The organism is Citrobacter sp. Cpo221, assembly GCF_030332345.1.
In the GTDB taxonomy this organism is placed as follows: domain Bacteria; phylum Pseudomonadota; class Gammaproteobacteria; order Enterobacterales; family Enterobacteriaceae; genus Citrobacter; species Citrobacter portucalensis.
In genome coordinates this window covers 172,817-222,164 of sequence record NZ_JAOWIA010000034.1, presented here as the reverse complement: position 1 = coordinate 222,164, position 49,348 = coordinate 172,817, and the positions used below count along the sequence as shown (strand labels likewise).

Annotated in this window: 47 protein-coding genes and 6 tRNA genes (1 of these 53 only partly in view); 25 read left to right on the top strand and 28 right to left on the bottom strand. The window is 51.3% G+C overall.

Features of this window, described 5'->3' with window-relative positions; all coding sequences use genetic code 11:
- The first annotated feature begins 68 nt into the window (after nucleotides 1–68).
- Nucleotides 69–1,049, top strand: a complete 981-nt coding sequence (locus tag OGY72_RS07470; RefSeq protein ID WP_000019450.1) for an IS5-like element ISKpn26 family transposase — start codon at nucleotides 69–71, stop codon at nucleotides 1,047–1,049.
- A 227-nt stretch (nucleotides 1,050–1,276) separates the two neighbouring features.
- A complete protein-coding gene (gene pgtP, locus OGY72_RS07465) occupies nucleotides 1,277–2,668 on the top strand; it encodes a phosphoglycerate transporter PgtP (RefSeq protein WP_079939112.1) in 1,392 nt (463 codons plus the stop codon).
- 109 nt (nucleotides 2,669–2,777) lie between these two features.
- Here the strand turns inward: pgtP and OGY72_RS07460 are convergent, their stop codons facing one another.
- Complete coding sequence (locus OGY72_RS07460; protein WP_003834857.1) at nucleotides 2,778–3,020, bottom strand: DUF2545 family protein; 243 nt, start codon at nucleotides 3,018–3,020, stop codon at nucleotides 2,778–2,780.
- 440 nt (nucleotides 3,021–3,460) lie between these two features.
- Here OGY72_RS07460 and lpxP point away from each other — a divergent pair, with 440 nt between their 5' ends.
- A complete protein-coding gene (lpxP, locus tag OGY72_RS07455) occupies nucleotides 3,461–4,381 on the top strand; it encodes a kdo(2)-lipid IV(A) palmitoleoyltransferase (RefSeq protein ID WP_149385262.1) in 921 nt (306 codons plus the stop codon).
- Nucleotides 4,382–4,422: 41 nt separating this feature from the next.
- Here lpxP and OGY72_RS07450 read toward each other — a convergent pair whose 3' ends face one another.
- Nucleotides 4,423–5,037 (bottom strand): lysozyme inhibitor LprI family protein, encoded by a 615-nt coding sequence (locus OGY72_RS07450; RefSeq protein WP_063942030.1) that lies wholly within the window; start codon nucleotides 5,035–5,037, stop codon nucleotides 4,423–4,425.
- A gap of 343 nt (nucleotides 5,038–5,380) precedes the next feature.
- Between OGY72_RS07450 and ypdK the strand changes: the two genes are divergently transcribed.
- On the top strand, nucleotides 5,381–5,452 hold the full coding sequence (gene ypdK / locus OGY72_RS07445; RefSeq protein ID WP_010723117.1) for a membrane protein YpdK: 72 nt from the start codon (nucleotides 5,381–5,383) through the stop codon (nucleotides 5,450–5,452).
- Between the two features lie 64 nt (nucleotides 5,453–5,516).
- Here ypdK and alaC read toward each other — a convergent pair whose 3' ends face one another.
- Nucleotides 5,517–6,755, bottom strand: a complete 1,239-nt coding sequence (gene alaC, locus OGY72_RS07440) for an alanine transaminase (RefSeq protein ID WP_008785386.1) — start codon at nucleotides 6,753–6,755, stop codon at nucleotides 5,517–5,519.
- A 388-nt stretch (nucleotides 6,756–7,143) separates the two neighbouring features.
- Here alaC and OGY72_RS07435 point away from each other — a divergent pair, with 388 nt between their 5' ends.
- From OGY72_RS07435 to OGY72_RS07420, 4 genes are all read left to right on the top strand, one after another.
- Nucleotides 7,144–8,841: a sensor histidine kinase gene (locus tag OGY72_RS07435; protein WP_126317618.1), complete on the top strand. Its 1,698-nt coding sequence runs from the start codon at nucleotides 7,144–7,146 to the stop codon at nucleotides 8,839–8,841.
- 14 nt (nucleotides 8,842–8,855) lie between these two features.
- Complete coding sequence (locus OGY72_RS07430; RefSeq protein WP_286547502.1) at nucleotides 8,856–9,590, top strand: LytR/AlgR family response regulator transcription factor; 735 nt, start codon at nucleotides 8,856–8,858, stop codon at nucleotides 9,588–9,590.
- A 15-nt stretch (nucleotides 9,591–9,605) separates the two neighbouring features.
- A complete protein-coding gene (locus OGY72_RS07425) occupies nucleotides 9,606–10,469 on the top strand; it encodes an AraC family transcriptional regulator (protein ID WP_003834867.1) in 864 nt (287 codons plus the stop codon).
- A 101-nt stretch (nucleotides 10,470–10,570) separates the two neighbouring features.
- The gene (locus OGY72_RS07420; RefSeq protein ID WP_032934510.1) at nucleotides 10,571–10,759 is read left to right on the top strand and encodes a hypothetical protein; all 189 of its coding nucleotides are present in this window, start codon (nucleotides 10,571–10,573) and stop codon (nucleotides 10,757–10,759) included.
- Nucleotides 10,760–10,836: 77 nt separating this feature from the next.
- Here OGY72_RS07420 and ptsP read toward each other — a convergent pair whose 3' ends face one another.
- From ptsP to glk, 6 genes are all read right to left on the bottom strand, one after another.
- Entirely contained in the window at nucleotides 10,837–13,332 is a 2,496-nt protein-coding gene (gene ptsP / locus OGY72_RS07415; protein ID WP_286547501.1) for a phosphoenolpyruvate--protein phosphotransferase, read from the bottom strand.
- A 23-nt stretch (nucleotides 13,333–13,355) separates the two neighbouring features.
- Nucleotides 13,356–14,396 (bottom strand): aminopeptidase, encoded by a 1,041-nt coding sequence (ypdE, locus tag OGY72_RS07410; RefSeq protein WP_286547500.1) that lies wholly within the window; start codon nucleotides 14,394–14,396, stop codon nucleotides 13,356–13,358.
- Nucleotides 14,396–15,481: an aminopeptidase gene (gene ypdF / locus OGY72_RS07405; RefSeq protein ID WP_149385257.1), complete on the bottom strand. Its 1,086-nt coding sequence runs from the start codon at nucleotides 15,479–15,481 to the stop codon at nucleotides 14,396–14,398. Before ypdF ends, ypdE begins: the two co-directional genes overlap by 1 nt.
- Nucleotides 15,482–15,498: 17 nt before the next feature.
- A complete protein-coding gene (locus OGY72_RS07400; RefSeq protein ID WP_286547499.1) occupies nucleotides 15,499–16,746 on the bottom strand; it encodes a PTS fructose transporter subunit IIC in 1,248 nt (415 codons plus the stop codon).
- A gap of 20 nt (nucleotides 16,747–16,766) precedes the next feature.
- Nucleotides 16,767–17,093, bottom strand: a complete 327-nt coding sequence (locus OGY72_RS07395; protein ID WP_286547498.1) for a PTS fructose transporter subunit IIB — start codon at nucleotides 17,091–17,093, stop codon at nucleotides 16,767–16,769.
- Nucleotides 17,094–17,284: 191 nt separating this feature from the next.
- Nucleotides 17,285–18,250 carry a glucokinase gene (glk, locus tag OGY72_RS07390; protein WP_003028256.1) on the bottom strand — a complete coding sequence of 322 codons (966 nt, stop codon included), beginning with the start codon at nucleotides 18,248–18,250 and terminating at the stop codon, nucleotides 17,285–17,287.
- Between the two features lie 204 nt (nucleotides 18,251–18,454).
- On the opposite strand from glk, the gene OGY72_RS07385 reads away from it, so the two are divergent.
- Complete coding sequence (locus OGY72_RS07385; protein WP_148361684.1) at nucleotides 18,455–19,690, top strand: ion channel protein; 1,236 nt, start codon at nucleotides 18,455–18,457, stop codon at nucleotides 19,688–19,690.
- Here the strand turns inward: OGY72_RS07385 and OGY72_RS07380 are convergent, their stop codons facing one another.
- Nucleotides 19,691–21,343, bottom strand: coding sequence for an alpha-keto acid decarboxylase family protein (locus tag OGY72_RS07380; protein WP_286547497.1), 1,653 nt, complete (start codon nucleotides 21,341–21,343; stop codon nucleotides 19,691–19,693).
- 182 nt (nucleotides 21,344–21,525) lie between these two features.
- Between OGY72_RS07380 and mgrA the strand changes: the two genes are divergently transcribed.
- Both mgrA and ypeC read left to right on the top strand, forming a co-directional pair.
- Entirely contained in the window at nucleotides 21,526–22,515 is a 990-nt protein-coding gene (gene mgrA, locus OGY72_RS07375) for an L-glyceraldehyde 3-phosphate reductase (RefSeq protein WP_003834887.1), read from the top strand.
- A 137-nt stretch (nucleotides 22,516–22,652) separates the two neighbouring features.
- Nucleotides 22,653–22,979 carry a DUF2502 domain-containing protein YpeC gene (gene ypeC, locus OGY72_RS07370; RefSeq protein WP_003834889.1) on the top strand — a complete coding sequence of 109 codons (327 nt, stop codon included), beginning with the start codon at nucleotides 22,653–22,655 and terminating at the stop codon, nucleotides 22,977–22,979.
- Nucleotides 22,980–23,011: 32 nt separating this feature from the next.
- On the opposite strand, the gene OGY72_RS07365 is transcribed toward ypeC, so the two are convergent.
- A complete protein-coding gene (locus OGY72_RS07365) occupies nucleotides 23,012–24,250 on the bottom strand; it encodes an Nramp family divalent metal transporter (protein WP_003834891.1) in 1,239 nt (412 codons plus the stop codon).
- Nucleotides 24,247–24,321 (bottom strand): hypothetical protein, encoded by a 75-nt coding sequence (locus tag OGY72_RS24905; protein ID WP_418219455.1) that lies wholly within the window; start codon nucleotides 24,319–24,321, stop codon nucleotides 24,247–24,249. The genes OGY72_RS07365 and OGY72_RS24905 overlap by 4 nt, the downstream gene beginning before the upstream one ends.
- Nucleotides 24,322–24,594: 273 nt before the next feature.
- Between OGY72_RS24905 and nupC the strand changes: the two genes are divergently transcribed.
- The gene (gene nupC / locus OGY72_RS07360) at nucleotides 24,595–25,797 is read left to right on the top strand and encodes a nucleoside permease NupC (RefSeq protein ID WP_003834893.1); all 1,203 of its coding nucleotides are present in this window, start codon (nucleotides 24,595–24,597) and stop codon (nucleotides 25,795–25,797) included.
- A gap of 73 nt (nucleotides 25,798–25,870) precedes the next feature.
- Here the strand turns inward: nupC and OGY72_RS07355 are convergent.
- The 3 genes from OGY72_RS07355 to OGY72_RS07345 all read right to left on the bottom strand — a co-directional run bounded on the left by OGY72_RS07355 (nucleotide 25,871) and on the right by OGY72_RS07345 (nucleotide 27,587).
- Nucleotides 25,871–27,228 (bottom strand): IS3 family transposase gene (locus tag OGY72_RS07355; RefSeq protein ID WP_286547496.1). Its coding sequence is split into 2 segments (ribosomal slippage): nucleotides 25,871–26,766 and nucleotides 26,766–27,228, totalling 1,359 coding nucleotides; the frame shifts between segments, so codons are not numbered across the junction.
- 165 nt (nucleotides 27,229–27,393) lie between these two features.
- Nucleotides 27,394–27,469, bottom strand: a tRNA-Ala gene (locus tag OGY72_RS07350).
- A gap of 42 nt (nucleotides 27,470–27,511) precedes the next feature.
- Nucleotides 27,512–27,587: transfer RNA gene (locus tag OGY72_RS07345), tRNA-Ala, on the bottom strand.
- A gap of 221 nt (nucleotides 27,588–27,808) precedes the next feature.
- Between OGY72_RS07345 and OGY72_RS07340 the strand changes: the two genes are divergently transcribed.
- Nucleotides 27,809–28,171, top strand: a complete 363-nt coding sequence (locus tag OGY72_RS07340) for a YfeC-like transcriptional regulator (protein ID WP_003028277.1) — start codon at nucleotides 27,809–27,811, stop codon at nucleotides 28,169–28,171.
- A 1-nt stretch (nucleotide 28,172) separates the two neighbouring features.
- Nucleotides 28,173–28,565 (top strand): MerR family transcriptional regulator, encoded by a 393-nt coding sequence (locus tag OGY72_RS07335; protein WP_148361680.1) that lies wholly within the window; start codon nucleotides 28,173–28,175, stop codon nucleotides 28,563–28,565.
- A gap of 56 nt (nucleotides 28,566–28,621) precedes the next feature.
- On the opposite strand, the gene gltX is transcribed toward OGY72_RS07335, so the two are convergent.
- Nucleotides 28,622–30,037 carry a glutamate--tRNA ligase gene (gene gltX, locus OGY72_RS07330; protein WP_003834898.1) on the bottom strand — a complete coding sequence of 472 codons (1,416 nt, stop codon included), beginning with the start codon at nucleotides 30,035–30,037 and terminating at the stop codon, nucleotides 28,622–28,624.
- Between the two features lie 258 nt (nucleotides 30,038–30,295).
- Between gltX and OGY72_RS07325 the strand changes: the two genes are divergently transcribed.
- From OGY72_RS07325 to OGY72_RS07310, 4 genes are all read left to right on the top strand, one after another.
- Nucleotides 30,296–30,371, top strand: a tRNA-Val gene (locus OGY72_RS07325).
- A gap of 46 nt (nucleotides 30,372–30,417) precedes the next feature.
- Nucleotides 30,418–30,493 (top strand) — tRNA-Val (locus tag OGY72_RS07320).
- A 46-nt stretch (nucleotides 30,494–30,539) separates the two neighbouring features.
- Nucleotides 30,540–30,615, top strand: a tRNA-Val gene (locus tag OGY72_RS07315).
- Nucleotides 30,616–30,619: 4 nt separating this feature from the next.
- Nucleotides 30,620–30,695, top strand: a tRNA-Lys gene (locus tag OGY72_RS07310).
- Nucleotides 30,696–30,845: 150 nt separating this feature from the next.
- Here OGY72_RS07310 and OGY72_RS07305 read toward each other — a convergent pair.
- The 7 genes from OGY72_RS07305 to OGY72_RS07275 all read right to left on the bottom strand — a co-directional run bounded on the left by OGY72_RS07305 (nucleotide 30,846) and on the right by OGY72_RS07275 (nucleotide 37,719).
- Complete coding sequence (locus OGY72_RS07305; protein WP_126317606.1) at nucleotides 30,846–31,730, bottom strand: LysR family transcriptional regulator; 885 nt, start codon at nucleotides 31,728–31,730, stop codon at nucleotides 30,846–30,848.
- Nucleotides 31,731–31,828: 98 nt separating this feature from the next.
- On the bottom strand, nucleotides 31,829–33,085 hold the full coding sequence (locus OGY72_RS07300) for a nucleoside permease (RefSeq protein WP_286547494.1): 1,257 nt from the start codon (nucleotides 33,083–33,085) through the stop codon (nucleotides 31,829–31,831).
- A gap of 56 nt (nucleotides 33,086–33,141) precedes the next feature.
- Entirely contained in the window at nucleotides 33,142–33,975 is an 834-nt protein-coding gene (gene xapA, locus OGY72_RS07295; protein WP_003834904.1) for a xanthosine phosphorylase, read from the bottom strand.
- Nucleotides 33,976–34,300: 325 nt separating this feature from the next.
- Nucleotides 34,301–34,570 (bottom strand): YdgH/BhsA/McbA-like domain containing protein, encoded by a 270-nt coding sequence (locus tag OGY72_RS07290; protein ID WP_008785396.1) that lies wholly within the window; start codon nucleotides 34,568–34,570, stop codon nucleotides 34,301–34,303.
- 230 nt (nucleotides 34,571–34,800) lie between these two features.
- Nucleotides 34,801–35,196: a DUF302 domain-containing protein gene (locus tag OGY72_RS07285; protein WP_003834908.1), complete on the bottom strand. Its 396-nt coding sequence runs from the start codon at nucleotides 35,194–35,196 to the stop codon at nucleotides 34,801–34,803.
- Nucleotides 35,197–35,273: 77 nt separating this feature from the next.
- A complete protein-coding gene (locus OGY72_RS07280; protein ID WP_003834910.1) occupies nucleotides 35,274–36,365 on the bottom strand; it encodes a YVTN family beta-propeller repeat protein in 1,092 nt (363 codons plus the stop codon).
- Between the two features lie 427 nt (nucleotides 36,366–36,792).
- Nucleotides 36,793–37,719, bottom strand: a complete 927-nt coding sequence (locus tag OGY72_RS07275; protein ID WP_003834913.1) for a LysR family transcriptional regulator — start codon at nucleotides 37,717–37,719, stop codon at nucleotides 36,793–36,795.
- 89 nt (nucleotides 37,720–37,808) lie between these two features.
- Between OGY72_RS07275 and OGY72_RS07270 the strand changes: the two genes are divergently transcribed.
- Nucleotides 37,809–38,807 (top strand): bile acid:sodium symporter family protein, encoded by a 999-nt coding sequence (locus tag OGY72_RS07270; RefSeq protein WP_003834916.1) that lies wholly within the window; start codon nucleotides 37,809–37,811, stop codon nucleotides 38,805–38,807.
- Here the strand turns inward: OGY72_RS07270 and OGY72_RS07265 are convergent.
- From OGY72_RS07265 to zipA, 3 genes are all read right to left on the bottom strand, one after another.
- Nucleotides 38,804–39,022, bottom strand: a complete 219-nt coding sequence (locus OGY72_RS07265; protein WP_003038102.1) for a DUF3820 family protein — start codon at nucleotides 39,020–39,022, stop codon at nucleotides 38,804–38,806. The genes OGY72_RS07270 and OGY72_RS07265 overlap by 4 nt on opposite strands.
- 1 nt (nucleotide 39,023) lies before the next feature.
- Entirely contained in the window at nucleotides 39,024–41,039 is a 2,016-nt protein-coding gene (ligA, locus tag OGY72_RS07260) for an NAD-dependent DNA ligase LigA (protein ID WP_060683464.1), read from the bottom strand.
- 71 nt (nucleotides 41,040–41,110) lie between these two features.
- A complete protein-coding gene (zipA, locus tag OGY72_RS07255; protein ID WP_003834924.1) occupies nucleotides 41,111–42,124 on the bottom strand; it encodes a cell division protein ZipA in 1,014 nt (337 codons plus the stop codon).
- Nucleotides 42,125–42,354: 230 nt separating this feature from the next.
- On the opposite strand from zipA, the gene cysZ reads away from it, so the two are divergent.
- From cysZ to crr, 5 genes are all read left to right on the top strand, one after another.
- Complete coding sequence (cysZ, locus tag OGY72_RS07250; protein WP_003834927.1) at nucleotides 42,355–43,116, top strand: sulfate transporter CysZ; 762 nt, start codon at nucleotides 42,355–42,357, stop codon at nucleotides 43,114–43,116.
- Between the two features lie 163 nt (nucleotides 43,117–43,279).
- Nucleotides 43,280–44,251, top strand: coding sequence for a cysteine synthase A (gene cysK, locus OGY72_RS07245; protein ID WP_003038091.1), 972 nt, complete (start codon nucleotides 43,280–43,282; stop codon nucleotides 44,249–44,251).
- A 383-nt stretch (nucleotides 44,252–44,634) separates the two neighbouring features.
- Nucleotides 44,635–44,892 carry a phosphocarrier protein Hpr gene (gene ptsH, locus OGY72_RS07240; protein WP_002913505.1) on the top strand — a complete coding sequence of 86 codons (258 nt, stop codon included), beginning with the start codon at nucleotides 44,635–44,637 and terminating at the stop codon, nucleotides 44,890–44,892.
- Between the two features lie 45 nt (nucleotides 44,893–44,937).
- Nucleotides 44,938–46,665, top strand: coding sequence for a phosphoenolpyruvate-protein phosphotransferase PtsI (gene ptsI / locus OGY72_RS07235; protein ID WP_003834993.1), 1,728 nt, complete (start codon nucleotides 44,938–44,940; stop codon nucleotides 46,663–46,665).
- A gap of 40 nt (nucleotides 46,666–46,705) precedes the next feature.
- Complete coding sequence (crr, locus tag OGY72_RS07230; protein ID WP_000522253.1) at nucleotides 46,706–47,215, top strand: PTS glucose transporter subunit IIA; 510 nt, start codon at nucleotides 46,706–46,708, stop codon at nucleotides 47,213–47,215.
- A gap of 148 nt (nucleotides 47,216–47,363) precedes the next feature.
- Here crr and OGY72_RS07225 read toward each other — a convergent pair whose 3' ends face one another.
- Nucleotides 47,364–47,603: a cytoplasmic protein gene (locus OGY72_RS07225; protein WP_279275651.1), complete on the bottom strand. Its 240-nt coding sequence runs from the start codon at nucleotides 47,601–47,603 to the stop codon at nucleotides 47,364–47,366.
- Nucleotides 47,600–48,466: a pyridoxine/pyridoxal/pyridoxamine kinase gene (gene pdxK / locus OGY72_RS07220; RefSeq protein WP_057066918.1), complete on the bottom strand. Its 867-nt coding sequence runs from the start codon at nucleotides 48,464–48,466 to the stop codon at nucleotides 47,600–47,602. The genes OGY72_RS07225 and pdxK overlap by 4 nt, the downstream gene beginning before the upstream one ends.
- Nucleotides 48,467–48,548: 82 nt before the next feature.
- Here pdxK and ptsJ point away from each other — a divergent pair, with 82 nt between their 5' ends.
- Nucleotides 48,549–49,348 carry the 5' portion of a MocR-like B6 salvage transcription factor PtsJ gene (gene ptsJ, locus OGY72_RS07215; protein ID WP_286547492.1) on the top strand. The gene runs 493 nt beyond the window's last position, so only the first 800 of its 1,293 coding nucleotides appear in the window; it begins with the start codon at nucleotides 48,549–48,551; its stop codon lies off the right edge, out of view.

Genomic DNA, 49,348 nt, shown 5'->3' with positions numbered 1-49,348 from the left:
GGAAGGTGCGAACAAGTTCCTGATATGAGATCATCATATTCATCCGGAGCGCATCCCAGAGGGACATCATGAGCCATCAACTCACCTTCGCCGATAGTGAATTCAGCACTAAGCGCCGTCAGACCCGAAAAGAGATTTTCCTCTCCCGCATGGAGCAGATTCTGCCATGGCAGAATATGACCGCTGTCATCGAGCCGTTTTATCCCAAGGCGGGCAATGGCCGACGGCCCTATCCGCTGGAGACCATGCTGCGTATTCACTGCATGCAGCATTGGTACAACCTGAGCGACGGTGCCATGGAAGATGCCCTGTACGAAATCGCCTCCATGCGCCTGTTTGCCCGATTATCCCTGGATAGCGCCCTGCCGGATCGCACCACCATCATGAATTTCCGCCACCTGCTCGAGCAGCATCAACTGGCCCGTCAATTGTTCAAGACCATCAATCGCTGGCTGGCCGAAGCAGGCGTCATGATGACCCAAGGCACTTTGGTGGATGCCACCATCATTGAGGCACCCAGCTCTACCAAGAACAAAGAGCAGCAACGCGATCCGGAGATGCATCAGACCAAGAAAGGCAATCAGTGGCACTTTGGCATGAAGGCCCACATTGGTGTCGATGCCAAGAGTGGCCTGACCCACAGCCTGGTCACCACCGCGGCCAACGAGCATGACCTCAATCAGCTGGGTAATCTGCTTCATGGAGAGGAGCAATTTGTCTCAGCCGATGCCGGCTACCAAGGAGCGCCACAGCGCGAGGAGCTGGCCGAGGTGGATGTGGACTGGCTGATCGCCGAGCGTCCCGGCAGGGTAAAAACCTTGAAGCAGCATCCGCGCAAGAACAAAACGGCCATCAACATCGAATACATGAAAGCCAGCATCCGTGCCAGGGTGGAGCACCCGTTTCGCATCATCAAGCGGCAGTTCGGCTTCGTGAAAGCCAGATACAAGGGGCTGCTGAAAAACGATAACCAACTGGCGATGTTATTCACCCTGGCCAACCTGTTTCGGGTGGACCAAATGATACGTCAGTGGGAGAGATCTCAGTAAAAACCGGAAATAACGCCAGAAATGGTGGAAAAAATAGCCTAAATAGGCTGATTCGATGTGTTTGCGGGAAAAAAATCGGCCCAGATCCGCGAAATTTTAATCAGCGAGTCAGCTTGGGAAGAAATGACCTGCTTATTCGCACCTTCCCTTGAGTTTCTCTGCTGTCTATTTCACTCTTCACTGCGAAAAATCCTGATATTCACATCAATATAAATTTAGGTGATGATATGTTATCCATATTTAAGGCAGGGCCAGCGGCAAATAAAGTCCCGGCGGAGAAAGTCCAGGAAACTTATGGCCGATACCGCATTCAGGCATTACTCAGTGTATTTCTTGGCTATCTCGCATACTATATTGTGCGCAATAACTTCACGCTCTCAACACCGTACCTGAAAGAACATCTGGATCTCAGTGCCACGCAAATTGGTCTACTCAGCAGTTGTATGCTTATTGCCTATGGGATCAGTAAAGGCATTATGAGTAGTCTGGCAGACAAGGCCAGCCCTAAGGTCTTTATGGCATGCGGCCTGGTTCTGTGCGCCATCGTAAACGTCGGTTTAGGATTCAGTACCGGATTCTGGATTTTTGCCGCTCTGGTCGTTTTCAATGGCTTGTTCCAGGGAATGGGCGTTGGTCCTTCATTTATTACCATTGCCAACTGGTTTCCGCGTAAAGAACGTGGACGCGTCGGCGCATTCTGGAATATTTCTCACAACGTTGGCGGTGGTATTGTCGCTCCGATTGTTGGTGCCGCCTTTGCCATTTTAGGGAGCGAGCACTGGCAAAGCGCCAGCTATATTGTCCCGGCCGGTGTTGCCGTACTGTTTGCTTTTATTGTGCTGATGCTGGGGAAAGGTTCACCGCGCCAGGAAGGCTTACCGGCTCTGGAACAAATGATGCCGGAAGAAAAAGTAGTATTAAATTCCCGACACGCTGTCCAGGCACCAGAAAATATGAGTGCCTTCCAGATTTTCTGCACCTATGTGCTGCGTAATAAGAATGCCTGGTATGTTTCACTGGTAGATGTCTTCGTCTATATGGTGCGTTTTGGCATGATTAGTTGGTTGCCTATTTATCTGTTAACCGAAAAACATTTCTCGAAAGAGCAAATGAGCATCGCTTTTCTGTTTTTTGAATGGGCGGCAATCCCTTCCACATTACTGGCGGGCTGGCTTACCGATAAACTGTTTAAAGGCCGTCGCATGCCGCTGGCCATGATTTGTATGGCGCTGATTTTCGTCTGTTTGATCGGCTACTGGAAAAGTGAATCCCTGCTGATGGTCACTATTTTTGCCGCCATTGTGGGTTGCCTGATCTATGTTCCACAGTTCCTCGCTTCTGTTCAGACGATGGAAATCGTTCCCAGCTTCGCAGTAGGTTCTGCAGTAGGACTGCGCGGATTTATGAGTTACATTTTTGGCGCATCGCTGGGCACCAGTCTGTTTGGCGTAATGGTCGACAAAATGGGGTGGCACGGCGGCTTCTATCTGCTGATGGGGGGTATTGTTTGCTGCATCCTGTTCTGCTACCTCTCTCATCGCGGTGCGCTGGAACTTGAACAACAGCGAAAAAATGCTCAACAAGAAGAAGCATCACTCCAGTTGGCGGATGCCCGGTAATTCATTTCGGTCTCACAAAAAAGTGCCAGCGATGCTGGCACTTCAATAAACTCAGACAAATAATAAATAACTTAAGGTGATAATTTATTGCTAAACGTAACATTCCAAATTATTGCTTACCGTCTGCGACCATAAAGCGAATGATCAAACCACATGCCGGGGCAAGAAACAGGAATAATCCAGTTACCATTTCGTCACCATTGGTCAGCCGCATAGTAAAAACGTAAATTAATGCCGTAAGGATGGCCATGCCGAGAAAAGCGCTAATTGACGCCGCAGCGCCTATAACCTGCCAGATATAGCAACTGACGCACAGAATGCTCAGTATGAGAAAGATCCAGAAATAGAGCATAGCGATACCTCCTGTCTGCCGTAAACTTAACGTAAGTCCTTACACTCCCTTAACTTTATATTCTAAGACAATTCCTATCCGCATGCAATTTGAGCAACATTTTATTCACAAAAATCATTCGACCGCTTACTATTACACTGTTTCTCCGTCGTTTATTTAAGCATCATAAAAACAACGAATTATATATAGGCGAAATTTTGCCCTTAATCGCCCTAAAAACATTTACGAATCTTGAGTAATTATTTCTGGCTGACATTAATTTTCGGGTGTACATTGTGCGTCCGATCATTCATGCCCCCTCGTGGTTTTGTCCTGACTCAGTTTTACACTCTTTACAGGAACCAATGTCGTTCATGGCGGCCTAACGATCAGTGCAGAGTGTAAAGCGACAGATAAAGAATCTTCGCGATACATCTATTTCGTATCAACAGCAGGTGCTTATGTTCCCCCAAAGTAAATTTTCACGCGCGTTTTTGCATCCGCGCTACTGGCTCACATGGTTTGGTGTTGGTGTGCTCTGGTTACTGGTACAGCTTCCCTATCCCGTATTGTGTTTTCTTGGTACCCGTACAGGAACGCTGGCTCGTCCATTTTTAAAACGCCGTGAATCTATTGCACGTAAAAATCTCGAACTCTGTTTCCCAAATCTGTCGCAGGAAGAAAGAGACAAACTGGTCGATGAGAATTTCCGTTCGCTCGGCATGGGGCTGCTTGAAACAGGTATGGCCTGGTTCTGGCCGGACCGTCGGGTGCGTAAATGGTTTGACGTAGAAGGACTGGACAACCTGAAGCGCGCTCAGATGCAAAATCGTGGCGTGATGGTTGTAGGTGTACACTTTATGTCGCTCGAGTTGGGTGGACGCGTAATGGGACTTTGTCAGCCGATGATGGCAACCTATCGCCCGCACAACAATAAGTTGATGGAGTGGATCCAAACCCGCGGTCGTATGCGCTCCAACAAGGCGATGATCGGCAGAAATAATCTGCGTGGTATTGTCGGTGCCCTGAAAAAAGGCGAGGCCGTATGGTTTGCCCCCGATCAGGACTATGGTCGTAAAGGGAGTTCATTCGCCCCCTTCTTCGCAGTCAAAGACGTGGCGACCACCAACGGTACCTACGTACTGTCACGATTATCGGGCGCAGCAATGCTGACCGTAACCATGGTGAGAAAAGCAGATAACACCGGTTACCGCCTGTTCATCACCCCGGAAATGGAAGGTTACCCGGCAGATGAAAGCCAGGCTGCGGCGTATATGAACAAAATTATCGAAAAAGAGATCATGCGTGCACCCGAGCAGTATCTCTGGATCCACCGCCGCTTTAAAACTCGCCCGATGGGTGAAGCTTCGTTGTATATCTAAAAAGAAAGGCCGTAAGGCCTTTCTTTTTTTCTGCGGCTGAATTACTTAACGCCCCATTTGCTGTGCAGTTCAGCCATTCGCTCGCTGTAGTTGCGGGCGATGCAGGCTGATTTATCCTGTTCCTTCCAACACTCGTTACGCCCTTTCACCCAGCCGCGTTGTTCTGCTTTCAGCGTCGGGTTATTGCTCGATTTAACCAGCGCCTGCTTGTAGGCTCCGTTTAACGCTAAATCCATTTCTGAGAGCGAAGGGCTCTGGCAGATAATCTCTTCGATACTGCCTTTTGCAACCGCAGCGCATGAAAAAGAGGGTCCCGTGCTGGTCGATTTTTTGGCCCCAGAAAAGTCAATATTATCTTCAGGCAGGCATACCCCGTGCTTTCGATTCGGCCCACTCCAGGAAACGTCCGGATTTCCGTCATCTTTACGAGAAATAGAAACCGTATTGTTCCCGCTTTTAGCCTCCCAGTAATTTTCATTGAAGGCCTTCACCGTCGCCTTCGAGCCATCAATCCAAACATTGCCTTTACCATCACTATTCACCCCACCAATACTTGCACAGCTGAAATTAAACGCCAACGGTGAGGCCGCCATCGACGTCAATGGCGTAAAAACGAGTGCTAACATCATTAATCTGGTCATTTTTAACCTTTTCATTATCTCATTCCGCGAAAAATTAACCGCATTAACATAATGGCGATATAAGAATTCTCCGAGTAAACATTACGTCGCTCAATAGCAATTTATTACCGGCAGAAATTAAACTGTCGCCGAATCACGACAGTTGTAAGTTATTAAAATCAAATAGAAAAATGCCTCTTGTCTCGTCTCATTTTTAGGCGTACATTAGCGCCGTCTGGAGCATTAAAGCTCAGAATTCTGAGGTGATGCAGCCAAGCAAATGAGGGGTATTCTCCCTTTCGTTCGCGTGTGCATCAGCTCTCTGTCAGGTAAGCATATGTTCATTTAGACGTACCCCAGGTACGCGGAGAGATGAAAAGTGAAATATTTCTTTATGGGCATTTCTTTTATGGTCATCGTTTGGGCCGGTACTTTCGCCCTGATGATCTAAATTAAAAGACGCAGCAAAAAACAGGAGCCATCAGGCTCCTGTTTGCATTTTGGGGGAATATTCGTCAGTCGGTACTTTCAGAAGTCGATTTTGCACTGGTCGGTAACAGGCCATCTGCGCGAAACATCGCCTTGATGCCGCGAATAGCCTGGCGGGTACGGTCACGGTTTTCAATCAACGCAAATCGCACATGCGTATCACCATAATCACCAAACCCAATCCCTGGCGAAACGCATACCTTCGCTTCGTTCAGCAGCTTCTTGGCAAACTCAAGTGACCCCATCCCGGCGTATTGCTCTGGAATTTTCGCCCAAACGTACATTGAGGCCTTTGGCATCTCGACCATCCAGCCTGCTTCATGCAGTCCTTTGACCAGCACATCACGACGACGTTTATATTGCTCAGCGATATCCCGCACACATTGCTGATCGCCTTCCAGCGCGGCAATTGCCGCAACCTGCAGTGGCGTAAAGGTCCCGTAATCGTGATAGCTCTTGATTCGCGCCAGCGCGTTCACCAGCGTTTTGTTGCCCACCATAAACCCGATACGCCATCCCGCCATGTTGTAGCTTTTCGACAGGGTGAAAAATTCAACAGCGACGTCGCGAGCGCCGGGTACCTGCATAATCGATGGTGCCTTCCAGCCGTCATAAACAATATCAGCGTAGGCCAGGTCGTGAACCACCAGCACGTCATAGCGTTTAGCCAGGGCCACCACTTTCTCAAAGAATTCCAGCTCGACGCACTGCGCGGTCGGGTTGGATGGGAAACCTAAGATCATCATCTTCGGCTTCGGGTAACTTTCGCGTATTGCGCGTTCCAGCTCATTAAAGAAGTCGACACCCTCAACCAGCGGCACTGAACGCACCTGCGCGCCGGCAATCACCGCGCCATAGATATGGATGGGATAACTTGGGTTGGGCACGAGGACCGTATCACCGTGATCGAGCGTAGCCAGCATCAGGTGCGCCAGCCCCTCTTTGGAACCGATGGTCACAATGGCTTCGGATTCAGGATCGATCTCAACGTCATAGCGTTCCTGGTACCAGCGGGAAATCGCCCGACGCAAACGCGGAATGCCGCGTGAGGTGGAATAACCGTGAGTATCCGGGCGCTGCGCCACGGTACACAGTTTTTCAACAATGTGAGGAGGCGTGGCCCCATCCGGGTTCCCCATGCTGAAGTCGATAATATCTTCGCCGCGCCGACGCGCAGCCATCTTCAGTTCAGCCGTGATGTTAAAAACGTACGGGGGAAGTCGATCAATACGCGTAAAGCGACGTTCAGGGCGGGAGTCAGCCATAATATCCTCAGATTAACGTTAGCGCCCGGACCGTCCGAGCGACGCTGCCACGATGGTGGCACGTTTAGAAAATAGCCTGAATAATTTCCTTCTGTCGAGAGGCAACACAAAATATTTTTTCCTGACAAAAAAAGAGGAACAGCATAGTAAAATGAGGAAATATTCATTTTCACAATCCGCTTAAAATTACCATCATTTAACATTTTGTTGTTAAATACATTACCTTGAATGCGGCGCTGACAGGACAGGTATTGTAAATACAACAATCATGCAACAATCCCCTTTTAATATTATGGTTTTTCCCCATTAGCTCTGAGCTGCGGGGATGCTGGTCATCCTGCCTCAGGTTACCTATCATAGTGGTTTAACCCTTGCGCAAGAGTCACCCGTGCACGAAATATTCAATATGCTGCTGGCGGTATTTGACCGGGCAGCACTGATGCTGTTCTGTCTGTTTTTCCTGATTCGTATCCGCCTGTTTCGCGAACTGTTGCACAAGTCAGCCCACTCCCCAAAAGAGCTGCTCGCCGTTACCGCGATTTTCTCCATGTTTGCCCTGTTCAGTACCTGGTCAGGCGTACCGGTAGAAGGTTCTCTGGTCAACGTGCGTATTATCGCGGTTATGTCAGGAGGGATCCTGTTCGGTCCGTGGGTTGGCATTATTACGGGGCTGATCGCAGGCACCCACCGTTACCTGATCGATATTGGCGGCGTAACTGCCCTGCCCTGCTTTATTACCAGCATTCTGGCTGGCTGCATTGCCGGGTGGATCAACCGTAAGATCCCCAAAGCGCAGCACTGGCGCGCGGGTATTTTAGGCGGAATGCTGTGCGAATCACTGACCATGATCCTCGTTGTCGCCTGGGCGCCCACCACCGACCTGGGGCTGGATATTGTCTCAAAAATCGGTATCCCGATGATCCTCGGCAGCGTCTGTATTGGCTTTATCGTGATGCTGGTACAAAGCGTTGAAGGTGAGAAAGAAGCCAGCGCTGCAAAACAGGCCAAGCTGGCGCTGGATATCGCCAACAAAACGCTGCCGCTCTTTCGCCAGGTCAACAGCGAGTCGTTACGTCAGGTGTGCGAAATTATTCGCCACGATATCCACGCTGACGCGGTTGCCATCACCAATACTCAGCATGTTCTGGCCTATGTTGGCGTCGGAGAGATCAACTACCGCGATAACGATGACTTCGTCAGCCCCACCACGCAGGAAGCCATAAATCACGGTAAAATCATCATAAAAAACAATGATGAAGCGCATCGCACCCCGGAAATTCACTCTATGTTGGTGATTCCTCTTTGGGAGAAAGGCGTCGTGACCGGCACGCTGAAGATCTACTATTGCCACGCCCATCAGATAACCTCCTCGTTACAGGAAATGGCGATCGGTCTGTCGCAGATCATCTCCACTCAGCTTGAAGTCTCCCGCGCAGAGCAACTACGAGAAATGGCAAATAAGGCAGAGCTACGCGCGCTGCAAAGCAAAATAAATCCCCATTTTCTGTTTAACGCTCTGAACGCGATTTCATCGTCGGTGCGGCTTAACCCGGACACCGCACGTCAGCTCATTTTTAATTTGTCGCGCTATCTTCGCTATAATATTGAATTAAAAGACGATGAGCAGATCGACATCAAGAAAGAGCTGTATCAAATCAAGGATTACATCACCATCGAACAGGCCCGCTTTGGCGACAAGCTGACCGTTATTTATGATATCGACGAAGAGGTAAGCTGTTTTATCCCCAGCTTGTTGATTCAGCCGTTGGTAGAGAACGCTATCGTCCATGGGATCCAGCCCTGCAAAGGAAAAGGCGTGGTCACTATCAGCGTTGCGGAGTGCGGTAACCGGGTACGGATTGCCGTGCGGGATACGGGTCATGGTATCGATCCAAAAGTGATTGAGCGGGTCGAATCCAATGAAATGCCGGGCAATAAAATTGGTCTGTTGAATGTGCACCATCGCGTTAAGCTGCTCTACGGTGAGGGATTACATATCCGCCGTCTGGAGCCAGGCACTGAGATTGCCTTTTATGTGCCTAATCAGCACTCGCCCGCTGCCGCACCGGCCACATTATTGCTTTAACCAGGAGTGAAGTCGTGAAAGTCATCATTGTTGAAGATGAATTCCTGGCCCAACAGGAACTGAGCTGGCTGATAAAAGAGCATAGCCAGATGGAGATTGTCGGCACGTTTGACGATGGTCTGGACGTGCTGAAATACCTCCAGCACAACCGCATTGACGCCATTTTTCTGGATATCAATATTCCCTCGCTGGACGGCGTATTGCTGGCACAAAATATCAGCCAGTTCGCGCATAAACCCTTTATTGTGTTTATTACCGCGTGGAAAGAGCACGCCGTTGAAGCCTTCGAACTGGAAGCTTTTGACTACATTCTGAAGCCGTACCAGGAATCACGCATTGTCAGCATGCTGCAAAAGCTGGAAGCCGCCTGGCAGCAACAGCAAACGGGAACGTCCCCTGTAAGTCCAGTGGCCCGCGAAAACGATACGATCAACCTGATCAAAGATGAGCGGATCATCGTGACACCAATCAACGACATCTACTACGCTGAAGCGCATGAAAAGATGACGTTCGTCTATACGCGACGAGAATCATACGTCATGCCGATGAACATCAGCGAATTTTGCAGCAAACTGCCGGCTTCGCATTTCTTCCGCTGCCACCGCTCGTTCTGCGTAAATCTGAATAAAATCCGCGAGATCGAACCCTGGTTTAACAACACTTATATTTTGCGTTTAAAGGATCTGGAATTTGAAATCCCGGTTAGTCGGAGTAAAGTGAAAGAGTTCAGACAGTTAATGCATTTATAGTGCAGAGAAAGAACGATGAAAGAGCCAGGCCTACCCGCAGACCAACAGTTTTTCGCCGATCTGTTCAGCGGCCTGGTGTTAAACCCACAGCGTCTGGGGCGCGTGTGGTTCGCAACCCAGCCCACCACGCTACCGACCGGTAGTTTATGTATTGACCTCCCGCGCCTCGATATCGTGCTACGTGGGGAATACAGCAACCGGCTGGAAAAACAGCAGCATAGTCTGGCGGAAGGCGACATGCTGTTTATCCCGGCGAAAGCGGCGAATCTGCCCGGCAGCGATAAACCCGTGATGCTACTAAGCCTGGTGTTTTCCCCGGCATGGCTGGGACTCTCTTTTTACGATAACCGAACCGCATCGCTGTTACGTCCAGTTCGCCGTATTGAGCTACCGCATCCGCAACGTGGCGAAGGCGAGGCGATGCTCACTGCATTAACCCATTTAAGCCGCTCTCCTCAGGCCCAGGATATTATTCAGCCGCTGGTGCTTAGCCTGCTGCATCTGTGTCGTAGTGTGGTCAATACCCGCCCTGACGCAGAGCGTCCGCGCGCTGAATTTCTCTATCACAGTATGTGTAATTGGGTACAGGATAACTATGCTCAACCGCTGACCCGGGAAAGCGTGGCGCTTTTTTTTAATATCACCCCCAATCACCTGTCAAAAGTGTTTGCCCAGCACGGTACCATGGGGTTCGTCGAGTATCTGCGGTGGGTCAGAATGGCGAAGGCACGCATCATCTTACAGAAATACCATCTGTCGATTAGCGAAGTCGCACAACGGTGTGGATATCAGGACAGTGATTATTTCTGCCGCCTGTTCCGACGTCAGTTTGGCCTGACGCCCGGAGAGTACGGCGCACGCTTTCAGTCGGCGCGTTAAGTGAGACAACACCAACGCTGTTAGTCATATCCGTTTGCCTCGTTGTAAAATAGCGGCCTTTAGCCAAATCCTACTGGCTTACTCGATAAAGTGAATATGCGATGAAAAACAGACGTGCACTCTCCCTGATGTGTTTTCAAATGCTGGAATCAGGTGCGGATCGTCAGACCGTGAAAAGAGCCCTCACCTCCCGCCGAGTTAAAGGTCGTCAGGCGGTGGTTCTGCTCTGCAAGCAAGAGATGAAACTGTTAAGAGCCGGGAAACTGCCGGGGCACAACACGCCGCATTGATGATTTCACTTTCCGGTAGCGTTTACCCAGCCTGCAACCACAACGTAGCAGGCTGGATAGCGTTCTTTCAGTGAAGCTTAAAACGTCAGTTCCGCCTCCAGCAGCGCCAGAATGCTCTCGGCATCTTCAGCGGCAAACAACGACTGGCGGAACTGCTTGTTCACCAGCTTACGCGCCAGCTGCGAGAAGACCTTCACGTGGTTAATGCCTTCATCGGCACCCAGCGTCAGCATGATCACCAGTTCCACCTCGCCCATCTCAGACTGCCAGTCAACGGGCTGAGCAAGCCGGGCAATACTGATGCTGGAATGGCGGATCCACTGGGATTTCGTGTGCGGAATTGCCACCCCAAAACCGACTGCGGTGGTAACTATCTCTTCGCGCTGCCAGACATCCTCTTCCAGCTCAAACGGATGTTCAGTGCGTCCGTTTACCCCAAGATTGCCGCACAGAAACTGGATCACCTGCTCTTTGTTGCTCAGAGATTCACCAGCAAAGATATTCTCCAGCGCCAGCAGCGGACGCACATCTTTTTGCGGTGCAAACTGATTCAGCAGATCTTCAATCTCCTGAGCGCTACGGCACTCGCAGGCCTGCATAGCGAGTTCGCGGCATGCCTGGCTGTTCAGTTGACGAAGCTGACTTTTTACCGCCGGAATGCGTGGACTGCTCATACTTAGCTCATCGAGTCCTAAACCCAGCAGCAACGGTAAATAGCGTCCTTCGCCACCCAGTTCTCCGCAAATACCCACCCATTTACCACGTTCGTGCGCCACGTGAACAATCTGCTGCAACATACGCAGGAACGACGGCGTAATCGGGTTGTACAGCGGCGAAACGCGTGGATTATTGCGATCGACGGCGTACAAGTACTGGGTCATGTCATTTGAACCAATACTGAAGAAATCCACCTCATCGCAGAAATGGTCGATGATGTAACACACCGAAGGGACTTCAACCATAATCCCCAATGAGATTGTCGGGGCATGACGTAAACCGTCTGCTTTCAGCGCCACCAGCGCTTTTTGCAGTTCGCTTTTTACCCACAAAATCTGGTCAAGGCTGTGCACCATCGGGATCATCAGCTGTGCGTTACCGAAGGTCGCCGCGCGTAGGATGGCACGCAGTTGGGTACGAAACAGTCCGGCAAACTCCGGATAAATACGCACCGCACGGTAGCCGAGAAACGGATTATCTTCCTGCGGAATATTGAGATAGCGGATATTCTTATCACCACCGATATCCATGGTGCGAAAGATAACCGGCTTGTCGCCTGCGGCCAATAAAACCTGCTGGTAAGCTTCAAACTGTTCCTGCTCGTCAGGAGCGCTGTCGCGGTCCATAAACAGCATTTCAGTACGAAACAGCCCAATCCCTTCCGCACCATTGGCAAATGCACCCGGCGCTTCGAGCGCGGTGCCGATATTCGCCGCAACATCAATACGCTGATTATCTTTGGTCAACGCGGGCTGGGCGGCATCAAGCGCCTGCCGCCGCTGGCATTCATCGGCCAGCTTCTGCGCAATCGCGTAATAGCCGCGAACCGCATCGTCCGGATTGATGGCCAGTACTCCACAACGGGCATCCAGTACCGCAGGCTGCCCTGCATAGCGGCTAATAGCCTCCAGCGGCAAGCCGCTAAGCACCGGAATAGCGGATGCGCGAGCGAGAATCAGGGTATGCGAGGTACGCCCTGTTTTCTCCAGGATCATGCCAGACAGATGCTGCAAATCGAGGCTTAAAAACTGGCTGGGCGTCAAATCCTCAGCGACCAGAATCGTCGGCTTATTCAGCACCAGCGCATTGTGCGGACGTCTTTCAGGCCAGGTGATGTGCAGCAGCTGTTCGCTGATATCACGGATGTCGCTGACACGCTCGCGCAGATAATCGCTACCGGAGGCCGACAGCTTATCGCACACCTGTTCCATATTGGCGACGATTGCGGCCCCTAGCCCCAGATGCTGCTCCAGCATTAAGCGGCGAATATTCCCGGCAAACTCGTCGTCCTGAATCAGAGACAGATGCGCGCTGAGGATGGTTTTACTCTCGCCGTCACGCTCGCGCAGCTGTTGATTGAGCTGTTCGGCAAGCGTCGCCAGACTGTGTTCCAGCCGGGTGTTGTCCTCCGCACTCGCTGCAATGGCGCGATAGCTTTCCAGATTATCGCTCTGCCAAAGCGTGAGCGTACCTGCCCCCACGCCCCCTGCCAGCATGGTGCCATAAAGAAGGTCTGGATTGAGGCGAATCAGCGAACGCGGCAACGGATGCGCCGCCAGTTCCTCCGGAGTCGGTTGAACGCTATCGCTGTCAATAAACCGGTGCTGGAGATACTCCTCCAGCACTCGCCGAGCCTGTTCTTCATCGTGACCGGTGATGGTTAAGCTACAGCTGTCGTTAAACAGCGTCCCGGTGCCAATCAGCGCCAACGAGCTTTTCGCATCCGCCCTCGCATTCTGGCGATGGTTAATAAATATCACCTCACTTTGCCACTGGCTGCACTGCTCTTTCAGCTCCCACGCCGGACGTGCATGCAGACCATTGGGTAACGGGCAAAGAAATTGAATCGTTAGCATAACAACTCCTGATTAGCGCGAAATCAGCACCTGAAATCCGTCAGATGAGCCACGGTTTCGCACGTAAGATGTGAAATAAGAGCCGACAACAACTGCTGGGTCTGAATGATGTCACGACAGTCTGCAATCGATGCCGCGCAGTGCCCATGCCGTGTGGCGGGCCCCATGACAAACGTTGGGATCCCCGTGCCGCTTACGTGCACAGCTCCACCGTCGGTGCCGCCGTTACTGAACATGTCGAGCTGCAAGGAAATCCCCACATCGGCGGCCACGCTTTCAACCCACGCCGTCAGCTTTGGTGGTGCAATCAGCGATTTATCGCTTAACACCAGCATTGGGCCTTTACCAGTCTGCCGATGGTTGGCCGCACCATAATCAAAGTTTTTGGCCCAACAGGCGGTATCCAGCACGATTGCCACATCCGGTGCGACTGCACGTGCTGCTGTTTGTCCTCCGCGCAGTCCTACTTCTTCACTGGAACTGGCCACCAGCCAGACCTCACAAGGGGGAGTTGCGTCATGCCATTCGCGCAGTAGCGCCACCAGCAAATAACATCCAAGTCGGTCATCAAAGGCTTTGCCCATAACTTGCTGGTGCGGCAAAACCTGAAAAGTTGTATCAAAGGTGACACGATCGCCAGGGCGTACACCGGCCTGAAGTACTTCGTCGTAAGATCGCGCGCCAATGTCTACCCGCAGGGCACTGACCTCATTACCGCTGCGCTCTCCATCAAGCAGACCGGGAATTTTGCTCTCTTCACGGGTGGTAATCCGCACCGGCTGCAATTGTCTGGCCGCCATACGCACATTTCCCACCGGCAATACATCGATAGCTCCTTCGCTGGAAATGCTACGTACAATAAATCCCACTTCATCCATATGCGCGCAGATCATCACCTTCGGACCGGTTGATTCATTCAGACGGATCAGCACCGATCCCAGACCATCAAAGCGCACCTCTTTATGCAAACGATCCGCCTCTTCAAGCAGGATCTGACGCACTTCTTGTTCTGAAGAAGCGATCGCATCCGCCTCGCTCAGCGCTTTCAGTAGCGATAAGTCCATTACGCCTCTCCCGTGTGTAACAATGTTTTCGCCATGGTGTAGAGCACCTCTCCGCCATCTGGCGTAACCAGCACCACATCCTCAATACGTACTCCTCCCTGCCCCGGCAGATAAATACCCGGCTCAACGGTGAGTAGCATGCCAGCTGCCAGAGTCGTTGTGTCATTAGGGGAAAAACGTGGGTTTTCATGCACCTCAATGCCAATAGCGTGTCCGGTATTGTGGCCAAACGCGTCGCCATAGCCCGCCTGCGTAATAACCCGCCTGGCTGCGGCATCTACCTCATTGCAACGCGCGCCTGGTCGAATTGCCGCCACCGCTGCACGCTGCGCCGCCAGGACAATCTGATACACAGCAAACAGCGCGCTTTCTTCCGCTGGCAGGTTGGCGTCGGGGATGCGAAAGGTTCGCGTCATATCCGAACAATAGCCCTGATACTGTGCGCCAAAATCCAGCGTAATGAACTCACCCGCCTCAACACGTTTATCGCTGGCTTTACCGTGCGGCAGCGCACCGCGCCAGCCGCTGGCGACAATGGTGTCAAAAGAGGCTTTGTCTGCGCCGAGCGTGCGCATAAACCACTCCAGTTCAGCGGCAATTTCGCGCTCACTGAGACCAGGTTGAATAAAGCGGCGTATATGTTCAGCACTAAGGTCGGCGATCCGGCAGGCTTCGCGGATGCAAGCTATCTCCTGCGCCGTTTTCACCTGCCGGAGTACGTCCGGCACGGCGCTCACTAATCGGGCGCACAGTTTGCCCGACCACGCGTTTGCCGTTTCCCAGCTTACCTGCTCACCTTCGAATCCCACCGTCTGCAGCTTTTCGTTCGCAATGATGTGATTAACCTGCGAATACAGCGTCTGTGTTCCATCGAGTAGATGGATCTGATAGCCCTGAGTACACGTGGCGACATCGGTGTAGTAACGGGCATCGACCAGGATGTGCGCACTTTCGTGGCTGATAAACACAAACCCTGAACTGCTGGAGATCCCCATATGTGGCTGTTTGTTCTGCCGCGATGACAGCAGCATCGCATCAAGATGTTGCGCTGTTAACCAGTCGCGCAGCGAGGCAAGTAAGCTCATGGTCACAATCCTTTTAATCAGAGACTTTCAATCAGCAATTTGCCTTTGCGATACATCATGTTGCGCAGGAACACCACCATCAGCGCCGTAATCACCGCGCCTAACAGGATCCCCGCCATATAGACGCCGAGGTTAGTTACCAGCGGCCACGCCCAGATAGCCGATTCCGGGAACCACTGCACCGCCCCCAACCAGACGGCAGCCGTCGATCCAACAATGGCACCAACCATGTAGGAAGGAATTGCCGTGATGGGACTTTCCAGCGCAAATGGGATCGCCCCTTCACTGATGCCCATAAACGCGAGGAACATCGCAGTTTTTCCCTGCGGGTAGAGCTGTGCGCTGAACAGACGTTTGCCGGTTAAGCGACGATCAATAAGCGTGGCCAGCCCAAGACCAATCGGAGGAATGACAATCGCAATAGAACGCGCGGTTACCGGTAGAACATGATCGGTGGTAAAGCTGAAGGCGACAAAACCTGCTGCTTTATTTATTGGGCCACCAAGGTCAATCGCCGTTGCCGCGGAAATACCCATCGCATACATCAGCGTGCCTTTCTCGCCAGCCGCCGTCAGCAGAGTACGGATCCCGCCGTTGATCCAGCCGCCAAACGGTGTGATCACGTAGTACATCGCCAGCATGACGAATATCGCGGAAAGAATGGGCAGTAAAAAAGTGGTTTTGAACGCCAGCAGGAAATCAGGCAGCTGGATTTTTTGGTTCATCCACTTCACCAGATACCCGGCGACAATCGAGATAATCAGCGCGCCAATAAAGGTTGACGGAACAGGAGCACTGGTTGCCCATTGCAGCGTCGCGGGGTCAAAATTCAGCATCTGCGTGGGCTGAGTAGACATTAGCCCGCCGATGAACCCCGCCGGAAATGCCAACTTGCCGCCGATAGAGTTAGCGACAAACGCGGCAAACATCGGGATAGCAAAGCCAAACAGCACGCCGCCAAAAGATTGCGACAGCAAGGCAAACTTCAGCAATGAGAGATTAAAACCAGTAAATTTTCCGCTGTTCAGCGCATCCATGATGCCTGTGTCAGCAGGAATATCGAGCCAGCTATAGGCGATCAGTTGCGAGAAGGCGAGAATGACCCCGCCCATAATTAACGTCGGCACCATGCGTGAAATACCCGACATCACATGTTGCGGAAGTTCGCCCCAGAAGCTATTGCGGGAGGCCGGTGGATTTTTTATTGCCGCTGCCGCACCAGATGCGCCAGGCACAACGGTTGCACTGCGTTTTTTAATGGCCATACGTAATTCCCTGTCGATGATTATTGTTGTTCAGCGGCAACCATCTCTTCGATCTCTTTAATGATGCCGGCCGCATTTTTTATCGCGTCCTGTAACGTAATTTCATAGACGTCACGCGACTCAAAACGCTCGTTATCTTCTGGAGTAATAGCAACAGAGTGGATGATTAACGTCGCCTCAGCGATATCCTGCACCGTCAGACGATTTTGAATTCCGTCCGCGCCCTGAGTTTCAATTTTCACTTCATAACCCGCTTCAACCGCCGCTTCTTCCAGCGCCTGAGCCGCCATAAAGGTATGGGCCAGGCCCATTGGGCACGCGCAGACGGCAATCAGTTTTTTGCTCATAATCATTTCCTCGTAATAGTTAACGAGTGAAATTATGGTCCGAGGAAAGTAACAACCGTTATCAGACAAATAATGCTTTTACTGGACATTTAATCCCGTCATTCGGAAATGTGACGAAGGTCGGAAAGGTAGGCGGCAGGCATAAAAAAACCGCGTAATTTACGCGGTTTTGCAGGTTTCTGATTGATGAATTAAAGAATATGGCCTAACGTCTGACGTAAATGCGCACCAGCGCCAAGTAGTCCAGGATTATCGTGCACGATCAGATACACCGGAATATCCTGCACATAGGCTTTAAAACGGCCTTTATCTTCAAAACCACCACGGAAGCCCGACGCTTTAAAAAAGTCGAGGAAGCGCGGCACAATACCGCCGGCGATGTACACGCCGCCAAATGTGCCCAGCGTTAACGCCAGATCGCCACCAAAACGTCCCATGATAACGCAGAACAGCGACAGCGCACGACGACAGTCAATGCAGGAATCCTCCAGCGCCCGTGCGGTGATATCCTTCGGCTGCAGATTTTCCGGCAGGCGTCCGTCAGATTTGACGATCGCGCGATACAGATTCACCAGTCCCGGACCAGACAGCACGCGTTCTGCGGACACGTGACCTATTTCCGCGCGCAGAACCTCAAGGATAATTCCCTCTTCCTCGCTGTTAGGCGCAAAATCCACGTGGCCGCCTTCACCAGGGAGACTTACCCAGCGTTTATCCACGTGCACCAGATGCGCCACGCCAAGCCCGGTTCCTGCACCATAAACCGCAATAGGTTTGCCTTCCACAGGTTCCGCACCACCAAACTGAATTAAATGCTCTTTTTTCAGCATCGGGATCGCCATCGACACAGCGGTGAAATCATTGATGATTTCCAGATGGCTGAAGCCCAGGTTTTTTTTCATCTCAGCAATAGAGAACGCCCAGGTATGGTTGGTCATTGCCACCCAGTCGCCGGTTATCGGACAGGCAATGGCAATACAACCATCTTCAACGCTAACGCTATGCTCATCCAGGTACACGCGCACCACCGCCTCCAGACTTGGATAATCCAACCCGGAATAGGTTTTTGCCTGCGAAATCTCGCCGCTGGCAATATCGCACAGAGCAAGACGCGCGTTGGTGCCGCCAACATCCCCTACTAAAGCATATTTTGTCATTCTTCCACTGCTCCGCTAAAGTCAGAATAAATCTTTGCCACACTGTAAATTCATGGGGACATAACAACAACGGTCTGAAGGCTGATGCCCGTGGAAAATCGATCCAGATCACACAATTACTTTATCGTTTCAGCACCATTTGCAGCGATGTCGTCAGGCAGGCTGTGCAAACTATGTCTATGACTCTGTTTTAAGGAATAGAAAATGCTCCATCCGCGAGCCAGAACGATGCTCTTGCTATCAACCCCAGCGCTAATCATTGGCATAGCGTCCAGCCTGGTGTTGATCGTTGTGATGAAAGTGGCTTCCGTTTTACAGCAGTTTTTGTGGGAACGTCTGCCTGTTAGCATCGGTATAGCCCAGGACTCTCCGGTCTGGATTATCGGTATGCTGACGCTCACGGGGATCATGGTCGGGTTAGTTATCCGCTACAGTCATGGCCACGCAGGTCCGGATCCGGCCTGTGAACCGTTAATTGGCATGCCGGTGCCAACATCAGCAATACCGGGCCTGCTGGCAGCGCTAATCCTTGGCCTCGCGGGTGGCGTCAGTCTGGGTCCGGAACACCCCATCATGACCGTAAATATCGCTCTGGCAGTAGCACTTGGTAGCCGCATGTTTCCCCGTATTGCGAAACTGGACTGGACCATTCTCGCCTCTGCCGGCACCATCGGCGCACTATTTGGTACCCCCGTTGCCGCCGCGCTGATATTTTCGCAAACGCTGAATAGCTCAAACGATGTGCCCTTGTGGGATCGCCTGTTTGCGCCGTTAATGGCCGCCGCCGCGGGTTCGCTAACCACCAGCCTGTTTTTTCACCCCCATTTTTCACTGCCCATCGCGCACTACACGCAGATGCACTTGACGGATATCCTCAGCGGCGCGGTTGTTGCTGCCATCGCCATTGCCGCTGGAATGGTGGCCGTCTGGTGCCTGCCGCGTTTGCATCATTTAATGCATCGATTGAAACACCCGGTCCTGATCCTCGGGGCAGGCGGTTTTATCCTTGGCATTTTGGGTGTTATTGGCGGGCCGCTTACCTTGTTTAAGGGACTGGACGAAATGCAGCAAATGGCGTTTAGCCAAACGCTGGGGACATCAGATTATTTCATGCTCGCCGTCATTAAGCTGGCGGCATTAGTGGTTGCAGCCGCGAGTGGTTTTCGCGGCGGACGAATCTTCCCGGCAGTATTCGTTGGCGTCGCGCTTGGCTTAATGTTGCACGCCCATGTTGAAGCGGTGCCGGCTGCCATCACGGTTTCTTGCTCTATTCTCGGGCTGGTGCTGGTCGTCACTCGCGACGCCTGGCTGAGCCTGTTTATGGCAGCAGTGGTGGTACCAGATTCCACCCTGCTGCCGCTGCTGTGCATCGTCATGCTGCCCGCCTGGCTGCTGCTGGCGGGCAAACCGATGATGGTCGCTGAGCGCCCTGATAAATAGCTATCCGCCGTTGCGAGATTCCAGCGCACGGGTCACCGTGCGCAATAATTCAGGAAGGTCGGCTTTCGGTAGCACCACCTCGATTAACGACAGTCGTTGCGGTTGGGACAGCCGGGCCAGCACTTCTTCCAGCTGTACCGCCTGCTTCACCCGCCAGCATTCCGCCTGACATTCACGACTAAACGCCTGCGGCACCAACGTCCAGCTCCAGGCGGCGATATCGTTATAGCGCTGATTTGCCCCATGTATGGCCCGCTCCACGGTATAACCGTCATTGTTGAGGAGTAAAATAACCGGCGATTGTCCGTCTCTGAGCATGGAGCCCAGCTCCTGAATGGTGAGCTGCGCCGCGCCATCGCCAATAATCAGGATCACCCGACGGTCCGGACAGGCCGTTTGCGCGCCGAATGCCGCCGGGAGCGCGTAGCCGATAGATCCCCACAACGGTTGAACCAGTACTTCCGCCCCGTAAGGCAATGAGAGCGCAGCCGCGCCAAAGGCGGCGGTTCCCTGATCGACGAGGATAATGTCATCAGGCTTCAGAAACTGCTGCACCGTGTGCCAGAAGTTTTCCTGCGTTAGTGGGCCTTTCTCAACCTGAACACGCCCAATTGGCGGACGTTCTGGCGGTAGAGAAAACGACATTTCCAGACACAGCTCCCGCAAAGTGGTAACCGCCTGCTCCATCGGAATGTTAAACCAGTGAGCTCCAATTCGTGACGCATGGGGCTGAACCTCAATGGTGCGATCCTGCGGTAACTGCTGCGTAAACCCAGCGGTGAGGGTGTCGACAAATTGTGTGCCGACACACATTATCGTATCGGCATCTTCTATCGCCTGACGAACATAATCGCTACTGGCTCCGGCGCTGTATGTGCCAACAAACGCCGGATGACGCTCATCGAACAGCCCTTTGCCCATCAATAACGTAGCATGGGCCATCGGCGTTTCCGCCATCCAGCGCTGCAAGACCGGCTGCAGGCCAAAACGCAGCGCGAGAAAATCTGCCAGCAGCGCTACGCGCGGGCTATCCAGCAATCGTTCACGGGCATGGTAGCGAAACGCCTCTGCCACGCTACTTTCCGGCTCGCTCAGAGGAACAATCAGGATGTCATTCGGTGGTGTGGCGGGCTGTTTTGCCACATCAGCAGGTAGCATCAGATAGCCCGGTCTGCGCTCGGTAAGCATCATTCGCAACACACGGTCAATTTCATAGCAGGCATTTTGTTCATCCAGTATCGCGCTGGCCGTCGTTACCGCCTGCTGCATGCGGTAAAAATGCTGAAAGTCACCGTCGCCAAGGGTGTGATGCATCAACTCCCCGCGACGCTGAGCGCCGTGACAGGGTGCGCCAACAATATGTAAAACAGGAACATATTCCGCGAAGCTACCCGCGATACCGTTAATCGCGCTTAACTCCCCCACACCAAACGTGGTGAGCAGCGCCCCTACCCCGGATACCCGGGCATAGCCATCTGCCGCATAAGCCGCATTCAATTCATTCGCACACCCGACCCAACGTACGTTGGGATGTTCAATCACGTGGTCAAGAAACTGCAAATTATAATCGCCCGGCACACCAAAGAGATGGCCGACGCCACAGCCTGCCAGCCTGTCGAGCAGATAATCAGCAACGGAATACGGGGTTTGCATGACAGCTATCCTTCTGACGGTAACCTCATGTTGAGTATCGAAGAACTGTGATGACTGTCCAGGAAAGTCGCTGTGAAGGGGTGGAAAGCAGGATTTACAGTTTTGGTGGTTAAAATTCATTGAAGAATCGGCGGTGTAACCGTATACACTGGAAGACACACGCATTGTGGAAGGGGGGTGACATGGTTTATCACGCAGATGAAAATCGTTATCAGACAATGGAGTACCGCCGCTGCGGTCAAAGCGGCCTTAAACTCCCGATTGTCTCACTGGGTTTGTGGCACAATTTTGGCGATACCACGCAGGTCGAGAACAGTCGCGCATTGTTACAGCGCGCATTCGATCTGGGGATTAACCATTTTGATCTGGCAAATAACTATGGTCCACCGCCGGGTTCGGCAGAACGGAATTTTGGTCGGATCCTGCAGGAAGATTTTTTACCGTGGCGAGATGAGCTTATTATCTCCACTAAAGCGGGCTACACCATGTGGGAAGGTCCCTACGGTGACTGGGGTTCACGCAAATATCTGATTGCCAGTCTCGATCAAAGCCTGAAGCGTCTGGGGCTGGAGTATGTCGATATCTTCTACCACCATCGCCCCGACCCTGAAACGCCGCTCAAAGAAACCATGCGCGCGCTGGATCACATCGTCCGTCAGGGCAAAGCGCTGTACGTCGGACTGTCTAACTATCCCGCGGATCTTGCCAGGCAGGCGATTGAAATACTCGACGATTTAGGCACGCCATGCCTTATTCACCAGCCCAAATATTCCATGTTTGAACGTTGGGTCGAAGGTGGCTTGCTGTCGCTATTACAGGAAAAAGGTGTCGGCAGTATCGCCTTCTCACCGCTGGCTGGCGGACAGTTAACCGACCGCTATCTGAACGGCATTCCTGCGGATTCTCGTGCGGCAAGCACCAGTCGCTTTCTGAATCCGGACCAGATCACTCCACAAAAACTGGAAAAAGTGCGGGCGCTGAATGTGCTGGCAGAACGACGCGGGCAAAAGCTTTCCCAGATGGCGCTGGCATGGGTGTTACGGGATGACAAAGTCACGTCAGTGCTGATTGGCGCGAGTAAAACGGCGCAGATTGAAGACGCTGTCGGCATGCTGGCAAACCGTCACTTTACGTCTGAAGAGTGCGCGGAGATTGATGCTATCCTGAGTTGATTGAAATAAAGACACATTTATTAACAAAAAGTGCTCTCACTTGCGATTTAAGAGTTAAGGCGATGAAACGGGGCTTTACTGCCCCGTAATATTACGTTAACAGGCCGGCTACGGCTCGATCGTGAAGGAGAGAAAACATGTTCAGGTCACTGATTCTGGCGGCAGTCTTATTGGCTTTTACACCGCTGGCCGCGAACGCTGGCGAAATCACCCTGCTGCCATCAATAAAATTACAAATTGGCGATCGCGATAACTACGGTAACTACTGGGATGGCGGCCGCTGGCGTGACCGGGATTACTGGCACCATAACTATGAGTGGCGAAAAAATCGCTGGTGGCGTCATGACAACGGCTACCATCGTGGCTGGGACAAACGCAAAGCTTATGAGCGCGGTTATCGTGAAGGCTGGAACGATCGTGACGACCATCGCGGACGCGGACGTGGCCACAAACATCATCATTAATGTAACAAAAGGGCCTGTGGGCCCTTTTGTTTTTACAAACCGAGTGCGGTTCCTACCAACAGCCAGATATTGAGCGCCACCACCAGCACAACAATCACCCAGCCTACCTGTTTCACCCATCGGGTATTCACCAAATCGCCCATCAGCTGACTGTTGCTGGTGAAGATCAACAGCGGCACCAGCGCCAGTGCAATACCAAAACTGAGCAACACCTGGCTCATCACCAGAATACGCGTCGGATCCAGTCCCATCAAAATCACAATAAATGATGGCATCATGGTGACGGTACGGCGTACCCATAGCGGAATGTGAAAGCGGATAAACCCTTGCATCACCACCTGCCCGGCCAACGTACCGACCACGGTAGAAGAAAGTCCCGCAGCCACCAGGCTTAAACCGAATACCGTCGCCGCAGCGTGACTCAACAGCGGTTCAAGTGTCAGATATGCTTGATCGAGATCGGCAATACCGGTATGCCCACTAAAATGAAATGCAGCGGCTGCCGTCGCCATCATCGCCAGATTGACAAATCCAGCAATCGTCATGGCGATTGCCACATCCCATTTCGTGGCCGCATAGCGCTGTTGACGTGTTCCGCCGTGCAGATGCTGAGTTAAGGAAGAGTGCAGATAAATAACGTGTGGCATGATAGTCGCGCCGAGCACGCCAGCAGCCAGGAACACCGCTTCGGAATTAGGCAGGCTCGGGATAACCATTCCCTTGCTAAGTTGCGCGAAGTTCGGCTGGGAAAAGATCAGTTCCACAATGTAAGCCGCAGCCACAAACAGCAGCAAGCCGCCAATCACTTTTTCCAGCGGTTTTTGCCCACGGCGCTGTAACATCAGAATCAAAAAAGTCGCGATACCGGTGAGCACGGCCCCCTGCAATAACGACACGCCGAGGATCAATTTGAAACCAATCGCGGCACCAATGAATTCAGCAAGGTCTGTCGCCATGGCGATAATTTCGGCCTGCACCCAGTAGAACCACACCACCGGACGAGGATAGTGATCGCGAATTTGCTCCGCCAGGTTTTTACCCGTGGCAATACCCAGCTTTGCCGACAGCACCTGGATCAGCATCGCCATCAGGTTTGCCCAGACCACCACCCACAACAGTTTATAGCCAAAGCTGGCCCCTGCCTGGATGTTGGTGGCGAAGTTGCCCGGATCGATGTAGCCGATCGCCGCGATGAACGCAGGTCCCATTAATGCGAGCTTCAACTTGCGCGCTGCCCGTCCACTGCTACTCTCAACGCGATCGTTAGTCATTTTAGTGCCTCAGAAACATAGCCTTTGCTATGTTTCAAGCTACGCCTATTGAGAATGATTATCAAATTCATTTTAATGGGTGAAGTTGATTTCTCTGATAGCGTTTGTCTATGGATCGATAAGGATTCTGGAAATACCGGTGAGATGTTTAATTATTGTTATGAGATTAGCACAATGACATAACTTTTCACTTCCATACTAAACATAACAGAAGTGTATCACCGATCACTAATTTTGAATCTCGTCACAGGTCCTTATTATAGTGTGTGTTTGATCTCGTTTTCTTTATGGTTGTTACATAGAATGTGCACGAAAACTAAACCTGCCTCATATTTGGAGCAAATATGGACCGCGTTCTTCATTTCGTCCTGGCCCTTGCCGTGGTTGCGGTACTCGCACTGCTGGTAAGCAGTGACCGTAAAAAAATCCGCATTCGTTATGTTATTCAATTGCTTGTTATTGAAGTGTTACTGGCATGGTTCTTCCTGAACTCTGATGTCGGTCTGGGCTTCGTGAGAGGCTTCTCCGAGATGTTTGAAAAACTCCTCGGATTCGCTAATGAAGGGACAAACTTTGTCTTCGGCAGCATGAACGACAAAGGCCTGGCATTCTTCTTCCTGAAAGTGCTGTGCCCAATCGTCTTCATTTCCGCTCTTATCGGTATTTTGCAGCATATCCGCGTTCTGCCGGTTATCATCCGCGCGATTGGTTTCCTGTTATCCAAAGTGAACGGTATGGGCAAGCTGGAATCCTTCAACGCCGTCAGCTCCCTGATCCTGGGTCAGTCCGAGAACTTTATCGCCTATAAAGATATTCTCGGCAAAATGTCTCGCAACCGTATGTACACCATGGCTGCAACGGCGATGTCGACCGTTTCCATGTCTATCGTCGGCGCGTACATGACCATGCTGGAGCCGAAGTACGTGGTTGCGGCGCTGGTTCTGAATATGTTCAGCACCTTTATCGTGCTGTCGCTGATCAACCCGTACACCGTTGATGCCAGCGAAGAAAACATCCAGATGTCTAACCTGCACGAAGGCCAGAGCTTCTTCGAAATGCTGGGTGAATACATCCTGGCAGGTTTCAAAGTGGCAATTATCGTTGCAGCTATGCTGATTGGCTTCATCGCGCTGATCGCGGCCCTGAACGCCCTGTTCGCCACCGTGACCGGCTGGTTTGGCTACAGCATCTCCTTCCAGGGCATCCTGGGCTACATCTTCTACCCTGTTGCATGGGTAATGGGTGTGCCGTCCAGCGAAGCGCTGCAGGTGGGCAGTATCATGGCAACCAAACTGGTTTCCAACGAATTCGTTGCGATGATGGATCTGCAGAAAATTGCCGCCACGCTCTCTCCGCGTGCAGAAGGTATCCTGTCCGTGTTCCTGGTCTCCTTCGCTAACTTCTCTTCCATCGGTATTATCGCCGGTGCGATTAAAGGTCTGAACGAAGAGCAAGGTAACGTGGTTTCCCGCTTCGGTCTGAAGCTGGTGTACGGCTCTACGCTGGTGAGCGTACTGTCTGCATCTATCGCCGCACTGGTGCTGTAAGCGTAAGACAACGTCGTATTGATAAGACCGGGGAGATTCTTTGAACTGACCCCATAATGTTGGACAGTTTATTTTAAGCGGTTATCTGGGCCTGGGTTCGGTACTCTACCGGACTCAGGCCTTTCAGTTTCTGTTTTATTCTTTCATGGTTGTAATAGTGGATGTAGTCATCGATAGCCATGCGCAACTCGCTGATATTCTTGTGTTCCGTGAGGTAAAAACACTCAGATTTCAGTGTGCCGAAGAAGCTCTCCATCACTGCATTGTCATGACAGTTTCCCTTTCTTGACATGCTCTGTTTTAGACCCGCCTCCTTTAGCCGGTTCTGATAATGCGCCATCTGATATTGCCAGCCCTGATCTGAGTGGAGCAGCGGGTATTCGTTTTTGCCCAGTACAGATATAGCCTTCGACAGCATGTTATCCACCATCGACAGAAGAGGACGGGACTCCATCTGATACGCTACTATTTCTCCGTTATACAGATCCAGAACCGGGGACAGATACAGCTTTTCTCCGCTTACTTTAAATTCCGTGACATCTGTTACCCACTTCTGGTTGGGTTTATCCACACTGAACTGCCGGTTCAGTACATTACCCGCAACTTTCCCATGCCGGCCTTTGTAAGAGTTATATTTCTTCCTTCTGATACAACAGGTTAAATCTAACACCTTCATTAACCTCTGAACCGTTTTATGGTTCAGTAAGCTTCCTTCCCGGCGGCCAGCCAGCGTGATTCGCCTGTATCCATACCGTCCTTTATGTTTATGGAACAGCGTTAAAATATGCTGCTTATCATCGGCATATTTGTCTGGTTTTTTACCGTTGGCCAGTTGCCAGTAGAACGTGCTTCTTGCCAGCCCTGCAGCTTTTAACAAGCGTGCAAGAGGGAACTTCAGCCTTAACTCATTCACGACCTGCGCTTTATCCCGCGTCCTGACGTGCTTCTTTCCCTGAGTAAGGCCTGCAGCTTTTTTAGATATGCCACTTCAGCACGCAGTTGTTCAAGTTCCTCACGTTCATCCGGAGCAAGAGGGGTCTGCAAAGGAGGGACGGGGTGATTCTCAGGGCGTTCTGGCATCGTTTTTTTCCTGCGTCGACTGTCTGTAAGGGCTTCTAATCCCCCTTCATCATACAGTCGTTCCCACTGACTAACAGTGGAAAAGGCAGGGATAGTGAATTTTGCACAGACTTCGCGAACAGACAGCTGGTGTTCAAGCATATGCAGGATAACGGACTCTTTAAAAGCAGGAGAATAGGTGAAATGCCGGGTTGTAAGCCCGGCTTCGCCATGGAGCTTCCAGGCAGCAGACCATTTACGAACGGCACTGTGATCGATACCAAAACGTTTTGCAGTCGCCTCCTGTCCTTCCAGCCCGGAAAGATAGTGCTGCACAACCTCAAGCTTGAAGCTGAGAGAATACTTGCTCATAAAAAACTGCACCTTACTTCGTTGGGTGTCCAACTTTTTGGGTGCAGTTCATCTTCTCCCCGGTTTTTTTATGCCTGCTATTCAGCAAACCGAAGAGATACAGGATAAGAACAGGTAGGAAACAGAAACAAAAAAACCCCCGCTTTTCAGCGAGGGTTTAAATTTTGGTGGAGCTAAGCGGGATCGAACCGCTGACCTCTTGCATGCCATGCAAGCGCTCTCCCAGCTGAGCTATAGCCCCACGATGCTATTACGTACGAACCAAATTTATTGGGATTAAATTTGGTGGAGCTAAGCGGGATCGAACCGCTGACCTCTTGCATGCCATGCAAGCGCTCTCCCAGCTGAGCTATAGCCCCATTACGTAAAGCTTGTCGAGTTGACGGGCGGCATCATATGAATTCCCTTCGCGTGTGTCAACGGCAAAATTAACTCATAGAATTCAATCGCTGAAAAAGCAGTCAAATGAAGAACATTGCGTAACAACTCGCATTCAGTAGTTAAACGCGTCACGGTTTCTACTAAAATGGTGCTATAAAATGAGCCACTAATTAACCCCACGACTATTCAGGGAATCGTTATGTTCAAGGAACGGATGACGCCAGAAGAACTTGCTAATCTGACCGGATACAGCCGACAGACCATCAATAAATGGGTGCGCAAGGAGGGTTGGGCTACATCACCAAAGCCAGGCGTACAGGGCGGTAAAGCGCGTCTGGTTCACGTCACCGAACAAGTTCGTGAATACATTCGCAGTGCTGAGCGTTCAGCCGAAGGTTTATCAGATAATTTATCGTTATCCGGCGATACCTCTATCGAAGCTCTACTGATTAGGCTCGCCAAAGAGATGACTCCGTCAGAACAGAAAATGTTTACGTCACTGATCCTGCGTGAAGGCATTACGGGTTTATTACAACGCTTAGGGATCCGCGACAACAAATAATATGAAAAAATTACGCAGCAAAATGACGACCGAAGAACTGGCGGACTGTCTCGGGGTTGCCAAACAAACCGTCAATCGTTGGATCAGAGAACAAAACTGGACCACCGAAAAGTTTCCCGGCGTTAAAGGGGGTCGTGCAAGGCTGATTCACATCGACTCCAGCGTCCGCACGTTTCTGCTCAATATTCCGGCTTTTCGCAAAGTCCCTGACATTTATCAGGCTGAGGAACCGCTGGCAGAATACAACCACGTGGTGCGTAGCCACGCCTGTCGCCAGATAATTAGCGCACTGGACAACATGTCCCCAACGGAACAAGAAAAGCTGGCTATGTATATTTCGCGCGAAGGTATTCGCACTTTCCTTACCCGTCTGGGTATTGATGAGTCTGAATAACAGGCAAAAAAAACGGCAGGATGCGCTCCTGCCGTTGTTTCATCGCTCAACCGATCTTACTGCTGGCTTTCACGCTCAGCAATAAACGCCAGCGCTTTATTAATACGCTCAATGCTGCGTGATTTACCAATCGCATGCACCGTGACGTCTAACGCCGGAGACTGACCCGCGCCGGTTACGGCTACGCGCAGCGGCATCCCAACTTTACCCATACCCACTTCCAGCTCATCAGCGGTTGCCTGAATCGCGTGGTGCACGTTTTCTGCCGTCCACTCGCTGATAGCAGCCAGCTTATCGCGAACCACTTCCAGCGGCTGACGCGCTACCGGACGCAGGTGTTTCTTAGCTGCATCCGCGTCGAACTCAGCAAAGTCTTCGTAGAAGTAGCGGCAGCTCTGCGCCATCTCTTTCAGCGTTTTGCAGCGCTCACCCAGCAGTTTAACCAGCTCAGACAGCTGCGGACCGACGCGAGTATCGATATTTTCCTGCTCAATGTGCCATTGCAGATGCGTTGCCACATATTCTGGTGCCAGCGAATTAATGTAGTGATGGTTCAGCCACTGCAGTTTTTCGGTGTTGAACGCACTGGCAGACTTGCTCACCGCACTAAGGGAGAACAGTTTGATCATCTCTTCACGGGTGAAGATTTCCTGATCGCCGCTGGACCAGCCCAGACGCACCAGATAGTTCAGCAGCGCTTCCGGCAGGTAACCGTCGTCGCGATACTGCATAACGCTGACCGCACCGTGACGTTTAGAGAGTTTTTTACCGTCGTCGCCGTTGATCATCGACACGTGTGCATAAACCGGCACCGGCGCATTCAGCGCTTTCAGGATGTTGATCTGACGCGGAGTGTTGTTGATATGGTCTTCACCACGAATAACGTGAGTGATTTCCATATCCCAGTCGTCGACAACAACACAGAAGTTGTAGGTCGGGGAACCGTCAGTACGGCGGATGATCAGATCGTCCAGCTCCTGGTTGCTGAATTCGATCGGCCCACGGATCTGGTCGTCAAAAATAACGGATCCATCCTGCGGGTTGGCAAAACGCACCACGCAGGGTTCATCAGCAGCATGATGCTCATGGCCGTGGCGGCAGCGACCGTCGTAACGTGGCTTCTCACCGTTTGCCATCTGCTCTTCGCGCAGTGCGTCCAGACGCTCTTTGGAGCAATAGCATTTATACGCGGTACCGGCTTCCAGCATCTCATCAATCACGGCGTTGTAGCGATCAAAACGTTTGGTCTGGAAGTACGGACCTTCATCCCATTCCAGATTCAGCCAATTCATGCCATCCATAATGGCTTCAATAGCTTCCGGAGTGGAGCGTTCGAGATCGGTGTCTTCAATACGCAGCACAAACTCACCGTCATGGTTACGTGCAAAAAGCCAGGAATATAGAGCAGTACGCGCACCACCGACGTGCAGGTAACCTGTCGGGCTTGGCGCGAAGCGAGTTTTGATTTTCATGAAATGGCCTTACGTTTATAAAGATGCCGACAACCGGCAAATCCTGGGAAGATTATCAGGCTCGTATTCTATCACTGTGGTCTGATTCCTCAATGTTGTTCAGGTTGGAACATCACGCTTTGCCATTTTCGTATACAAATCATGCTGCATGGATTGATTTGCGATCGTTTTGTTTAAATTTACGACGAACGAACAAATTCTTTAGAAAATGCGTTGACTCATTTTCAACTCTCCCTATAATGCGACTCCACACAGCGGGGGTGATTAGCTCAGCTGGGAGAGCACCTCCCTTACAAGGAGGGGGTCGGCGGTTCGAACCCGTCATCACCCACCAACTACTTTATGTAGTCTCCGCCGTGTAGAGTAAGAAATTGAGAAGTGGGTGATTAGCTCAGCTGGGAGAGCACCTCCCTTACAAGGAGGGGGTCGGCGGTTCGATCCCGTCATCACCCACCACTTTCTCGCCAGCTGGATTTCTTACAAAAAATTGAAGTACCGAAGTGGGTGATTAGCTCAGCTGGGAGAGCACCTCCCTTACAAGGAGGGGGTCGGCGGTTCGATCCCGTCATCACCCACCACTTCGGGTCGTTAGCTCAGTTGGTAGAGCAGTTGACTTTTAATCAATTGGTCGCAGGTTCGAATCCTGCACGACCCACCAATGTAAAAAGGCGCCCTAAAGGCGCCTTTTTGCTATCTGCGATTTATAAGATCCCAACCTGCTTGCCTGATGCGCTGCGCTTATCAGGCCTACAGACGCCCCTGACACACGCAGGCCGGATAAGACGTTAGTCGCCATCCGGCACAGACATCACATCGTCAATGCCGCTACCAGTTTCCCCAGCGCGGGTGTCGCCTGCTGTTGGTCATACACAATATACAAATCCGCCGGAATACGTTCCTCTAACGGTCGAAATACCACGCCAGGCCAATTCATCTGCGCATAGCTGTCAGCAATTAACGTAATACCAATCCCCATGCTGATCATCGCCAGCACCGTTTGCGGCTCCCTCACCTCACGAATAATCATCGGGGAAAATCCAGCACTCAGGCAAACTCGCTGCAAAAATGCCCAGTCAGTATGAATGGAAGGCATTGTGACAAAATATTCATTTCTCAACGCCTCCAGCGGTATGGACTCACAGGCAGTAAGAGGATGTTCTTCCGGCATGGCAACCAGAAAAGAGGACTCATGCAAACGCAAACTGGTAAAACCGGGAGAAAGCTCCGTAGCCATCCGCCAAATTCCCGCATCCAGTTCACGCCGTTCCAGCATCGTCATCTGCATCGCGGGCATGTTCTCGCGAAACAGCACCTCAACATTGGGATTATCCTTCATAAAACGCCGCATCACCGGACGCATTTTTCCCCACATCGCTGTACCGATAACGCCAAGCTCAATTCGCCCTGCCTCACCACGACCAATTTGCTCCACTCTCGCCAGCGCCTGATTGGCACTGGATAACAGTCGGCGCGACTCTTCCATCAATATCTTTCCCGCGTGAGTTAACGCCACGCTGCGGGAATGACGGATAAATAGCAAAGTGCCGAGCTGTTGCTCCAGCTCTTTAATATGGGTACTGAGCGGCGGTTGCGACATATTCAGGCGAGCAGCAGCACGTCCAAAATGCAGTTCTTCTGCGACAGCAAGAAAATAACGCAGTAACTTCAGATCGATGCGGTGCGTGCGTTCCATGGATAATGCGCTCCTGAAATAAGGATAATGCGCAAAGTTACCACATTGCCTCGCAGAAAATGAAACGGCGGGTATCAGATCCCGCCGCCAATGGAGTGTTAATGTGCCGGTGATTTCTGTGCCAGTCGTTCAGGCTCATGCTTGTACTTGAAGAACAATGCAAAGATAACCGCCAGAGCCAGCGCATACGCGGCAAACACCAGCCAGATAGTTTGCCAATCCTTGACGCCATCGACAGAAAAATAGTCTACCGCCATACCACTCAGGATTGATCCCACCCACGCGCCAACGCCGTTTACCATCGTCATAAACAGCCCTTGCGCGCTGGCGCGAATGTTAGAGCTAACCTCCTGCTCGACAAATACCGATCCCGAGATATTGAAGAAATCAAACGCACAGCCGTAGACGATCATCGACATCAGCAGCAGCACAAAACCAAACGGCGACGGATCGCCAAAGGCAAAGAAGCCAAAGCGCAGCGTCCATGCCAGCATGCTCATCAGCATCACCGTTTTTATGCCAAAGCGTTTAAGGAAGTACGGAATAGTGAGAATAAAGCCCACCTCCGCCATCTGTGAAACGGAAAGCAATATGGAGGGATACTTCACCACAAAGCTGTCGGCAAATTCCGGGTTACGGGCAAAATCATGCAGGAACGGATTGCCAAAGACGTTGGTGATTTGCAACACCGCCCCCAGCATCATCGCAAACAAAAAGAAGATTGCCATCTGCGGTTTTTTAAATAGGACAAAGGCGTCCAGACCGAGCTTGCTGGCAAGCGTGGTGTTTGCTTTCTTCTCAGCAACCGGGATTTTCGGCAACGTAAGCGCATACAGAGCCAGCAGCAACGATGCGCCTGAAGCGATATACAACTGCGCGCTGCTCAGCTCCAGTCCCTTCAAACTGACTGTCCACATCGCCACAATAAACCCTATGGTGCCAAACACACGAATTGGCGGGAACGCGGTGACCGGATCCTGACCCGATTGTGCCAGACACGAGTATGAGACGCTATTCGATAACGCAATCGTCGGCATATACGCCATTGCGTTAACCAGCATCACCCAAAACATGGTCTGCGGATCGGTAACGGTTGTGGCATATAGCAACACGCCCGCACATACAAGATGACAAAGCATATAGGCGCGCTCGGCGCGTAGCCATTTATCGGCAATGATGCCCATAATGCCCGGCATGATAATCGCCGCCAGCCCTTTCGAACTGTAAATCATACCGACGTTCGCACCGGTAAAATCCAGGGTATTAATCATGTAGGAACCCAGGGTTACCAACCAGCTTCCCCAGATGAAATATTGCAAAAACGACATGAGCTTTAAGCGAGATGCGATACCCATTTTTCCGTTCCTTGCCATAAAGTAAGACCCCGCAAGCGGGGTCATTTTTTAGTTATTCAGGCCAGTTTGCGCAAGAATCCGCAGATCAAATTGATGAAATTCTGCCGGGAGAGTTCCGCCGCAGCCAGCGTCTGCGCGTGAGATAATTTAACATCACCCAGACCTTCCGCCAGGTTGGTGATGGCCGCCACCGCAACCACTTTCAAACCGCAGTGGCGCGCAGAGATAACTTCAGGCACCACCGACATCCCCACCACGTCGCCACCGATAATTTGCATCATGCGGATTTCTGCCGCGGTTTCAAAGTTCGGCCCCGGATAAGAGACAAAAACCCCTTCACTCAGCGAGAATCCTTCCTCAGCGGCAACAGTTTGCAGGACCGCACGGTAGTCAGCATCATAGGCATTCGCCAATGAAAAGAATCGCTCACCAAAACGCTCATCGTTTGGCCCTACCATCGGCGTACCCGGCATCGTATTGATGTGATCGCTAAGCGCCACGAGGCTACCCGGTCCGACTTCGGGACGCAAAGAGCCTGCGGCATTGGTGCAAAACAGCAGCTCACATCCCAGCAGCTTCAGCGTACGAATGGCATCCGTCATCACCGTCATACCGCGACCTTCATAGAAATGTCCACGTCCTTTCATACAGGCCACCGGAATTCCCGCCAGATTTCCCAATACCAGTTCACCAGCATGACCGTGTACGGTACTCACCGGGAACCCCGGGAGTTTCTCGTAAGAGATGGCCACCGCATCCTCAATTTGATCCGCCAACGCCCCCAGGCCGGAGCCGAGGATAAAGGCTACGCGCGGCGTAAAATCCGGTTTGTAACCACGAATGATATCAGCGCTATACCAGGGATTTTGCGAGAAAAGAGAGTGGCTCATGAGATGTCCTTAATACTGAGTAATCGAAATAACGTAGCGTACCGCATTGTTATAGCGAGACTACGCAATCGATTACCAATACCGTTTACCCCGATTACCGATAGTAAATCGGTATAGATGGCATGTGCTAAATCAGCCTGAACTCACATTTTTTTTCTGCCAGAAATGGCAAGGAGTACCAACATATCTGGAATTCGTCAGACGAGTGGGCTGACAAAGCCCGCCCTGAGAATGACTGACAAATATTTGTTGATTATTAATAAGCGAAAGCAGGTATAACAACGCACTTTCGCTAATCAATAATCAAAACGGGGGAAACTGCTGTTTACTTTTTATAGAGTTCGCTGGTCACTACAGCCTGAGAACCATTGCCTATAGAAGAGAAGTTCTTAATGACAAAGAAATCAGCACCTTCTTTATCTGCCATTTTCGAAATTTTGTGCATACATTGATTCACCGTATTTTCCGTTACGGTGATTGACTTGACATGCTTTAAACTATTGGCTTCTTGTTGCGAGATTTCTGTAGCAGCAAAGGCAGACAGACTGAGAAAACACAAAGAAGCGGCCAATGATGTGACTAATGTCTTTTTCATAACTATCCTCATAATTTACATATTAATATTTGAGCGTCAAGATATACTTTTCACATAATATTGCAAACAAAAACCCTTCAATTTATAAAATAGACGAATCGACAAACATTGAAGAGTAATGAACATCATATGTATTGTTCAATAGGTTTATTATAGCGGGTTAAATACTTTCATAATAAACGCAGAAAAATAACACTAAATATCCGCGAGGAATTTAGTGCTATTTGCAATTAATTACCGGCCACTTCGTTAAGAAGAGTTGCCAAAATGCTAACTGGAGCAACAATATTATGTGCAACACCATAATCAAACTCCAGAACAGTACTTGCATCCTGATAATCTATATGGGTATCACCATTGTCATCCTGCCAAATAACCACCCGTAGGGGTAACTCTATTGCCGCATGAGGATTCGCTTGCATGGCAGGAGTACCACCCTTTGGGTTACCAAACAGAAATAACATCGTCGGTCGCAGAGCAAGACCTACATCCGTTGCCGCTTGCTGTTGATCAACCTGCACAAAAATACGAATATTTTTAGCATTCAATACGCTGACGAGTCTGTTTACAGTATCATCAAAATTGAACTTACTAGGCAGCGTTTTTGTCCGCTCCGGCTTTCTCATCTGTCGTTCCTTTATTTATAGAATATTCATGAAAATACCCGCCAGCGAATGACGGGTATTGATAAATGCTAGCACAGTTATTTAGGCGTCACTTCGACAGAGCCCCAGCTGATACCATTTGGGTTGTTGTCTACCGGAAGCGTGTTCACTACCTTACGCTCATTAATATCAATCATCGAAACAGAGTTTGCAAATGAGTTAGTTACGTAAGCATATTTGCCATTTTTATCGACAACCACGCCATGGGCCCCATCGCCAGTGGTGATGGTTTTCGCTACCGTAAGGCTTGCGATATCAATCATGTTTATTGTGTTACCCGGCTTGCTCTTCGAGCCCTGATTGGTTACCAGCATGCTTTTACCATCCGGAGTGCCAAACAGCTGGATTGGTACGGTACCGACATTAATTTTCTTCACAACTTTACGCGTTGCTGTATCAATCACCGCTACAGCATCTTCACCAGACAGGGAAACAAACACCAGTTTTCCGTCCGGTGAGAAACCTACCTGGGCTGGCATTTTACCTAATGGGATCTGCGCGACTTCTTTATTACTAGCTGTATCAACAACGGATACCGAGCCCCCTTTCATATTCGCGATATAAACTTCTTTACCGTCAGGACTCACTCTGAGGCCATGAGGGAATTTACCTACATTAATTGTCGTTAAATTTTTCAAATGTTCTGCATCAATCACGCTGATGGTGTTATCTGCACTATTTGAGATATACGCCATTTTCCCATCAGGGGTGACGACAACATGCGCAGGGTGTGCGCCAACCGGAAGTTTTGCAATAACCGTATCATTTTCGGCATTAATAACCCAAACTTCTCCATGTTCCTTTTTGCCAGCATGAGAATCTTTGCCCATGTCCATTTTCTCAGAATGAGCATCTTTGCTCATATCCATATGTTCAGAGCCTGATGAATGTGTCCCGTTAGCACCAAGGTTGGTTACCCAAACTGTTTTATTGTCTGGTGACACCTGAACGTTATGCGGCATTTTACCAACATGTACTTTATCTACAGTCTTTAAAGACGCAGCATCAAGTACATTAACTGAATCTGCACCTTCATTTGCTACATACACTCTGTCTGCTGCAAACGTATAACCAGACCATGCCAGCATACTAATTTGCATTGCAATTAAAATTTTATTTTTGCTTATCATCGCCGCCAATATCCCATTAGTTAAATATATTTACCGGATTAGTTTCAGTAACCAGCTATTGTAGGATTATTTAACATATCACTAATATTACTCCATCGGGATCGTGTTAATTCTACCTATAACGAGTTACTGTATGAATTGCTTAGTCATTTCATTAATCAATCGCTATACATCATTGTATTAGATACTGCTATCCGTACTTGCGTATAAAGAGTATCAACCTTCCAGCAAGTGGAAGGTCAAGAAAAAAAGTAATAATTTAAAATAGCCTTAAAAATCCGCAAGCTGAGCAATTGTCTAAGAATATCGCAGGAGAATTTATAAATATAAAGAGGTAGTCCGGTGCCGGGTAAAATATCAAAGTTAACGATCAGTTCATCGATACTGAAAGCCAAACCTAACGACATGACAAACACCAGCCATATCGTTAAAGCTGGTACAAAGGATCCCGTGCCCGACCGGCGGTTAATTCACTGGCCTGCATCCGCACCACGTCCCACAGCGCCTGGGCCGCAGTCGATAAAGAACGATTTTTACGTCGTGCCAGCATCAATTGTCGTTCCACAACCGGCGTCAGGCGTTTAACCTGCAAATGGCTGCCTTGTGGCAGAGGAAGCGCCAGCGCAGGCAGCACGCTGATACCAATCCCCGCCTCAACCATCGGGAACAGTGTGGCAGGGTGACCTATCTCCTGAACGATATTGGCCTCAATGGAAAAGTGGGCCAGTGCCGCATCGATCAACGGTCGACTGCCGGAAGCGTAATCCTGTAATACCAAGCGCTCATGATATAAATCCTGCCAATTTACCCATTCGCGTTGGGCTAGCGGATGATCCTCTCGACACAACAGCAGGAACGGTTCGGATAACACCGCTTCACACTGTAGATCGGTCACAGCACCTGGATCTATCACAATGCCAAAATCCACCTCGCCCTGACGAATACTTTCCAGCACCCACTGTTGCGGACGATCGTGCAGCACAAAATCGATTGCTGGATAAAGCTGATTACTCTGGGCAATACACTGTGGAATAAGGTGAGCTGATATTGTCTGGCTGGCGGCAACGCGCACCGTTCCGGTTAACTGCGTTCCCACCTGGCCTGCTTCACGCAGCGTGCTGTGCAGTTCATCCAGAATACGTTCCAGCCGAGCCGCCAACTGGTGCCCGGCTTCCGTCAGCACCACTTCCCGCGTTGTTCTATCTAACAACCGCACACCCGTCTGCCCTTCCAGCTCTTTAACGCTGTGGCTGACCGCAGACTGGCTTAAGCCAATGATATCCCCCGCCCGGCTAAAGCTTTTGGCCTGAGCGACGGTAACAAAGATACGCAGCTGACGCAGGGAGTAATTCATTTATTCGATTCATATATGGATGCAATAAATCAATTTTATTTCTCAAACAGAAAAACGCAAAATGTTCCTACCGAATTTCAGGAGCTTTTATGAAACTTTTTCGTATCCTTGATCCGTTCACGATAACGTTGATTACGGTCGTATTACTGGCGTCCTTTTTCCCGGCCAAGGGTGGCTTTGTGCCTTTCTTTGAAGGCTTAACCACCGCTGCCATTGCCCTGTTGTTTTTTATGCACGGGGCGAAGCTTTCGCGTGAAGCCATTATTGCTGGCGGTAGTCACTGGCGTTTGCATCTATGGGTGATGTGCAGCACGTTTGTTGTTTTCCCGGTACTGGGTGTTCTGTTCGCCTGGTGGGCGCCGGTTAATGTTGACCCGATGCTGTACACCGGTTTCCTGTACCTGTGTATTTTGCCGGCCACGGTGCAGTCGGCAATCGCTTTTACGTCGCTGGCAGGGGGTAACGTTGCCGCTGCCGTGTGTTCCGCTTCGGCCTCCAGCCTGCTGGGTATTTTTCTCTCGCCGTTGCTGGTTGGCCTGGTAATGAATATGCACGGCGCAGAAGGCAGTCTGGAGCAGGTGGGGAAAATCATGCTGCAACTGCTGCTGCCGTTCGTACTGGGACATCTTTCACGTCCGTGGATTGGTAATTGGGTGTCCCGACATAAAAAATGGATCGCCAAAACGGACCAATCCTCCATCTTGCTGGTGGTGTACTCCGCCTTCAGTGAAGCCGTGGTTAACGGGATCTGGCACAAAGTGGGGATTGGCTCGCTGCTGTTTATCGTGGTGGTCAGCATCGTATTGCTGGCAATCGTGATTGGCATCAACGTCTTTGTTGCGCGTAAATGCGGCTTCAACAAAGCCGATGAGATCACCATTGTCTTTTGCGGATCGAAAAAGAGCCTGGCAAATGGGATCCCAATGGCAAATATTCTGTTCCCGACGTCAGTGATAGGAATGATGGTGCTGCCGTTGATGATCTTCCATCAAATTCAGCTGATGGTGTGTGCCGTGCTGGCACGTCGCTACAAGCAACAAACGGACGCATTGCAGGCGCAGCAGAAAAGCCGCGCCGCAAAGGCTTAGAGCGGGCGTTTCAGGGGCTGCACCAGTTGCGTCAGCCCTTCAGTTTTAATCAGCAGCGTGATTTGCATCAGCTCGCCGAGCTTGCCCGGCGGGAATTCATCCTTACGGGCAAACCACAGCAGATACTCTTCCGGTACATCAATCAGCCGACGCCCTTTATATTTGCCAAAGGGCATCACGGTATTGGCGATTTCAACCAGCTGCTCTTTTTCCATCTCAGGCACCCAGTAAGCGGATCATTTCAGCTTCATCGATCACGGCAATACCCAGTTCCTGCGCTTTTGCCAGCTTCGAACCCGCCGCTTCACCGGCAATCACCAGGTCGGTTTTCTTCGATACGCTACCGGCCACTTTTGCACCCAACTCAGTCAGTCGCGCTTTGGCGTCATCGCGTGACATCAGGCTCAGACTCCCGGTCAGCACCACCGTTTTACCCGCGAAGGGGCTGTCGATTTCTTCAGCGTTGATGACCACCGGCGCAGGCCAATGGATACCCTGCGCCAGCAGTTGGACGATCACCTCGCGGTTACTCTCTTCGGCAAAGAAATTAAACACGTGGGTCGCTACCACAATGCCGACATCCGGCACTTTTTGTAGCTCTTCAATAGAGGCCGCTTCCAGCGCCTCAAGGGTGCCAAAATGTGCCGCCAGACCAGCCGCCGTAGCTTCGCCGACTTCGCGAATACCCAGCGCGTAGAGGAAACGGGCAAACGTTGTTTCTTTCGCTTTTTCCAGCGCATTCACCACGTTTTGTGCCGATTTCGGCCCCATACGATCAAGACCGGTCAGCTTGCCTGCGGTCAGTGTGAAGAGATCCGCTGGCGTGTGGACATACTCTTTCTCGACCAGTTGATCGATAATTTTGTCGCCCATGCCGTCAACGTCCAGCGCGCGGCGGGAAACGAAGTGTTTCAGCGATTCCTTACGCTGCGCTCCGCAGATTAAACCACCGGTACAGCGTGTGACCGCTTCGCCTTCCACACGCTCAACGTCAGAGTTGCATACCGGACAGTGGGTGGGAAACTCAATTTCACGCGTATCGTCCGGGCGTTCGGAAAGCACGACGTTCACTACCTGCGGGATGACATCGCCCGCACGGCGAATGACGACTTTATCGCCAATACGCAAACCAAGACGCTCAATTTCATCCGCATTGTGCAAGGTGGCGTTACTGACCAACACCCCGGCAACCTGAACTGGCTCAAGGCGAGCGACAGGCGTAATCGCCCCGGTGCGTCCAACCTGAAACTCAACATCACGTACGAAGGTCATCTGCTCTTGCGCCGGGAACTTAAAGGCCACCGCCCAGCGCGGCGCGCGGGCAACAAAACCCAGTTGCTCTTGCAATACCATGGAGTTGACTTTGATCACCACACCATCGATATCGAATCCCAGCGTCGGTCGGTCTTCTTCAACCTTGTGATAGTAAGCAAGTACTTCCTCCGGAGAGTCGCAAAGCGTAACTCTGTCGCTCACCGGCAATCCCCACTCTTTAAATTGCAGCAGACGGCCCAGGTGGGTATCAGGCAGCACACCACCTTCCAGCACACCGACGCCATAGCAGAAGAAAGTAAGCGGTCGCTTCGCTGTGATACGCGGATCGAGCTGGCGCAATGACCCGGCCGCCGCGTTACGCGGGTTAGCAAACACTTTGTTGCCAGTACGGCGGGCCTCTTCGTTAATTTTTTCAAACCCGGCCTGCGGCAGGAACACTTCACCGCGCACTTCCAGACGCGTCGGAATGTTATCGCCACGCAGTTTTAACGGGATCGCACGAATGGTGCGCACGTTCGAGGTAATATCCTCACCCGTAGTACCATCACCACGCGTTGCGGCACTGACCAGCACACCGTTTTCATACAGGATACTGACCGCCAGCCCGTCCAGCTTCAGTTCGCAGCACCAGGTTAGTTTGTCCGTACTCTTCAGTCTGTCCTGCACGCGCTTGTTGAAGGCGAGAAAACTCTCTTCATCAAACACGTTATCCAGCGACAGCATTGGCACTTCATGGCGAATCTGGCTGAACGCTGCTAACGGGGCGGCGCCTACGCGCTGGGTTGGCGAGTCGGGGGTGATAAGTTCCGGATGCTGCGCTTCCAGCTCGCGCAGTTCACGCATCAGGCGATCGTATTCCGCATCGGGAATTTCCGGCGCATCCATCACATGGTAGAGATACTCATGATGGCGAAGCGTGGTTCGCAGTTCTGTCAGTTGTTGTTCGATTGATTCCATATCGCACCATCAATGATAAAAAACCCCCGACAGGCGGGGGTTTAGCAAGGATATGTCACGCCAGAGGAGAATCAGGCGTGAGATTCTTTAACTTCGCGGATGCGGTCCTGATACTCGCGCAGTTTCTGCGGCGTCATCATACGACGTTGATCGTCGAGCACCACACCACCCACTTCATCGGCAATGTGCTGTGCGGACTGCAGCATCAGCTTAAAGTTTTGCAGCTCGTCACCGTAGGACGGAACCTGCATAAAAATAGTCACGCCAGGGGTGCTGAAATCACCCGTCATTTCGGGGTCAAACGTTCCTGGGTTAACCATATTGGCAAGGCTGAACAGCGAAGGACCGCTGCCATCCGGACTCAAATGACGATGGAAAATATTCATGTCGCCAAATTTAAAACCGGCTTGCTGAATGCTGTTGAGCAGCACTTCACCGTTGAGCTCACTACCGTGATGCGCCGCAACGTTCATAATAATGACCGCTTCTTTACGCTGCGGTTTTTCAGCAACAGGCGCTTCTTCAACTACCGGCTCAGGCTGAGGTTGATGTTCAACGGCAGGCTCTGCGGGCTGGAAAGCCTGCGGCGCAGGTTGCGGTGCTTGCTGCACGGGCTGCTGAACCTGCGGAGCAACGGGCTGATGCTGCATCGGCTGCTGCGCAGGTTGTTGCTGAACAGGCTGATGCTGCACCGGCTGCTGCGGTTGTACAGGCTGCGGCTGCTGCTGAGCATGCGGCGGCGGTACCGGCGCTTGTGCAGGCTGCGGCGCGGGTTGACGCGGCTGAGCAGACGCATAAGGCGGCTGGTACTGGTGTTGCGGCGACTGAGGAGGAACACCATGTTCCTGCGCGTTACCGGGAGCATGATTCACACGATGAACGCGAACTTCGCCCACGCCTTCGTCTTCCTCGACGTTGTCGTCGAACGAATCCTCGTCTTCACGTTTAGACTTCATGCGTTTCAGTGGGCGATCGCGGAATATAGAAGACCGCTCTTTACGGCTAGTCCAAAAACCATGTACCAGTAAAGCGATTATGGCGATCGCGCCAACAATGATTAATATCAGACGCAAATCCTGCATCATTATATTCTCTGTTGTTCTAACACCTTGCCACCACGGCAAACATTTACTCACTAAGAGTATTTGTCGATTACGCCAAGTGCAAGTGCACTCTTGGCTTTCACGGCATAAAGATGAACAAAATTGTGCTTTTTGCTGTTTTTTCGAACATTTCTGAACAGCTTAACGCTCAACAACCCGGTAAGATACGCAAAGTTTACCAGAGCTTATATAACAAGGAGTATGTCCTGACCATGGTTTCATCATCTGCAGTCGTACCTCGCAGCGGCCTTTATTACTTTTCACAGGGATGGAAGCTCATCACCCTACCGGGCATTCGTCGCTTTGTCATCCTGCCTTTGCTGGTGAATATCCTGCTGATGGGCGGCGCATTCTGGTGGCTATTCACACAACTCGATAGCTGGATCCCCGCGCTGATGAGTCACGTCCCTGACTGGCTTCAGTGGCTCAGCTACTTGCTGTGGCCGATTGTCACTATCTCCGTACTACTGGTGTTCGGCTACCTGTTTTCCACCATAGCCAACTGGATTGCAGCGCCGTTTAACGGTCTGCTGGCTGAACAACTGGAAGCGCGCTTAACGGGCGCAACACCGCCTGACACCGGCGTTCTCGGCATCATGAAAGATGTTCCCCGTATTATGAAACGTGAATGGCAAAAGTTGGCGTGGTATCTCCCGCGCGCCGTCGTGTTGCTGATCCTCTATTTCATTCCGGGTATTGGTCAGACCGTAGCCCCGGTGCTGTGGTTCCTGTTCAGCGCGTGGATGCTGGCCATTCAGTACTGCGATTATCCGTTTGATAACCATAAGGTGCCTTTTAAGGAGATGCGCGTCGCGCTGCGCACACGCAAGGTCACCAATATGCAATTTGGCGCATTGACCAGCCTGTTCACCATGATTCCGGTGCTCAATCTGTTCATCATGCCAGTTGCGGTTTGTGGTGCCACGGCGATGTGGGTAGACTGCTATCGTGCTAAGCACGCGTTATGGAAGTAATGCAAAAATGTGTAAAAGCAGGCTGGCTTATGCCCGCTCTTATTCCATACTGCAACGCATTATTTCCTGGTGGCATATAGATATACGAATTCCTTACTTCCCCATACTTTCTCAACAGGTATGCTGAAGCGGTATCCCAATTTCATACAGTTAAGGACAGGCCATGAGTAAGATTTTTGAAGACAACTCGCTGACTATCGGTCATACGCCGCTGGTTCGACTGAACCGTATCGGTAACGGACGCATTCTGGCGAAGGTGGAATCACGCAACCCAAGCTTTAGCGTCAAATGCCGTATCGGTGCCAACATGATTTGGGATGCCGAAAAACGAGGTGTACTTAAACCGGGTGTAGAGCTGGTCGAACCAACCAGCGGCAACACAGGGATCGCGCTGGCCTACGTTGCCGCAGCTCGCGGTTACAAACTGACTCTGACCATGCCTGAAACCATGAGCATTGAGCGCCGCAAGCTCTTAAAAGCGCTGGGCGCGAACCTGGTGCTGACCGAAGGCGCAAAAGGTATGAAGGGCGCGATTCAGAAAGCGGAAGAAATTGTGGCCAGCGATCCGGAAAAATTCCTGCTGCTGCAGCAGTTCAGCAACCCGGCAAACCCGGAAATCCACGAAAAAACTACCGGCCCGGAAATCTGGGAAGATACCGATGGCCAGGTTGATGTCTTTATCTCTGGCGTTGGTACCGGCGGTACGTTGACTGGTGTGACCCGTTACATTAAAGGCACTAAAGGCAAAACCGATCTGATCACCGTCGCGGTTGAACCTACCGACTCCCCTGTTATCGCCCAGGCGCTGGCAGGTGAAGAACTCAAACCAGGCCCGCATAAAATTCAGGGCATCGGCGCTGGCTTCATTCCGGGTAACCTTGATCTGAAGCTTATCGATAAAGTCGTTGCCATCACTAATGATGAAGCTATTTCTACTGCGCGTCGTCTGATGGAAGAAGAAGGTATTCTGGCTGGGATCTCTTCCGGTGCTGCGGTTGCTGCCGCGCTTAAGCTCCAGGAAGATGAAACCTTTACCAATAAGAATATAGTGGTTATTCTACCGTCATCGGGTGAGCGTTATCTGAGCACAGCACTGTTTGCCGATCTCTTTACAGAGAAAGAACTGCAACAGTAGTGCCAGCATGTTAAAAACGCGTAAAAAAGCACCCTTTTGGGTGCTTTTTTGTGGCCTGCTTCAAAGTTTCAACTCGCCTGGCATTGATTCAACCCGCCGGAACTGGTATTTAACCAAACTAATTATTTTGATGCGCGAAATTAATCGTTACAGGAAAAGCGCTAGCTGAATCGATTTTATGATTTGGTTCAACTCTTCCTTTCGCGGCATAATGTTTAATGACGAACGAAACGTCAGCGGCAAGAAGTTGCCAGCAACGGATTGCACCGAACTCCTTTTGTGTCGCGTCCAGTTTACGCCGATGCTAACAATACAGGCTAAAGTTGAGCCGCCAGGCTAGACTTTAGTTCCACAACACTAAACCTATAAGTTGGGGAAATATAATGTTCCAGCAAGAAGTTACCATTACCGCTCCGAACGGTCTGCATACTCGCCCTGCTGCTCAGTTTGTTAAAGAAGCAAAAGGCTTTACTTCTGAAATTACTGTGACTTCCAACGGCAAAAGCGCTAGCGCCAAAAGCCTGTTTAAACTGCAGACTCTGGGCCTGACTCAGGGTACCGTTGTCACCCTGTCCGCAGAAGGTGAGGACGAGCAGAAAGCAGTTGAGCATCTGGTTAAACTGATGGCTGAACTCGAGTAAGTTCAACGAGTTCTTTTAAATATCAGTCACAAGTAAGGTAGGGTTATGATTTCAGGCATTTTAGCATCCCCGGGTATCGCTTTCGGTAAAGCATTGCTGCTGAAAGAAGACGAGATCGTCATTGACCGGAAAAAAATTTCTGCCGACAAGGTTGATCAGGAAGTTGAACGTTTTCTGAGCGGTCGTGCCAAGGCATCTGCGCAACTGGAAGCGATCAAAACCAAAGCTGGTGAAACGTTCGGTGAAGAAAAAGAAGCCATCTTTGAAGGGCATATCATGCTGCTCGAAGATGAGGAGCTGGAGCAGGAAATCATAGCCCTGATTAAAGATAAGCACATGACGGCTGATGCAGCTGCGCATGAAGTTATCGAAGGTCAGGCCACAGCCCTGGAAGAGCTGGATGATGAATACCTGAAAGAACGTGCGGCTGACGTACGTGACATCGGTAAACGCCTGCTGCGTAACATTCTGGGTCTGGCAATTATTGACCTAAGCGCTATCCAGGACGAAGTTATCCTGGTTGCCGCAGACCTGACCCCGTCAGAAACCGCACAGCTGAACCTGAACAAGGTGCTGGGTTTCATCACTGACGCGGGCGGACGTACTTCCCATACCTCTATCATGGCGCGTTCTCTGGAACTGCCTGCTATCGTAGGTACGGGTAACGTCACCTCTCAGGTGAAAAACGACGACTATCTGATTCTGGATGCCGTAAACAATCAGGTTTACGTCAATCCGACCAACGACGTTATTGATCAACTGCGTGCCGTTCAGGAGCAGGTTGCAACCGAGAAAGCGGAACTCGCTAAGCTGAAAGATCTGCCGGCTATCACGCTGGACGGACATCAGGTTGAAGTTTGCGCCAACATCGGTACCGTTCGTGACGTTGAAGGCGCTGAGCGTAACGGCGCTGAAGGTGTGGGTCTGTACCGCACCGAATTCCTGTTCATGGACCGTGAATCGCTGCCAACTGAAGAAGAACAGTTTGCTGCGTATAAAGCCGTTGCTGAAGCCTGTGGCTCTCAGGCGGTCATCGTCCGTACCATGGACATCGGCGGCGATAAAGAACTGCCGTACATGAACTTCCCGAAAGAAGAGAACCCGTTCCTGGGCTGGCGTGCCGTGCGTATCGCCATGGATCGTAAAGAGATCCTGCGTGACCAGGTTCGCGCTATCCTACGCGCCTCTGCTTTCGGCAAACTGCGTATCATGTTCCCAATGATCATCTCTGTTGAAGAAGTGCGTGCACTGCGCAAAGAGATCGAAATCTACAAACAGGAACTGCGCGACGAAGGTAAAGCATTTGACGAGAGCATTGAGATTGGCGTGATGGTGGAAACACCAGCTGCGGCAACAATTGCGCGTCATTTAGCCAAAGAAGTTGATTTCTTTAGTATCGGCACCAATGATTTAACGCAGTACACCCTGGCAGTTGACCGTGGTAATGATATGATTTCACACCTTTACCAACCGATGTCGCCATCTGTGCTGACGCTGATCAAGCAAGTTATTGATGCTTCTCATGCTGAAGGCAAATGGACTGGCATGTGTGGTGAGCTTGCAGGCGACGAACGTGCTACACTTCTGTTGCTGGGGATGGGTCTGGACGAATTCTCTATGAGCGCCATTTCTATCCCGCGCATTAAGAAGATTATCCGTAACACGAACTTCGAAGATGCGAAGGTGTTAGCAGAGCAGGCTCTTGCTCAACCGACAACGGACGAGTTAATGACGCTGGTTAACAAGTTCATTGAAGAAAAAACAATCTGCTAATCCACGAGATGCGGCCCAATTTACTGCTTAGGAGAAGATCATGGGTTTGTTCGATAAACTGAAATCTCTGGTTTCTGATGATAAGAAAGACACCGGAACTATTGAGATCGTTGCTCCGCTCTCTGGCGAGATCGTCAACATCGAAGACGTGCCGGATGTAGTTTTTGCTGAGAAAATCGTTGGTGATGGCATTGCTATCAAACCAACCGGTAACAAAATGGTTGCCCCTGTTGATGGCACCATCGGCAAAATCTTTGAAACCAACCACGCTTTCTCTATCGAATCCGACAGCGGCATTGAGCTGTTTGTTCACTTCGGTATTGATACCGTTGAACTGAAAGGCGAAGGCTTCAAACGCATCGCTGAAGAAGGTCAGCGCGTGAAAGTGGGCGACCCGGTTATTGAATTCGATCTGCCGCTGCTGGAAGAAAAAGCCAAGTCTACCCTGACTCCGGTTGTTATCTCCAACATGGACGAAATCAAAGAGCTGATCAAACTGTCCGGTAGCGTGACAGTGGGTGAGACTCCGGTTATCCGCATCAAGAAGTAATTCTTTTTGCAGAGAAAGATGGCGCCAGCAGGCGCCATTTTTTTTATCTGATGGTTATCAAAACCCTGCCGGATGGCGCTACGCTTATCCGGCCTACAACAAACTCCGTAACGTAGGCCGGATAAGACGTTCTCGCCGCCATCCGGCATTAAATCTGTAAGGTGACCGGTCGGTAACACGCCTCGCGCATCAGGATTTTCATCCCTTCCGGCCCGCTTTCCAGCATCCGTCGCTCCGAGTCTGCCACTAACAATTCACAGTCGTAGCCACCCGCAATACCAAACATGGATCGCGCTACGCAGATATCTTCCAGCGCTGCTGCCCCGTTGGTGTCAAAATGTCCAACCATACGCCCATTCTGGCGAACTACCAGCCGGTAACTCTTCATCGCGCCTCCCCTGCCGGTGGCAGAATTAATTCATCACAACCACACAGATGCGTCCACGTCATCACGTCCAGCACCCGCTGCGCGGCGTCGTGAGTCGCGGTCGTCAGCGCTTTCCCCAGTACAAGGCCGCTCACCAGCTCTGCACAAAACAGATCGCCAGTCCCCTTCAGATCCGTTTTCACTCGCGGATGGGCTAACACCTCAACCGTTTCAGCCGTCACCACCGCAACGTTAATAATCTCTTCGGTATCCCCCGGTGCGCTGGTAATTACCACCCATTTCAGGGTGTCAGTGAGCAGTGATTGTGCCGCCGTAATGGCTTCATCAAGCGTACGACACGGCTTTCCGCTCAGCATTTGCAGCTCGAACACGTTCGGCGTCAGCCCCTGCGCCAGCGGCAGCAGGTGCTGACGATAAGCTTCCGGGATTTCGGCTTTCACATACATGCCGCTATCCGTATCGCCAATCACAGGGTCGACCAAAATGCACAGGTCCGGATGCGTGGCCCGAACGGTTTCCAGCCACTGTGCCAGCAAGGCGATTTGCTCCGCGCTGCCCATGTATCCAGTAGTCACCGCCTTTAGCTCGCGCAAGGCATCACGCTCGCTTAAGGCGCGGAGATAGCCGCTAAACCAGTCGGACGGAATAACGCCGCCGTAAAAGGTTTCATAATGCGGGGTATTACTGAACAGCACCGTGGGTACTGCCGTCACGCGTAACCCCTGCGCTTTAATGGCCGGGACGGCGATGCTGTTGCCTACGCTGCCATACACCACCTGTGACTGGACGGCGACGATATCGGTCTGTAACGCCCGATTCGTGTCGTCAAAGAGCACTGACTGGATATCACTCTCCTGCTCCATAAATTTCTCCTCTCTCTGGACAGCGGGCCTACGCCTCACTATTATCGTCATATGCTAAAATTCATTTTGTCATAGGTCAATAATGATCGACGGAAAAACCGCTAACGAAATTTTTGACAGTATCCGTCAACATGTCACTACAGGCACGCTGGCAGCAGGCGAAACGTTGCCGCCAGTGCGGGAACTGGCGACGGAATTAAACGTGAACCGCAATACTGTCGCGGCGGCTTACAAACGCCTGGTCACCTCCGGGTTGGCGCAGAGCCTGGGACGCAACGGCACGGTGATTAAGGGGATTACTGCCCCCGTTGCGTTGGAAGGTGGTAATCCGAATACCCCGCTTATCGATCTTTCCGGCGGTAATCCAGCGCCCTCGCGTCTTCCTGACCTGAGTAGTTATTTCGCGAAGATAAATAAGAATCCGCGTTTGTACGGCGATGCCGCTGTGTCACCAGGGCTTAAGGTATGGGCATCACAATGGATGCAAAATGCAATGCCCGGCAAAGGGGAAATTGATATCACCAGCGGCGCCATTGATGCTATCGAACGGCTACTGTGCGCCCATTTACTGCCTGGAGATAGCGTTGTCGTAGAAGATCCATGCTTTTTGAGCAGCATCAACATGCTGCGTTATGCTGGTTTCTCCGCCAGTCCGGCCAATGTTGACCACGAAGGTATGCTGCCGGACCAACTGGAACTCGCGCTACAGAAAGGTGCGCGGGCGGTGATTCTGACACCGCGCGCGCATAACCCCACAGGATGCAGCCTGAACGCATCCCGCGCGGCGCAATTGCAGGAAATCCTGGCCCGCTATCCGCAGACGCTGGTGATCGTCGACGACCACTTTGCGCTGCTATCTGCTTGCCACTGGTATCCGGTGAT

Coding starts and splice junctions, on each gene's coding strand:
- OGY72_RS07470 (WP_000019450.1), top strand. CDS start 69: ATGAGCCATCAACTCACCTTCGCCGATAGTGAATTCAGCACTAAGCGC.
- pgtP (WP_079939112.1), top strand. CDS start 1,277: ATGTTATCCATATTTAAGGCAGGGCCAGCGGCAAATAAAGTCCCGGCG.
- OGY72_RS07460 (WP_003834857.1), bottom strand. CDS start 3,020: ATGCTCTATTTCTGGATCTTTCTCATACTGAGCATTCTGTGCGTCAGT.
- lpxP (WP_149385262.1), top strand. CDS start 3,461: ATGTTCCCCCAAAGTAAATTTTCACGCGCGTTTTTGCATCCGCGCTAC.
- OGY72_RS07450 (WP_063942030.1), bottom strand. CDS start 5,037: ATGAAAAGGTTAAAAATGACCAGATTAATGATGTTAGCACTCGTTTTT.
- alaC (WP_008785386.1), bottom strand. CDS start 6,755: ATGGCTGACTCCCGCCCTGAACGTCGCTTTACGCGTATTGATCGACTT.
- OGY72_RS07425 (WP_003834867.1), top strand. CDS start 9,606: ATGAAAGAGCCAGGCCTACCCGCAGACCAACAGTTTTTCGCCGATCTG.
- OGY72_RS07420 (WP_032934510.1), top strand. CDS start 10,571: ATGAAAAACAGACGTGCACTCTCCCTGATGTGTTTTCAAATGCTGGAA.
- ptsP (WP_286547501.1), bottom strand. CDS start 13,332: ATGCTAACGATTCAATTTCTTTGCCCGTTACCCAATGGTCTGCATGCA.
- ypdE (WP_286547500.1), bottom strand. CDS start 14,396: ATGGACTTATCGCTACTGAAAGCGCTGAGCGAGGCGGATGCGATCGCT.
- ypdF (WP_149385257.1), bottom strand. CDS start 15,481: ATGAGCTTACTTGCCTCGCTGCGCGACTGGTTAACAGCGCAACATCTT.
- OGY72_RS07400 (WP_286547499.1), bottom strand. CDS start 16,746: ATGGCCATTAAAAAACGCAGTGCAACCGTTGTGCCTGGCGCATCTGGT.
- OGY72_RS07395 (WP_286547498.1), bottom strand. CDS start 17,093: ATGAGCAAAAAACTGATTGCCGTCTGCGCGTGCCCAATGGGCCTGGCC.
- glk (WP_003028256.1), bottom strand. CDS start 18,250: ATGACAAAATATGCTTTAGTAGGGGATGTTGGCGGCACCAACGCGCGT.
- OGY72_RS07385 (WP_148361684.1), top strand. CDS start 18,455: ATGCTCCATCCGCGAGCCAGAACGATGCTCTTGCTATCAACCCCAGCG.
- OGY72_RS07380 (WP_286547497.1), bottom strand. CDS start 21,343: ATGCAAACCCCGTATTCCGTTGCTGATTATCTGCTCGACAGGCTGGCA.
- mgrA (WP_003834887.1), top strand. CDS start 21,526: ATGGTTTATCACGCAGATGAAAATCGTTATCAGACAATGGAGTACCGC.
- ypeC (WP_003834889.1), top strand. CDS start 22,653: ATGTTCAGGTCACTGATTCTGGCGGCAGTCTTATTGGCTTTTACACCG.
- OGY72_RS07365 (WP_003834891.1), bottom strand. CDS start 24,250: ATGACTAACGATCGCGTTGAGAGTAGCAGTGGACGGGCAGCGCGCAAG.
- nupC (WP_003834893.1), top strand. CDS start 24,595: ATGGACCGCGTTCTTCATTTCGTCCTGGCCCTTGCCGTGGTTGCGGTA.
- OGY72_RS07340 (WP_003028277.1), top strand. CDS start 27,809: ATGTTCAAGGAACGGATGACGCCAGAAGAACTTGCTAATCTGACCGGA.
- OGY72_RS07335 (WP_148361680.1), top strand. CDS start 28,173: ATGAAAAAATTACGCAGCAAAATGACGACCGAAGAACTGGCGGACTGT.
- gltX (WP_003834898.1), bottom strand. CDS start 30,037: ATGAAAATCAAAACTCGCTTCGCGCCAAGCCCGACAGGTTACCTGCAC.
- OGY72_RS07305 (WP_126317606.1), bottom strand. CDS start 31,730: ATGGAACGCACGCACCGCATCGATCTGAAGTTACTGCGTTATTTTCTT.
- OGY72_RS07300 (WP_286547494.1), bottom strand. CDS start 33,085: ATGGGTATCGCATCTCGCTTAAAGCTCATGTCGTTTTTGCAATATTTC.
- xapA (WP_003834904.1), bottom strand. CDS start 33,975: ATGAGCCACTCTCTTTTCTCGCAAAATCCCTGGTATAGCGCTGATATC.
- OGY72_RS07290 (WP_008785396.1), bottom strand. CDS start 34,570: ATGAAAAAGACATTAGTCACATCATTGGCCGCTTCTTTGTGTTTTCTC.
- OGY72_RS07285 (WP_003834908.1), bottom strand. CDS start 35,196: ATGAGAAAGCCGGAGCGGACAAAAACGCTGCCTAGTAAGTTCAATTTT.
- OGY72_RS07280 (WP_003834910.1), bottom strand. CDS start 36,365: ATGATAAGCAAAAATAAAATTTTAATTGCAATGCAAATTAGTATGCTG.
- OGY72_RS07275 (WP_003834913.1), bottom strand. CDS start 37,719: ATGAATTACTCCCTGCGTCAGCTGCGTATCTTTGTTACCGTCGCTCAG.
- OGY72_RS07270 (WP_003834916.1), top strand. CDS start 37,809: ATGAAACTTTTTCGTATCCTTGATCCGTTCACGATAACGTTGATTACG.
- OGY72_RS07265 (WP_003038102.1), bottom strand. CDS start 39,022: ATGGAAAAAGAGCAGCTGGTTGAAATCGCCAATACCGTGATGCCCTTT.
- ligA (WP_060683464.1), bottom strand. CDS start 41,039: ATGGAATCAATCGAACAACAACTGACAGAACTGCGAACCACGCTTCGC.
- zipA (WP_003834924.1), bottom strand. CDS start 42,124: ATGATGCAGGATTTGCGTCTGATATTAATCATTGTTGGCGCGATCGCC.
- cysZ (WP_003834927.1), top strand. CDS start 42,355: ATGGTTTCATCATCTGCAGTCGTACCTCGCAGCGGCCTTTATTACTTT.
- cysK (WP_003038091.1), top strand. CDS start 43,280: ATGAGTAAGATTTTTGAAGACAACTCGCTGACTATCGGTCATACGCCG.
- ptsH (WP_002913505.1), top strand. CDS start 44,635: ATGTTCCAGCAAGAAGTTACCATTACCGCTCCGAACGGTCTGCATACT.
- ptsI (WP_003834993.1), top strand. CDS start 44,938: ATGATTTCAGGCATTTTAGCATCCCCGGGTATCGCTTTCGGTAAAGCA.
- crr (WP_000522253.1), top strand. CDS start 46,706: ATGGGTTTGTTCGATAAACTGAAATCTCTGGTTTCTGATGATAAGAAA.
- OGY72_RS07225 (WP_279275651.1), bottom strand. CDS start 47,603: ATGAAGAGTTACCGGCTGGTAGTTCGCCAGAATGGGCGTATGGTTGGA.
- pdxK (WP_057066918.1), bottom strand. CDS start 48,466: ATGGAGCAGGAGAGTGATATCCAGTCAGTGCTCTTTGACGACACGAAT.